Origin of the sequence: Actinocatenispora rupis, assembly GCF_016861975.1 — a bacterium.
GTDB classification, from domain to species: Bacteria; Actinomycetota; Actinomycetes; order Mycobacteriales; family Micromonosporaceae; genus Actinocatenispora; species Actinocatenispora rupis.
The window spans coordinates 57,672-114,121 of the sequence record NZ_BOMB01000033.1 but is presented as its reverse complement, the minus strand read 5'-3'; the positions used below and the strand labels follow the sequence as shown (position 1 = coordinate 114,121).

At 73.1% G+C, this 56,450-nt stretch carries 51 protein-coding genes and 1 riboswitch (1 of these 52 only partly in view); of the genes, 28 read left to right on the top strand and 23 right to left on the bottom strand.

Going from position 1 to position 56,450, the window contains the following annotated elements; all coding sequences use genetic code 11:
- Positions 1-113: 113 nt before the first annotated feature.
- From Aru02nite_RS28310 to Aru02nite_RS28270, 9 genes are all read left to right on the top strand, one after another.
- Entirely contained in the window at positions 114-1,169 is a 1,056-nt protein-coding gene (locus tag Aru02nite_RS28310; RefSeq protein WP_373324994.1) for a PhoH family protein, read from the top strand.
- Positions 1,170-1,201: 32 nt separating this feature from the next.
- Positions 1,202-1,696 (top strand): rRNA maturation RNase YbeY, encoded by a 495-nt coding sequence (ybeY, locus tag Aru02nite_RS28305; protein ID WP_203662767.1) that lies wholly within the window; start codon positions 1,202-1,204, stop codon positions 1,694-1,696.
- Positions 1,697-1,734: 38 nt separating this feature from the next.
- Positions 1,735-3,027, top strand: a complete 1,293-nt coding sequence (locus Aru02nite_RS28300) for a hemolysin family protein (protein ID WP_239077003.1) — start codon at positions 1,735-1,737, stop codon at positions 3,025-3,027.
- Complete coding sequence (locus Aru02nite_RS28295) at positions 3,020-3,376, top strand: cytidine deaminase-like protein (RefSeq protein WP_203662765.1); 357 nt, start codon at positions 3,020-3,022, stop codon at positions 3,374-3,376. Before Aru02nite_RS28300 ends, Aru02nite_RS28295 begins: the two co-directional genes overlap by 8 nt.
- The gene (gene era, locus Aru02nite_RS28290; RefSeq protein WP_203662763.1) at positions 3,369-4,271 is read left to right on the top strand and encodes a GTPase Era; all 903 of its coding nucleotides are present in this window, start codon (positions 3,369-3,371) and stop codon (positions 4,269-4,271) included. The genes Aru02nite_RS28295 and era overlap by 8 nt, the downstream gene beginning before the upstream one ends.
- A 178-nt stretch (positions 4,272-4,449) precedes the next feature.
- Positions 4,450-7,017 carry a fibronectin type III domain-containing protein gene (locus Aru02nite_RS28285; protein ID WP_203662761.1) on the top strand — a complete coding sequence of 856 codons (2,568 nt, stop codon included), beginning with the start codon at positions 4,450-4,452 and terminating at the stop codon, positions 7,015-7,017.
- A 22-nt stretch (positions 7,018-7,039) separates the two neighbouring features.
- The gene (locus Aru02nite_RS28280) at positions 7,040-8,050 is read left to right on the top strand and encodes an AAA family ATPase (protein ID WP_203662759.1); all 1,011 of its coding nucleotides are present in this window, start codon (positions 7,040-7,042) and stop codon (positions 8,048-8,050) included.
- A gap of 2 nt (positions 8,051-8,052) precedes the next feature.
- Entirely contained in the window at positions 8,053-9,219 is a 1,167-nt protein-coding gene (locus Aru02nite_RS28275) for a DUF58 domain-containing protein (protein WP_203662757.1), read from the top strand.
- Positions 9,213-11,498 carry a transglutaminase TgpA family protein gene (locus Aru02nite_RS28270; protein WP_203662755.1) on the top strand — a complete coding sequence of 762 codons (2,286 nt, stop codon included), beginning with the start codon at positions 9,213-9,215 and terminating at the stop codon, positions 11,496-11,498. The genes Aru02nite_RS28275 and Aru02nite_RS28270 overlap by 7 nt, the downstream gene beginning before the upstream one ends.
- A gap of 97 nt (positions 11,499-11,595) precedes the next feature.
- Here the strand turns inward: Aru02nite_RS28270 and Aru02nite_RS37335 are convergent, their stop codons facing one another.
- Entirely contained in the window at positions 11,596-13,332 is a 1,737-nt protein-coding gene (locus Aru02nite_RS37335; RefSeq protein WP_203662753.1) for a serine/threonine-protein kinase, read from the bottom strand.
- 76 nt (positions 13,333-13,408) lie between these two features.
- Between Aru02nite_RS37335 and recO the strand changes: the two genes are divergently transcribed.
- The 3 genes from recO to Aru02nite_RS28250 all read left to right on the top strand — a co-directional run bounded on the left by recO (position 13,409) and on the right by Aru02nite_RS28250 (position 16,573).
- Entirely contained in the window at positions 13,409-14,188 is a 780-nt protein-coding gene (gene recO / locus Aru02nite_RS28260) for a DNA repair protein RecO (RefSeq protein WP_239077002.1), read from the top strand.
- A gap of 124 nt (positions 14,189-14,312) precedes the next feature.
- Complete coding sequence (locus tag Aru02nite_RS28255; RefSeq protein WP_203662749.1) at positions 14,313-15,125, top strand: isoprenyl transferase; 813 nt, start codon at positions 14,313-14,315, stop codon at positions 15,123-15,125.
- A gap of 170 nt (positions 15,126-15,295) precedes the next feature.
- A complete protein-coding gene (locus Aru02nite_RS28250) occupies positions 15,296-16,573 on the top strand; it encodes a hypothetical protein (protein WP_203662747.1) in 1,278 nt (425 codons plus the stop codon).
- Here the strand turns inward: Aru02nite_RS28250 and Aru02nite_RS28245 are convergent, their stop codons facing one another.
- From Aru02nite_RS28245 to Aru02nite_RS28230, 4 genes are all read right to left on the bottom strand, one after another.
- Complete coding sequence (locus tag Aru02nite_RS28245) at positions 16,574-17,035, bottom strand: hypothetical protein (protein ID WP_203662745.1); 462 nt, start codon at positions 17,033-17,035, stop codon at positions 16,574-16,576.
- Between the two features lie 128 nt (positions 17,036-17,163).
- Positions 17,164-17,967, bottom strand: a complete 804-nt coding sequence (locus Aru02nite_RS28240) for an energy-coupling factor transporter transmembrane component T family protein (RefSeq protein WP_203662743.1) — start codon at positions 17,965-17,967, stop codon at positions 17,164-17,166.
- The gene (locus Aru02nite_RS28235) at positions 17,964-19,421 is read right to left on the bottom strand and encodes an ABC transporter ATP-binding protein (RefSeq protein ID WP_203662741.1); all 1,458 of its coding nucleotides are present in this window, start codon (positions 19,419-19,421) and stop codon (positions 17,964-17,966) included. The genes Aru02nite_RS28240 and Aru02nite_RS28235 overlap by 4 nt, the downstream gene beginning before the upstream one ends.
- On the bottom strand, positions 19,418-20,005 hold the full coding sequence (locus Aru02nite_RS28230; RefSeq protein WP_203662739.1) for an ECF transporter S component: 588 nt from the start codon (positions 20,003-20,005) through the stop codon (positions 19,418-19,420). Before Aru02nite_RS28230 ends, Aru02nite_RS28235 begins: the two co-directional genes overlap by 4 nt.
- A 99-nt stretch (positions 20,006-20,104) precedes the next feature.
- Positions 20,105-20,221: riboswitch (TPP riboswitch) on the bottom strand.
- A gap of 162 nt (positions 20,222-20,383) precedes the next feature.
- On the opposite strand from Aru02nite_RS28230, the gene Aru02nite_RS28225 reads away from it, so the two are divergent.
- Positions 20,384-20,941: a hypothetical protein gene (locus tag Aru02nite_RS28225; protein WP_203662737.1), complete on the top strand. Its 558-nt coding sequence runs from the start codon at positions 20,384-20,386 to the stop codon at positions 20,939-20,941.
- A gap of 509 nt (positions 20,942-21,450) precedes the next feature.
- Here Aru02nite_RS28225 and Aru02nite_RS28220 read toward each other — a convergent pair.
- Both Aru02nite_RS28220 and Aru02nite_RS28215 read right to left on the bottom strand, forming a co-directional pair.
- Positions 21,451-21,726, bottom strand: coding sequence for a hypothetical protein (locus tag Aru02nite_RS28220; protein ID WP_203662735.1), 276 nt, complete (start codon positions 21,724-21,726; stop codon positions 21,451-21,453).
- Between the two features lie 234 nt (positions 21,727-21,960).
- The gene (locus Aru02nite_RS28215) at positions 21,961-23,181 is read right to left on the bottom strand and encodes an ornithine cyclodeaminase, nickel-pincer nucleotide-dependent (RefSeq protein WP_203662733.1); all 1,221 of its coding nucleotides are present in this window, start codon (positions 23,179-23,181) and stop codon (positions 21,961-21,963) included.
- 143 nt (positions 23,182-23,324) lie between these two features.
- Here Aru02nite_RS28215 and Aru02nite_RS28210 point away from each other — a divergent pair, with 143 nt between their 5' ends.
- Positions 23,325-24,701, top strand: a complete 1,377-nt coding sequence (locus tag Aru02nite_RS28210; protein WP_239077001.1) for a flavin-containing monooxygenase — start codon at positions 23,325-23,327, stop codon at positions 24,699-24,701.
- Positions 24,698-25,420 carry an alpha/beta fold hydrolase gene (locus Aru02nite_RS28205; RefSeq protein WP_203662731.1) on the top strand — a complete coding sequence of 241 codons (723 nt, stop codon included), beginning with the start codon at positions 24,698-24,700 and terminating at the stop codon, positions 25,418-25,420. Before Aru02nite_RS28210 ends, Aru02nite_RS28205 begins: the two co-directional genes overlap by 4 nt.
- On the opposite strand, the gene Aru02nite_RS28200 is transcribed toward Aru02nite_RS28205, so the two are convergent.
- Together Aru02nite_RS28200 and Aru02nite_RS28195 are read right to left on the bottom strand one after the other, a co-directional pair.
- Entirely contained in the window at positions 25,408-26,208 is an 801-nt protein-coding gene (locus Aru02nite_RS28200) for a DUF4097 family beta strand repeat-containing protein (RefSeq protein WP_203662729.1), read from the bottom strand. The two genes, Aru02nite_RS28205 and Aru02nite_RS28200, sit on opposite strands and share 13 nt — an antisense overlap.
- Positions 26,209-26,310: 102 nt before the next feature.
- A complete protein-coding gene (locus Aru02nite_RS28195; protein WP_203662727.1) occupies positions 26,311-26,775 on the bottom strand; it encodes an RrF2 family transcriptional regulator in 465 nt (154 codons plus the stop codon).
- Positions 26,776-26,832: 57 nt separating this feature from the next.
- On the opposite strand from Aru02nite_RS28195, the gene Aru02nite_RS28190 reads away from it, so the two are divergent.
- On the top strand, positions 26,833-28,188 hold the full coding sequence (locus Aru02nite_RS28190; RefSeq protein WP_203662725.1) for an MFS transporter: 1,356 nt from the start codon (positions 26,833-26,835) through the stop codon (positions 28,186-28,188).
- Positions 28,189-28,192: 4 nt separating this feature from the next.
- Here the strand turns inward: Aru02nite_RS28190 and Aru02nite_RS28185 are convergent, their stop codons facing one another.
- Positions 28,193-29,065, bottom strand: coding sequence for a DUF308 domain-containing protein (locus tag Aru02nite_RS28185; protein WP_203662723.1), 873 nt, complete (start codon positions 29,063-29,065; stop codon positions 28,193-28,195).
- Between the two features lie 234 nt (positions 29,066-29,299).
- Here Aru02nite_RS28185 and Aru02nite_RS28180 point away from each other — a divergent pair, with 234 nt between their 5' ends.
- A complete protein-coding gene (locus Aru02nite_RS28180; RefSeq protein WP_203662721.1) occupies positions 29,300-29,995 on the top strand; it encodes a lysophospholipid acyltransferase family protein in 696 nt (231 codons plus the stop codon).
- A 32-nt stretch (positions 29,996-30,027) separates the two neighbouring features.
- Here Aru02nite_RS28180 and Aru02nite_RS28175 read toward each other — a convergent pair whose 3' ends face one another.
- Positions 30,028-33,618, bottom strand: coding sequence for an ATP-binding protein (locus tag Aru02nite_RS28175; protein WP_444541984.1), 3,591 nt, complete (start codon positions 33,616-33,618; stop codon positions 30,028-30,030).
- 194 nt (positions 33,619-33,812) lie between these two features.
- Between Aru02nite_RS28175 and Aru02nite_RS28170 the strand changes: the two genes are divergently transcribed.
- Positions 33,813-34,085: a hypothetical protein gene (locus tag Aru02nite_RS28170; protein ID WP_203662719.1), complete on the top strand. Its 273-nt coding sequence runs from the start codon at positions 33,813-33,815 to the stop codon at positions 34,083-34,085.
- A 107-nt stretch (positions 34,086-34,192) separates the two neighbouring features.
- Positions 34,193-34,321: a hypothetical protein gene (locus tag Aru02nite_RS37330; RefSeq protein ID WP_275408733.1), complete on the top strand. Its 129-nt coding sequence runs from the start codon at positions 34,193-34,195 to the stop codon at positions 34,319-34,321.
- Positions 34,322-34,370: 49 nt separating this feature from the next.
- On the opposite strand, the gene Aru02nite_RS28165 is transcribed toward Aru02nite_RS37330, so the two are convergent.
- From Aru02nite_RS28165 to Aru02nite_RS28155, 3 genes are all read right to left on the bottom strand, one after another.
- Positions 34,371-35,012, bottom strand: a complete 642-nt coding sequence (locus Aru02nite_RS28165) for a Crp/Fnr family transcriptional regulator (RefSeq protein WP_373324996.1) — start codon at positions 35,010-35,012, stop codon at positions 34,371-34,373.
- A 525-nt stretch (positions 35,013-35,537) separates the two neighbouring features.
- A complete protein-coding gene (glpK, locus tag Aru02nite_RS28160) occupies positions 35,538-37,037 on the bottom strand; it encodes a glycerol kinase GlpK (protein WP_203662717.1) in 1,500 nt (499 codons plus the stop codon).
- The gene (locus tag Aru02nite_RS28155; protein ID WP_203662716.1) at positions 37,034-37,867 is read right to left on the bottom strand and encodes a DUF1028 domain-containing protein; all 834 of its coding nucleotides are present in this window, start codon (positions 37,865-37,867) and stop codon (positions 37,034-37,036) included. Before Aru02nite_RS28155 ends, glpK begins: the two co-directional genes overlap by 4 nt.
- Positions 37,868-37,972: 105 nt before the next feature.
- Between Aru02nite_RS28155 and Aru02nite_RS28150 the strand changes: the two genes are divergently transcribed.
- From Aru02nite_RS28150 to Aru02nite_RS28125, 6 genes are all read left to right on the top strand, one after another.
- A complete protein-coding gene (locus Aru02nite_RS28150) occupies positions 37,973-38,503 on the top strand; it encodes a polyadenylate-specific 3'-exoribonuclease AS (RefSeq protein WP_203662715.1) in 531 nt (176 codons plus the stop codon).
- 288 nt (positions 38,504-38,791) lie between these two features.
- Positions 38,792-39,817 carry a 6-phosphofructokinase gene (locus Aru02nite_RS28145; protein WP_203662714.1) on the top strand — a complete coding sequence of 342 codons (1,026 nt, stop codon included), beginning with the start codon at positions 38,792-38,794 and terminating at the stop codon, positions 39,815-39,817.
- 60 nt (positions 39,818-39,877) lie between these two features.
- Positions 39,878-40,693: a pyrroline-5-carboxylate reductase gene (gene proC / locus Aru02nite_RS28140; RefSeq protein ID WP_203662713.1), complete on the top strand. Its 816-nt coding sequence runs from the start codon at positions 39,878-39,880 to the stop codon at positions 40,691-40,693.
- Positions 40,694-41,255: 562 nt separating this feature from the next.
- The gene (locus Aru02nite_RS28135; RefSeq protein WP_308446282.1) at positions 41,256-42,440 is read left to right on the top strand and encodes a quaternary amine ABC transporter ATP-binding protein; all 1,185 of its coding nucleotides are present in this window, start codon (positions 41,256-41,258) and stop codon (positions 42,438-42,440) included.
- Positions 42,427-43,395 (top strand): ABC transporter permease, encoded by a 969-nt coding sequence (locus Aru02nite_RS28130; protein ID WP_203662710.1) that lies wholly within the window; start codon positions 42,427-42,429, stop codon positions 43,393-43,395. Before Aru02nite_RS28135 ends, Aru02nite_RS28130 begins: the two co-directional genes overlap by 14 nt.
- Before the next feature lie 75 nt (positions 43,396-43,470).
- Positions 43,471-44,367, top strand: a complete 897-nt coding sequence (locus Aru02nite_RS28125; RefSeq protein ID WP_203662709.1) for a glycine betaine ABC transporter substrate-binding protein — start codon at positions 43,471-43,473, stop codon at positions 44,365-44,367.
- Between the two features lie 163 nt (positions 44,368-44,530).
- Here the strand turns inward: Aru02nite_RS28125 and Aru02nite_RS28120 are convergent, their stop codons facing one another.
- Both Aru02nite_RS28120 and Aru02nite_RS28115 read right to left on the bottom strand, forming a co-directional pair.
- A complete protein-coding gene (locus Aru02nite_RS28120) occupies positions 44,531-45,130 on the bottom strand; it encodes an acyl-CoA-like ligand-binding transcription factor (protein WP_203662708.1) in 600 nt (199 codons plus the stop codon).
- A complete protein-coding gene (locus tag Aru02nite_RS28115) occupies positions 45,120-46,721 on the bottom strand; it encodes an MFS transporter (RefSeq protein ID WP_203662707.1) in 1,602 nt (533 codons plus the stop codon). The genes Aru02nite_RS28120 and Aru02nite_RS28115 overlap by 11 nt, the downstream gene beginning before the upstream one ends.
- 153 nt (positions 46,722-46,874) lie before the next feature.
- On the opposite strand from Aru02nite_RS28115, the gene Aru02nite_RS28110 reads away from it, so the two are divergent.
- Complete coding sequence (locus Aru02nite_RS28110) at positions 46,875-48,278, top strand: class II 3-deoxy-7-phosphoheptulonate synthase (RefSeq protein WP_203662706.1); 1,404 nt, start codon at positions 46,875-46,877, stop codon at positions 48,276-48,278.
- Positions 48,279-48,320: 42 nt separating this feature from the next.
- Here the strand turns inward: Aru02nite_RS28110 and Aru02nite_RS28105 are convergent, their stop codons facing one another.
- Both Aru02nite_RS28105 and Aru02nite_RS28100 read right to left on the bottom strand, forming a co-directional pair.
- Positions 48,321-48,770: an ester cyclase gene (locus tag Aru02nite_RS28105; RefSeq protein ID WP_203662704.1), complete on the bottom strand. Its 450-nt coding sequence runs from the start codon at positions 48,768-48,770 to the stop codon at positions 48,321-48,323.
- On the bottom strand, positions 48,767-49,255 hold the full coding sequence (locus Aru02nite_RS28100) for a hypothetical protein (RefSeq protein ID WP_203662702.1): 489 nt from the start codon (positions 49,253-49,255) through the stop codon (positions 48,767-48,769). Before Aru02nite_RS28100 ends, Aru02nite_RS28105 begins: the two co-directional genes overlap by 4 nt.
- A 49-nt stretch (positions 49,256-49,304) precedes the next feature.
- Between Aru02nite_RS28100 and Aru02nite_RS28095 the strand changes: the two genes are divergently transcribed.
- On the top strand, positions 49,305-50,306 hold the full coding sequence (locus Aru02nite_RS28095; RefSeq protein ID WP_203662700.1) for a threonine aldolase family protein: 1,002 nt from the start codon (positions 49,305-49,307) through the stop codon (positions 50,304-50,306).
- 352 nt (positions 50,307-50,658) lie between these two features.
- On the opposite strand, the gene Aru02nite_RS28090 is transcribed toward Aru02nite_RS28095, so the two are convergent.
- The 5 genes from Aru02nite_RS28090 to Aru02nite_RS28070 all read right to left on the bottom strand — a co-directional run bounded on the left by Aru02nite_RS28090 (position 50,659) and on the right by Aru02nite_RS28070 (position 56,133).
- Positions 50,659-51,801, bottom strand: a complete 1,143-nt coding sequence (locus tag Aru02nite_RS28090; RefSeq protein WP_203662698.1) for a GDSL-type esterase/lipase family protein — start codon at positions 51,799-51,801, stop codon at positions 50,659-50,661.
- Between the two features lie 105 nt (positions 51,802-51,906).
- The gene (locus Aru02nite_RS28085) at positions 51,907-52,743 is read right to left on the bottom strand and encodes a deoxyribonuclease IV (RefSeq protein ID WP_203662696.1); all 837 of its coding nucleotides are present in this window, start codon (positions 52,741-52,743) and stop codon (positions 51,907-51,909) included.
- Positions 52,743-54,575 (bottom strand): Stk1 family PASTA domain-containing Ser/Thr kinase, encoded by a 1,833-nt coding sequence (gene pknB, locus Aru02nite_RS28080; protein WP_203662694.1) that lies wholly within the window; start codon positions 54,573-54,575, stop codon positions 52,743-52,745. The genes Aru02nite_RS28085 and pknB overlap by 1 nt, the downstream gene beginning before the upstream one ends.
- A gap of 88 nt (positions 54,576-54,663) precedes the next feature.
- Positions 54,664-55,464 (bottom strand): class I SAM-dependent methyltransferase, encoded by an 801-nt coding sequence (locus Aru02nite_RS28075; RefSeq protein ID WP_203662692.1) that lies wholly within the window; start codon positions 55,462-55,464, stop codon positions 54,664-54,666.
- Positions 55,465-55,590: 126 nt separating this feature from the next.
- Entirely contained in the window at positions 55,591-56,133 is a 543-nt protein-coding gene (locus Aru02nite_RS28070; protein WP_203662690.1) for a hypothetical protein, read from the bottom strand.
- A 308-nt stretch (positions 56,134-56,441) separates the two neighbouring features.
- On the opposite strand from Aru02nite_RS28070, the gene Aru02nite_RS28065 reads away from it, so the two are divergent.
- Positions 56,442-56,450 carry the start of an Rv2175c family DNA-binding protein gene (locus tag Aru02nite_RS28065; RefSeq protein ID WP_239076999.1) on the top strand. The gene runs 339 nt beyond the window's last position, so the window shows 9 of its 348 coding nt (coding positions 1-9); the start codon lies at positions 56,442-56,444; its stop codon lies beyond the right edge, outside the window.

The window sequence follows — 56,450 nt, the reverse complement described above, 5'->3', positions numbered from 1 at the left end:
GACATGGGACGCGTCCGGGTGGATAGCACGCGGAGCGCGCCGGAAACGATCGGCGACACCGGCCGTACGCCGGATACGATGGTGACCTGTTGCCGACGAGATCACGTGGAGGTATGGCCGCCACCGGCCGACCCATGACCAGTAGTCCAGCCGACCTGCGGCACGTTCGGGTGCAGACCAAGATCACGGTTCCCGACCCGCACACCATGGTGAGCCTGCTCGGCACCCGTGACGAGCTGCTCAAGCTGGTGGAGCGCTCCGTACGGAGCGAGGTCCACGTCCGCGGCAACGAGATCACTTTGACCGGCGAGCCCGCCGACAACGCGCTCGCCGAGCGGCTCTTCGCGGAGCTGCTGGAACTCATCGAGAAAGGCGAGACGCTGACCGAGGACGCGGTCCGCCGCACCGTCGGCATGCTCGAAGAGGGCACCGAGGAGCGCCCGGCGGAGGTACTGACTCTCAACATCCTGTCCCGGCGTGGTCGGACGATCCGACCGAAGACGCTCGGCCAGAAGCGGTACGTGGACGCCATCGACGGCCACACGATCGTGTTCGGCATCGGCCCGGCCGGTACCGGCAAGACGTACCTGGCGATGGCGAAGGCCGTGCAGGCGTTGCAGGCCAAGCAGGTGAACCGGATCATCCTGACCCGACCGGCGGTCGAGGCCGGCGAGCGTCTCGGATTCCTGCCCGGCACGCTGTACGACAAGATCGACCCGTACCTGCGCCCGCTGTACGACGCGCTGCACGACATGATCGACCCCGACTCGATCCCGCGGCTCACCACCAACGGCACGATCGAGGTCGCGCCGCTGGCGTACATGCGGGGGCGGACGTTGAATGATGCGTTCATCATCCTGGACGAGGCGCAGAACACGACGCCCGAGCAGATGAAGATGTTCCTGACCCGGCTCGGGTTCGGCTCGCGCGTGGTGGTCACCGGCGACGTCACCCAGGTCGACCTGCCGGGCGGCACGCACAGCGGCCTGCGCGTGGTGCGCGACATCCTGGGCGAGCTGGACGACGTGCACTTCGCGACGCTCGGCTCGGCGGACGTGGTGCGGCACAAGCTGGTCAGCCAGATCGTCGACGCGTACGAGAAGTGGGACGCCGAGCATCCCGACGAGGACAGCCACGGCCCGCGCAACGGTCGCCGGCCGCGGCACTGACCGGGCCGTCACGAGGAACGAAGAGGACGCAGGTGTCCATCGAGATCAGCAACGAGTCCGGGGTCGAGGTCGACACCCAGGCGGTGCTCGACGTCGCCCGCTACACGCTGGACCAGATGCAGGTCAACCCGCTGGCCGAGCTGTCGGTGCTGCTCGTCGACGTGGCGTACATGACGGAGTTGAACCACCGCTGGATGGGCGGCGACGGGCCGACCGACGTGCTGGCGTTCCCGATGGACGAGGTGGGCGCGGGCATCGACCGCGGGCCGACGGCACCGGGCGTCGAGGTGAGCGAGCCGGCGATGCTCGGCGACATCGTGCTGTGCCCGGAGGTGGCGGGGAAGCAGGCCGCCACCGCGGGGCATTCCGCTGCCGACGAGATGCACCTGTTGACCGTGCACGGCGTGCTGCACATCCTGGGGTACGACCACGCCGAGCCGGACGAGGAGCGGGAGATGTTCGCGCTGCAGAACAAGCTGCTCGCGCAGTGGCGGGAGCGCGGCCGGGTGGAGCCGGAGGGCTCCTGATGAACCCCCGACATACCGCGCCGGCCGGACGCTGAGCCGTGGGCGCCTCGGTGCTGTTCGCCGCCGCCGCCCTGGTGGTGCTGGCCGGCCTGTTCGCGATGACGGACGCGGCGCTGTCCCGCGTCTCGAAGGCCCGCGCCGCCGAGATGGTACGGGAGGGTGCGCGTGGTGCCCGCGCGCTCGTGGCGGTCGCCGGTGACCTGCCCCGGCACCTGAACCTGTTGCTGTTGCTGCGCCTGGTGTGCGAGTTGGCGGCGACGACGATCGTGGCGTTCGTGACCGTCGACGCCTGGGGTACGGACTGGGCGGCGGCGCTGGTGACGGCCGGCGCGATGACCGTGGTGAGTTTCGTGATCGTGGGCGTGGGGCCGCGCACGGTCGGCCGGCAGCACGCGTACCCGGTGGCGTTGGTGGCGGCGCCGGTGGTGCGTTGGCTGGGGCGGGCGTTGGGTCCGTTGGCGAGCCTGCTGATCCTGGTGGGCAACGCGATGACGCCGGGCAAGGGGTTCCGGGAGGGGCCGTTCACCACGCAGGTGGAGCTGCGGGAGCTGGTCGACCTGGCGGAGCAGCGCGGTGTGGTGGAGCACGACGAGCGCGAGATGCTGCATTCGGTGTTCACGTTCGGGGACCGGATCGTACGCGAGGTGATGGTGCCGCGTACCGAGATGGTGTGGATCGAGGGTGGCAAGACGGCGCGGCAGGCGCTGGCGTTGGCGCTGCGGTCGGGTTTCTCGCGCATCCCGGTGATCGGGGAGAACGTCGACGACGTGCTCGGCGTGGCGTACCTGAAGGATCTGGTGCGGCGCTCGCAGGGCGGCGGCGCGTCGGTGCCGGTGTCGGAGCTGATGCGGCCGGCGGAGTTCATCCCGGAGTCGAAGCCGGTGGACGACCTGCTGAGCCAGATGCAGGCGCAGCGGATCCACATTGCGATCGTGGTCGACGAGTACGGCGGGACCGCCGGGCTGGTCACGATCGAGGACATCCTGGAGGAGATCGTCGGCGAGATCACCGACGAGTACGACGTGGAGCGGCCGCCGGTGGAGCACCTGGCGGACGGCTCGGTACGGGTGAGCGCCCGGCTGCCGGTGGAGGACCTGGGCGAGCTGTTCGGGGTGGAGCTGCCGGACGGCGAGGTGGAGACGGTGGCGGGCCTGCTGGCGCAGGAGCTGGGCCGGGTGCCGATCCCGGGCGCGGCGGCGACGGTCGCCGGGCTGGAGCTGACCGCGGAGGGTACGACGGGCCGCCGCAACCACATCGATACCGTGCTGGTGCGGCAGCTCGCCGTACCGGAGCAGGACGACGACCGTAAGGAACAGACCGCAGATGCCTGAGACGTTGAGTCCCGCCGCCGCCGACGACCCCGAGGACGCGAAGCTCGTGACGCTGGGCCGCGCGGCCCGCGGTCGTACCGGGGCGGCGGAGGGCGCTGCGGTCCGCGACACCGACGGAAGGACGTACGCGGCGGCCACGGTGGCGCTGCCGTCGCTGGCGCTGTCGGCGTTGCAGGCGGCGGTGGCGCAGGCGGCGTCGGCGGGTGCGCCGGGGCTGGAGGCGGCGGCGGTGGTCGGCGGCACCGAGGTGGACGCCGCGAGCCTGGCGGCGGTGCGTGACCTGGCGCCCGGGGCGCCGGTGTTCCTGGCGGGGCCGGACGGCACGGTGCTCGGCGCGTACCGTGGCTGAGCCCGCGTTCCGTTCCGGGTTCGCCTGCTTCGTGGGGCGGCCGAACGCCGGCAAGTCGACCCTGACCAACGCGCTGGTCGGCGAGAAGATCGCGATCACCAGCAACCGGCCGCAGACCACCCGGCGCGCGATCCGCGGCATCGTCAACCGCGATCACGCCCAGCTGGTACTGGTGGACACCCCCGGCCTGCACCGCCCGCGTACGTTGCTCGGCGAGCGGCTGAACGACCTGGTCCGGGAGACCTGGTCGGACGTGGACGTGATCGGCCTGTGCATCCCCGCCAACGAGAAGATCGGCCCCGGTGACCGGTTCATCGTCGGCGAGCTGAAGGCCCTGAAGGCCACCCTGATCGCGGTCGTCACCAAGACCGACCTGGTCGACCGGCCGACCCTGACGCAGCAGCTGGTCGCGGTGTCCGAGCTGGCCGACTTCGCCGACGTGGTACCGGTGAGCGCGGTGTCGGGGGAGCAGGTGTCGCTGCTGGCCGACCTGATGATCGGGCACCTGCCGGCGGCGCCGATGCTCTACCCGGACGACGTGACGACGGACGAGCCGGAACGGGTCCGGATCGCCGAGTACATCCGGGAGGCGGCGCTGGAGGGCGTGCGGGACGAGCTGCCGCACTCGATCGCCGTCCTGGTCGAGGAGATGTCCACCGAGACCACCCGCGGCGGCGAGCCCCTCACCCGCATCTACGCCGACCTGTACGTGGAGCGGCAGAGCCAGAAGGCGATCGTCATCGGCAAGGGCGGCGCCCGGCTGCGTACGGTCGGGGCGACGGCGCGCGCGCAGATCGAGGAGCTGCTCGGTACGAGGGTGTTCCTGGATCTGCACGTCAGGATCGCCAAGGAGTGGCAGCGCGATCCCCGGCAGTTGCGGAAGCTAGGATTCTGACCACGCCCCGTGCTGCCACGGTGTACCGGTCGTCATGCGGCTGCCGCGGGGCTGGGACCCGTGGGCCGTTGCTCGTATCATCCGTCATGAATGTCTTCCGTGGGATCGGTCGATCCCTGCACCGCTGACCCGCCCGAGCCAGGGCGACCTGCTGTTCGAGCGGGGAGGAGCTTCGAGGATGAGACGTGGCGGCACGGGCGAACCGCGGGCACACCGCACGGGTCCGTCCCGGCGGTCGGGCGGGTTCATCTCGATCGGGCTGGTGCTGGCCCTGTCCGTGGGGCTCGTCGGCACGGTGCTGGGGGTCGGCGCGACCAGCCGGTCGCTCGACGTCGCGGACGGCAACATCTGGCTCTGGAGCAGCAAACCGGCCCAGGTGAGCCGGGTCAACGCGAACTCCGGTCGGGTCGACGTGAACCAGCCGCTGCTCGACTCCCGCGGGCACCACGTCGAGGTCACGCAGAACGACAAGTACCTGCTGCTGCACGACCTGGACGCGGGGAAGGTCACCTCGGTCGACCTGACCCGGATGGGTTTCACCGGAAGCCTTCAGGTACCGAAGGGTGCCGGGGTGCGGGTGGCGCTGTCCGGTGACAAGGCGGCGCTGATCGACCAGGCGAAGGGGCAGGTGCGCGGGTTCGACCCGGCGACGCTGCGGACGACGCAGGCGACGGTGCAGCTGCCGGCGCCGCTGGCGGGCGGCGACTTCGACTCGTCCGGGCACCTGTGGCTGGGCGTACCGTCGCAGGGCACGGTGGTGAGTGTCACGGTGTCGGCGGCCTCCGCGCGGGTGGCCCGGACGGAGTCGGTGACGGCGCCGGACCATCCGATGGTGGTGACCGTGCTCGACCACGGCGTACTGGCGGCGGACACGTCCGGCCGGGACATCGCCGTGGTGACGGACACGGTGACGACGTTGACCGCGCCGCAGCCGCTGACCGGGGTCACCGCCCCGGGCCGTACGGTGGGCGATCTGGCGGTGCTGACGCAGCCGAGGACGGGCCGGGTCATGCCGGTGTCGCTGGGCAAGGGCGCGAAGCCGGCGGTGTTCGCGCTGCCGTCTGGCGTGTCGCCGGGCGCGGCCACCCCGTTCGCCGGCCGGATCTACGTGCCGGACGCCAAGCGCCACCTGGTGTACGTGTTCGACTCCCGCGGCAAGTCGCTCGGCACGCTCGGCCTGGCCGGTGCCACCGGCCCGCTGGAGCTGGAGGTACGCGAGGGTCACCTGATGATCAACGCGCCGGACTCGTCGGTCGCGCGGGTGGTGGACGACGACGGCGTGACGCGCATCGTCGACAAGTACCGGAGCGACGTGCCGGGTGGTGACGGTGACCTGTCGGTGATCGCCGCGCCGGCGCCGGGCAACCAGGGCAAGGACACCAAGAAGCCGTCGCCGGGCGACCAGGGCAAGGCGCAGGACGGGCCGCCCGGGCCGCCGATCCCGGTGACCGCGCTCGCCGCGAGCCACCGGGTCACGCTGTCGTGGCCGCAGCCGGCGGAGAACGGCGCCCCCGTCCAGCGGTACGACGTGTCGTGGGACGGCGGGCACCGGCGGGTGGCCGCGGGTACCCGGTCGCTGGTGGTGACGGGCCTGCACAACGGCCGGACGTACTCGTTCGGCGTGACGGCGACGAACAAGTTCGGCACCGGGCCGACGGCGCTGTCCGACCAGGTGACGCCGGGCGGCAAGACCCCGGACGTACCGCAGGGCGTGCGCGCGGTGGTGAACAAGGACGGCACCGTCGGCGTGTCGTGGGGCGCGGCCGACCAGGCCCGCGACTACGTGGTGCAGCCGTCGAACGGCGGCCAGGCCGCCACGGTCACCGGCACGTCGGCGACGTTCGACACGCTGACCGGCGGCCAGTCGTACACGTTCACGGTGGTGGCGCGGAGTTCGGGCGGGATCGCGAGCCGGCCGAGCGCGCCGAGCAACGCGGTCACCCCGTTCACGGCGCCGGGTGCGCCGGCCGTGTCGGTCGGCAACACCACGAAGGACAGCATCACCGTGAACTGGCAGGCCGCGCCGGACAACGGCAGCCCGGTCACCCGGTACTACGCGCAGCTGAACAACGGTACGCCGGCGAAGGCGAACGGCACGTCGCACACGTTCACCGGGCTGCAGCCGGCGACGCAGTACACGATCACGGTGTGGGCGGAGAACAAGGCGGGCCCGGGCGAGAAGCAGACGGTGACCGCGACGTCCGGCAAGCCGGCGCCGCCGACCGTGTCGGTGTCGGTGACCGGCCGGGACACGACGTCGATCACGGTGAGCGTGCAGGCCAGCCAGTCGGCGACGAACTGCACGGTGGCGGTGCAGGGCGGGGCGAGCCAGGCGTGCGCGGCGGGTACCAGCTCGCACACGTTCTCCGGGCTGGCGCCGTCGTCGGACTACGCGTTCACCGCGACGGTGACCGACGCGTACCAGCAGCAGGCCAGCGGCTCGGCGAACGGCAGCACCCAGGTCGTGTCGACCAGCAACGCCTGCACGAACGCCGCGGACGGCTGCACCGTCGGCATCTACTCCGGCCCCTGGCAGAACCAGAACGGGTCGAGCAAGGTCGGCGAGTGGGCGCAGGGCGCGTCGGTGAACATCCAGTGCCGGACCACCGGGCAGAGCATCTACGCGTACAACCAGAACGGGTACCGGCGCAGTGACGTGTGGCTGAAGATCCCGGGGCGCGGATACGTGCCGTGGTCGTACTCGGACATGAGCGAGGGCACCAGGGACTCGCTGCCGACGTGCTGACAGACGATCAGGAGAGCGTGAGTTGAGTTTCCCGCAACAGGGGGGCCCGCCGGACCAGAGCGAGGTCGCCGGGTTCGTGGCGGCGTTCCAGCGCCTCCAGCAGAACGTCGAGCAGGTCGTACTCGGCAAGCCGGAGGTGGTGCGGCTCGCGCTGACGGCGCTGTTCTCCGGCGGGCACGTGCTCGTCGAGGACGTGCCCGGTACCGGCAAGACGACGCTGGCGCGGGCGATGGCGGCGAGCCTGCGCGGGGAGTGGCGCCGGGTGCAGTTCACGCCGGACCTGCTGCCCTCCGACGTCACCGGCGTGACGATCTTCAACCAGTCCACCAAGGAGTTCGAGTTCCATCCGGGTCCGGTGTTCGCGAACATCGTGATCGCCGACGAGATCAACCGGGCCTCGCCGAAGACGCAGTCCGCGCTGCTGGAGGTCATGGAGGAGCGGTACGTCACGGTCGACGGCGTGCGGCATCCGGTGCCGGGCCCGTTCCAGGTGGTGGCCACGCAGAACCCGGTCGAGATGGACGGCACGTACCGGCTGCCGGAGGCGCAGCTCGACCGGTTCCTGATGAAGCTGTCGGTGGGCTACCCGGACGAGCGCACCGAGATCGAGGTACTGCGCGGCGGCGCGGTCCGGCGTTCACCGGAGGACCTGCCGGCGGTCACCGACACGGGCACGGTGGCCCGGCTGGCGGCGCTCACCCACCGGGTCTACCTGCACGACGCCCTCTACCGGTACGCGGTGCAGATCGCGAACGCCACCCGCGCGCACCCGGACGTACGGCTCGGGTTGTCGCCGCGTGGCGCGATCGCGCTGACCCGGGCCGCCCAGGCGTACGCGTTGGCCGAGTCCCGGGGTTACGTGCTGCCGGAGGACTTCAAGGCGCTGGCCGTCGCGGTCATCGGGCACCGGCTGGTGCTGACGCCGGACGCGCAGCTGCGCGGGCGTACGCCGGACGAGGTGATCGGGCAGGTCCTGGCCGAGGTGCCGGTGCCGCAGCCGGGTGCGGCGGCGCCGGCGCTCGGGCACCGCTGAGCATGCCGACCCGTCGCGGCATCGCGGTCGGTACGGCCGGCGTCGTGCTGCTGGTCGCCGGCCTCGTCGCCGGCTACCGGGAGCTGGTGGCGCTCGGCGCCGTCGCCGTACTGGCGCTGCTGGTGGCTCTGCTGTGGGCGGGCTGGCCGCCGCGGCTGGTGGTGCGCCGGGGTGTCGACCCGGACCGGGTGACCCGCGGCGACGACTGCCGCGCCACGGTGGATCTGCGGTCGACGGCGCGGTGGCGGGCGCAGACGCTGTCCGCGGTGGAGTACCTGTCGACGGGCGGCACGGTCCCGGTCCCGACCGTACGGCTGCGCGCCGGTGCGCACACCACCACCGGGTACGTGCTGCCGACGGAGCGGCGCGGGGTGCTGGACGTGGGGCCGCTGGAGGTGTCGCGGCAGGATCCGCTCGGTCTCGTCGCCGCGACCCGGCGGTACGGCGGGACCACGCGGCTGTGGGTGCACCCGCGGTCGCACCGGCTGAGCCGGGTGCCGGTCGGCGCGGCCCGCAGCCTCGACGGCGTGGTCGACGCCGTGCAGTACGGCAGCATCACGTTCCACGCGCTCCGGGAGTACGTGCCGGGCGACGACCTGCGGCACGTGCACTGGCGTACGTCGGCGCGGGTGGGTGAGCTGATGGTGCGCGAGCACGTGGACACCAGCCTGCCGCGCATCGTGGTGCTGGTCGACGACCGGGCCTCGGCGCACACCGCCGCGTCGTTCGAGGAGACCGCCGAGGCCGCCGCCTCCGTACTGCTGGCCGCGCTGCGCGCGGAGCTGACCGCGGAGCTGCACCTGGCCAGTGGCCGCAGCGTCGCGGGCGGCAGCGGCGGGGACGGACCGGGCCGGGCCCGGCCGTACCTGGATCTGTTGGCGGAGTTGACGACCAGCGCGGACGCCTCGCTGCCGCGCGCGGTGCGGACGTTGCGGCAGCGGCACCGGGGCGACACGCTCGTCCTGCTGACCGGCGCCGACGCGGTCGCCGACCTGGACTCGGTGGGCCTGCTGCGCGACGTGTACCCGACGGTCGTGGTGGGCGTGCTCGGCGGCACCGGCACCGGCGCCGACGGGCCGTCCGGCCGGTCGCTGCCCGGCGTGATCACGTTGACGGCGCGGACGGCGGAGGAGTTCGCGGGCCGCTGGGACGGGGTGTCGACATGGTGACCGTGACCCGCGCCGAGCCGGTGACCGCGGCGCGCGGCTGGCGGATGCGGCCGGTACCGGTGGGCTGCGCGCTGCTGGCCGTGGCGGCGGCGACGCTGGTCGCCGGCCTGTCCGTGACCCCGATCTACTCGGGCACCCAGCTCCCGGTACTCCTGACCGGCGCGGCCGTCGGTGCGGTGGCGCTGACCGTACTGCTGCGGCTGGTGCGGGCCCCGGCCGTGCTGGCCGTACTCGGTTCGCTGGTCGGGCTGGTCGCCTGCCTGGTCGGGGCGACCGCGGCGCTGCGCGACCCGGCGGCCGGCGGGCTCGGCACGGTGCTGTTCGACGCGGTCCGCAACTCCGGCGCCCGCATCCTGACCAGTGCGATCCCGGTGCAGCCGGCGCCGGACACCGTACTGCTGCCGATCGCGGCGACGTGGCTGGCCGGCGCGATCGGCACCGTACTGCTCGGCCCGCTGCGCGCCGACGGTGCGCCGGCCCGGCGGCGTGCCGCGGCGTCCGCCGTACCGCCGGTGCTGCTCCTGATCGGCGCGCTGGTTCTGGTCGGCCCCAACGGATCCCCGTCGTACGTGCTGCTCGCGGTGTTCGTGCTGGCGCTGGCGTTGCTGCTGGCCGCGGCGAGCCGGCCGTGGTCGGTGCCGGCCGCGACCCCGGCCGTACGGCGCGATCTCGGTAGCCTGCGCCGGCTGGCCGCCGCCGTCGTCGTCCTCGCCGTACTCGCCGGTGCGGCGGTGACCGCGGGCCCGGCGCTGGCCGGGCTGGTGCACCGCCAGCCGGTCGACCCGCGCAGTTACGTGGTGCCGCCGCAGAAGCAGCTCGACCAGCTCAACCCGCTCGGCATGCTGGCGGCGTGGGCGCTGGACCCGAAGCAGGACCTGCTGTCGGTCCGGACCGACCGGCCGGAGCGGATCCAGTGGGCGACGCTGTCGGAGTACGACGGGATCACGTGGCAGCCGGACCGCACGTACCGGGCGGCGGGTTCGGTACTGCCGGAGCCACCGACGACCAGCGACCAGCGGACGACGGTCCGGCAGCGGGTCACCGTGGCCGGGCTGCGCGGCGGCTGGTTGCCCGCGGTCGCCGCGGTCCGCGAGGTGCACGGCGTCCGCGTCGGCTACGACTCCGGTTCCGGCACCGTACTCACCCCCGACGGGCTGTCCACCGGGCTGTCGTACCAGACGGTTTCGCTTGTGCCGCAACAGGATCCGGGCGCGCTGTCGGCGGCGACCGTGCCCGCCGGCACCTCCCAGCGGTACCTGACGGTGCCGGCCGGGGTGCCCGACGGGATCGTCACGCTCGCCCAACGCACGGCCGGCACCGGCTCGCCGTACCGGAAGGCGTTGCTGCTGGAACAGTTGCTGCGCACCAAGTACCAGTTCTGGTCGAAGGCGCCCAGCGGCAACGGGTACGTGACGCTCCGGCACTTCCTGCTGACGAAGCCGGCGGCGGGCGGCGCCCGGGGCACGTCCGAACAGTTCGCGACGTCGTTCGCGCTGATGGCGCGGATCGTGGGGCTGCCGACCCGGGTCGTGGTCGGCTTCCACGCGGGGCAGCGCACCGGTGCCGGCACGTACCGGGTGACGTCCGGGGACGCGTTCGCGTGGCCGGAGGTGAAGCTCGCCGGGCACGGCTGGGTCGCGTTCGACCCGACGCCCGCGGCCGGGAAGGGCAGCACGCCGCCGGACGAGGACACCCCGCAGGCCAAGAGCCAGCAGAAGCAGAAGAGCCAGCAGCTCGACGACGCCGCCCCCACCCCCACCGCGAAGGCGCCCACGCCGCACAGCTCGTCCGGCCACGCCGCCGCACCCACCACCGGATCCGGCCCCGATCCCGCGGTACTCGGCGGTTCGGCCGCGGCCCTGCTGCTGGTGCTCGCCGTCGCCGCGGTCCTGCTGCTGCGCCGACGACGTACCACCCGGCGGCTGGCCACCGGTGCGCCCGCCGACCGGATCCTCGGTGCCTGGGCCGAGGTCCGCGACACGCTCCGGCTCGCCGGCGTACGACCGGACGACACCCGGTCCGCGGTCGAGGTCGCCGCGCTCGCCACCACCGGCGTACCGGACCGGCCCGGTCCACCGCTGCCCGACCTGACGCCCCTCGCGCACGCCGTCAACGCGATCGGCTTCGCGCCGTCGGCACCGCGCCCCGCCGTACCGCCGGAGCAGGCCGCCGGGTCCGGTGCGCTGGCCCGGGACTACACCCGCGCGCTGCGCTCCCGCCTCGGCGTACTCAAGCGGCTGTGGTGGCACCTGGACCCTCGCCCGCTCTTCTGGCGCTGACCCGCGGGTTCCCGCCACCGCCGGCCGTACCGCGACAGGACCCGGTGCTCGGGACGGGATGTGCCGGCCGGGGACACGACGCGCGGCGGGTACCCGGTCAGGTGTGGTGGCCGGTGGCGGACGGGGTGGCGCCGTTGCGGTGCGTGCACACCCGGTCGGACGGGCTGATCCGGTCGATGGTCATCATGCCGACGACGTAGAAGCAGTACTCGGAGTCCGCGCGCAGCGCGTCGATGCGGCGGGTGGTGTCGCGGGCGGGCTGGGACAGTTTCGAGGGCGTACCGCCGGCGACCGAGCCGGTCACGAAGTAGAGCGCCTTGCCGTTGGTGTGGTCGGTCCAGCTCAGCTGTACCCAGGTGCCGTGGTCCGCCAGCTTGACGCCGGTGGGCCGGATCGTCGGGTCCTCGCTGGCGCGCGGTCCGGTGGTGGCGGTGGGCGTGGGTTTGGCGGCGGGAGTCCTGTCGTGGCCGGAGAACCGGAGCGCGACGAGGACCACCACCCCGATCAGGACGCCGGCGACGGCGGCGGCGACGAACGGCCACGGCGTCATCCGGCGGCGCGGTTCGCCGTCCGCCGGTGGTGCCGCGACGTCGGTGCCGTACCCGACTTGGCCGCCGTGGCCGGGTCCGCCGTCCGCGCCGAACGTGGCGTAACCGCCGGGCACGGTACCGGGGCCTGGGCTGCCCGGCACGGTACCGCCGGGGCCGTAACCGCCGGGGCCGTAACCGCCGGGCGTCGCGACGGGTGGCGGCCCGGCCGGCGGGCCGAACGCCGGCGCGCCGGACACCGGCGCTCCCAGCCCGGCCGGTCCACCGGGCGGCCCGTACGACGGGGCGGGCGGCGGGGCACCGAACGCGGGAGTACCGGAGGGTGGTGGTGGGTTGCCGAACGGCGAGGCCGGGAACGTCTCGGGTGCGGCGGGCGCCGGCGGGGGCGGGGTCGGCGGCGCGGTGGACTGGCCGGGCGGCGGCGTCCACAACTCCCCGGTACTCCGCAGCCAGCCGCGCCGCAGCGACGCGGCGAACTCGCCGGCGCTCGCGTGCCGTTCCCCCGGGGCCTTCGCCATGCCGCGGACCAGCTCGTCCTGCAACCACGCCGGTACGTCCGGGCGCGGCAGCGGCGGCAGCGGGTTGCGCAGCGCCCGGTCCCGGTACTCGAACGGGTCGGGCGAGTTGTCGCCCGGGTCGGCGAACGGCGGGTAGCCGGCGAGCAGGTTCCACAGCGTCGAGGCGAGGCTGTACACGTCGGAGGCGGGGCCCTGCGGCTCGCGGCGCAGCGACTCGGGGGAGGCGTGCTGCGGGGTCAGCTTGTGCAGGGTGATGGTGCCGGTCAGGTCGGCGGCGGCGCGGGCGATGCCGAAGTCGGTCAGCGCCGGCCCGTACTTGGAGCGCAGGATGTTGTGCGGCTTGACGTCCCGGTGGATGATGCCGACCTCGTGCGCCGCCTGGAGCGCCTCGGCGACCTTCACCCCGACGTCGACGGCCTCCTGGACGGGCAGCGGTCCGCTCTTCGCCAGAATGTGCCCGTACGAGCCGCCCTCGCAGTACTCCATCACGATGTACGGCTTGCCGGTGTCGGTGGTGCCGGTGTCGATGATGCTGACGATGTGCGGCTGGGCGGACAGCGCGACGGTGGTGGCCAGCTCGGTACGGACCTGGTCGGCGGTCGTCATCACGTCGTCGACCCGCAGGACCTTGATGGCGACGGCGCGGTTGAGCCGCTCCTGCACCGCCCGGTACACCCGCGCGGTGGAGCCGCGGCTGATCAGCTCGATCTGGGAGTAGCCCGGAATGACCGGCTCGCCCGGTGTCTGCCCCTGCCCCGTCTCCGCCACGCGCCCATTGTGCCCGCCGCGGGTGGGGGCGCACCGCCCCGGCACGGGCGTCACAGGGGCGAGGGAGAATGGCGCCGTGAGCCGCGCGTACCCGAGGAAGCTGTACCGGGACGACGCCCTCGTGCTGCGCTGCCAGAAGCTCGGCGAGGCCGACCGGATCGTGACCCTGTTCACCCGGCGGCACGGCCGGGTCCGGGCGGTCGGCAAGGGCGTCCGCCGGACGACGAGCCGGTTCGGTGCCCGGCTGGAGCCGTTCGGCCACATCGACGTGCAGATCGCCGAGGGCCGCAGCCTGCACGTCGTCAGCCAGGTCGAAGGCATCTCCCTGTACGGCAGGCGCATCGGCTCCGACTACGCGCGCTACACGGCGGCCAGCGCCATCGTGGAGACGGCCGAGCGGCTCACCCCCGAGGAGCAGGAACCCGCCCTCCGGCTGTACCTGCTGACCCTCGGTGCGGTGCGCGCGCTCGGCGATGACGACGACCGGTCCCCGCCCCTGATCCTCGACTCGTACCTGTTGCGGGCGATGGCGCTGTCCGGCTGGGCGCCGGCGCTGACCGAATGCGCGGTGTGCGGCCAGGTGCCGGAGTCGCTGCTGGACGGTGTCGGCCCGCAGCAGACCGCGTTCAGCGTGCCGGCCGGCGGCGTGGTCTGCGTGAACTGCCGGCCGCCGGGTGCCGCCGCCCCGAGTACCGCCACGATGAGCCTGCTGACCGCGCTGGCCGCGGGGGACTGGAAGACGGCCGGGGCGAGCGACGGCCCGGCGCGCCGCCAGGCCAGCGGGCTGGTCGCCGCCCTGCTCCAGTGGCACCTCGAACGCGGGCTGCGGTCGCTGCCCCTGGTAGACAGACGGTGAGCGCCGGCGCCCCGTCGCCGCCAAGCCATGGCCCCGAACCCTGAACACCCGGTTCCGAACACCTGACGCTGGACCCCTGGGTCCGAGCCGCTGAACCCGAACCCCTTGCCGTGAAAGGACACCGATGCCGAGCCGACGCTCCCGCCGCGAGTACCGACCGCCGGCGCCGCACCCGTCGGGTGTCCGGCCGCCCGAGATCCCGGCGGACAAGGTGCCGCGGCACGTGGCGATCATCATGGACGGCAACGGCCGGTGGGCCAAGCAGCGCGGCCTGGCCCGTACGAAGGGGCACGAGGCGGGCGAGGCGGCGCTGTTCGACGTGATCGAGGGCGCGCTGGAGCTGGGCGTGCAGTACCTGTCGGCGTACGCGTTCTCGACGGAGAACTGGCGGCGTTCGCCGGACGAGGTCCGCTGGCTGATGGGCTTCAACCGGGACGTCATCCACCGCCGTCGCGACGAGCTGTCCGCCATGGGGGTACGCATCCGCTGGGCCGGCCGCCGTCCGAAGCTGTGGCGCAGCGTGATCAGCGAGCTGGAGCAGGCGGAGGAGCTGTCCCGGGACAACGACAAGCTGACGCTGCAGTTCTGCGTGAACTACGGCGGCCGGGCGGAGATCGCGGACGCGGCGGCGGCGATCGCGCGGGACGTGGCGGCGGGGCGGCTGCGGCCGGACCGGGTCACCGAGAAGCTGTTCGCCCGGTACCTCGACGAGCCGGACATCCCGGACGTGGACCTGTTCGTACGGTCGTCGGGGGAGCAGCGGTTCTCCAACTACCTGCTCTGGCAGTCGGCGTACGCGGAGTTCGTGTTCCTGGACACGCTGTGGCCGGACTTCGACCGCCGGCACCTGTGGCACGCCTGCGAGCTGTACGCGGACCGGGATCGTCGCTACGGGGGAGCGGTGCCGAATCCGGAACCGGCGCCGTACGTGGGTTGATGCCGTTGCGTGAAGTTCCCGCCGTGTGGTGTTGGTTGACACGGTAGTTCCCGTGCGCGCACATTAGTTGCGATCGGGTGGTCATGCCCGGGAGGAAACCTTCGGGCTGCCGGCGGGCATGACCCCGTGGTGCGCCGGTGCTCCCCGCGCCGGCGCGGAACGGAGGTCGCATGCGCACTGTCCGTACCGCAACCGTTCTCGCCGCCGCCGGAGTACTGCTGGCGGCACTGCTGGTCGACGCCGCGCCGGCGAGCGCGGCGTACACGGATCCGTTGACGACCACGACGAAGCAGGGGCTGGTCTGGCACGCCACCCCGGCCGCGGCGCTCACCGCGCTCGACAACGCCCTGCCGAACGTCTCGATGAACACCGTCGCGCACAGCGCGAACTACGCGATGACCGGCTGTACGGCGACCGAGAAGGCGTCGCTGCCGGTCGCCCCGACGGCGACGACCGCGATGTGCTGGGACTCCGACCGGGCCACCAGTACGGCGTGGACGCCGCAGAGCATCACCACGTCCGGCGACGCCGACGACGACGGCATGTGGGGTGCCGACAAGATCATCCTGTCCGGCTGGCACGGCGAGGACGCGCTCGGCACCGGCAGCGACGGCAAGAGCCGGTACGACGACGCCCGCATCATGGTGGTGAACGACGACGACCCGTCGGCGCCGGCGTTCCGGATGGCGTACCTGGCGGTGCCGAACAGTACGGGCTCGACGTTCTCGGCGGCGAAGGCGCACGCCGGCGGGATGGCCTGGTACGGCGACAAGATCTACGTCACGGCGGTCGGCAACACGTCCACCGCGATCCGGGTCTTCTCCACCACCCACATCCTCCAGATGACCAGCAGCGCCGCCGCGATCGGCAAGACCTCCGACGGGTACGCCGCCTACGGCTACCAGTACGCGCTCATGCAGGTCGGCTACTACACGTACGCCGGTGGTACGTGCGACATGTCGTCGGACACCGGCGTGCCGTGCTTCTCGTCGATGTCGCTGGACCGCAGCACGTCCCCGGACAGCGTCGTGACCACCGAGTACTTCAGCGACCAGACCAAGCACGGCCGCCTCTACCGGTACCCGATGGGCTCGGACTACCTGCTCGCCGCGGACTCGTCGGGCGCGGTCGCCGCGACCGAGGCGTACAAGAGCGGGGTCGGGAACATGCAGGGCGTCCTGTCGCACGGCGGGAAGTGGTACGTGGCGCACTCGTCGGCGACCATCCACGGCCAGCTCTACGACCAGACCACCACCGCCAGCACCCCCTCGTACTGCGGGGATCCGCAGACGCCGGCCTGCTGGGCGATGCACCCCGAGGCCCTCACGTACGACTGGGCGACGGGGCTGGTGTGGTCGGTGACCGAGTGGACGCCGGCGTCGTGCAGCGGCGCCGGACAGACGTGCGGGCGCACGCTGTTCGCGGTGCCGCTGTCGACCCTTCCGTAGTCAGTCCGCGAGCGACTTGGTGGCGCTGGCGACCTGGCAGCCGTAGTACGACTTGCGGTCGGTCGGCAGCGCGTACCCCTGGGTGACGGTGAGCTTCCGGTCCTTCGCCGGGGCCACCGTCACCTCCTGGTACTGCGAGCCGAACGAGTCGTCGGACCACTCGCTGTCCCCACCGCTGAAGTCCACCCGGACCGAGTACTTGAAGGAGTGGTCCGGCGACGCGTTCTGGATCGAGAGGTCGTACCGGAACTGCTGGGCGTTCGCGTCGTACCGGCAGTTGGTGCCGACGACCTCACCGGTGGCGTCCGAGTTGTACGTGTACGCCGGCGACGGGGTCGGGCTCGGCTCGTCGCTGGTGTCGTCGTGGCCGCCGAGTGCCCGGCCGGCGACGCCGCAGCCGGTCAGGACCACCGCGACGGACGCGGCGGCCAGCGGAAAGGCCAGACGGGACAGGCTTCGCATCACGGACTCCCGGGGGGATCGAGGGGCGCGCCCGCACAATAGTCCCGGCCGCCAACGCCACGGCCACCGCCGCCGTACCGCTACCGACCGGCCGTACGCGGTCGCTCGACGCGACACCCGCGCGGGTGTCAGCCGCCGACGAGCGGGCGGAACGCGCCGACCGCGACGCTGACACCGAGGGACAGCGCGGCGAGCGCGACGCCGCCCGCGAACACCAGCAGGTCCACCCGGCGTACCGGATGGGTCCGGGCGTACGTGCGGGGCGTGCTGGCGTCGAAGCCGCGCGCGTCCATCGCGGTGGCGAGCCGGCCGCCGCGCCGTACCGCGCCGACGAGCAGCGCGAACAGCGTCGTGGCGAACAGCCGCCCGCGCGCCACCGGGCTGCGGCCGGCGTCGACGCCGCGGGCCCGCCGGGCCAGCCCGAGCAGCTCCCACTCGTCCGCCAGCAACGGCATCAACCGGTACGCGGCGAGCGCGCCGAGCGCGAACCGGGCCGGAACGCGTACCTGGCGGACGAGGCAGTCGGCGAGGTCGGTGGGGTCGGTGGTGGCGAACGCGACGAGCCCGGGCAGCGCGATCGCGAGTACCCGGAGGGCGAGCGCGGCGCCGGCGGCCAGGCTGCCCGAGGAGAGCCGGAACGGTCCACTGTGGACGTACAGGGTGCCGGTGGCCTCGCCGGCGAACAGCACGTTGACCACGCCGACGGTCGCCGCGCCCAGCAGCAGCGGCCAGAGCCGGCGCAGCAGCGGACCCGGCCGCAGCCCGGCGAACGGCAGGACGGCGAGCGTGCCGGCGATCGCGACGGCCGGGGTGACCGGGTCGACGGTCGCGAGTACGGCGAGGGACAGGACGAGGACGGCGGCCAGCTTCGTCACCGGGTTGAGCCGGGTGACGGGTGTGCCGGCGGCGGCGACCGGCGCGGCGAACCTCATCGCCCGCACCGCCCCTCGTCGTACGACCGTCCTTTGTGGAGTGTCACGGTACGGTCGGCCAGCGCGGCGACCAGGTCCTCGTCGTGCGTCACCACCGCCAGCCCGCGGCCGTCGTCGGCCAGCCCGCCCAGCAGCGCCACCGTCTCCCGCCAGGTACGCAGGTCCTGCCCGAACGTCGGCTCGTCGAGTACGAGCAGGGACGGCGCGGTCGCCAGCGCGGTCGCCACCGACAGCCGCCGCTGCTCCCCACCCGACAGCGTGTACGGGTTCGCGCCGGCGAGATGCGTCAACCGCAACCGTTCCAGCAGTTCGGTGACCACCGCGTCCACCTCCGCCGCGGTACGGCCGACGCGGCGCGGCCCGAGCGCCAGCTCGTCGCGGACCCGGCCGGTCACGAACTGGTGCTCCGGGTTCTGGAACACCGAACCGATCCGGGACGTCAGCGCCGCCGCGCGCCACCGGTGCGGCGGTTTCGCCGGCGGCGACAGCGCGTCGTGCGCCACCACACTTCCCACGCCCGGCGCCAGCAACCCGCCGAGCAGCAGCGCCAGCGTCGACTTGCCGGAACCGTTGTGCCCCAGTACGGCCAGGGCCTCGCCGGCGGCGACGGTGAGGTCCACATCGGACAGTGCGGGCGTCGGCGCGCCCGGATGGCGGTAGCCGAGCCCGACGGCGGACACCAACGGATCCCCGCCGGTACGCCGGGCGGTGCGCGGCGCCGGACCGTGCCCCGGCACCCAGACCCCTTGCGCGGCAAGGGAATCCCCGTGCTCGGCGAACACCTTCTCGGGCGGCCCGTCGACCTCGATCCCGCCGCCCGCCGCCAGTACGACCACCCGGTCGACCAGCGGCAGCGCCTCCGCGACCCGGTGCTCCACCAGGATCATCCCGGTACGCCCGTCGGCGAGTACCCGACCGATCGCCGCCCGTACGAGTGCGGCCCCGGCCGGGTCCAGGTTCGCCGTCGGCTCGTCGAGGAGCAGCAGCCCGGGGTTTGGCGCGAGTACCCCGGCGAGGGCCAGGCGTTGCTGCTCGCCGCCGGACAGCGCGTCGGTCGACCGGTCCAGCGGGTGCGGAAACCCCACCGTGGCAAGGGTTTCCGTGACCCGCGGCCAGATCCGGTCCACCGGCGTGCCGTGGTTCTCCAGCCCGAACGCCACGTCGTCGCCGCACCGGGCCATGACCAGCTGCGTCTCCGGATCCTGGAACAGGAACCCGGGCCGGCGCGTGCCGGCCGGGGGAGCGCCGTCGAGCAGGATCTCGCCGGTCCGCTCGCCGGTGTCCGCCGGCAGCAGCCCGGCGATGCCGGCGAGCAGCGTCGACTTGCCGGCGCCGGACGGCCCCAGCAGCAACACCCGCTCGCCGGCCTCGACGTGCAGGTCCACGTCGCGCACCGCCCACGCGGTACGGCCGGCGTGCCGCCACGAGAACCCGCGTACCGCCAGGGTCGTCACACCGTTGCCCGCTCCCGGCCGGCGCCGAACCGGTCCAGCACACCCGTCCGGGCCATCGCCCGCACCAGCGCCCAGCCGCCGAGCCCGGCAACCACGCCGCCGCCCACCGCGCCGAACCCGGTGTACGCGAACTTCCAGCCCCAGGCCCAGGTCGGGTAGTAGAAGAACCACTCCCACACCGTCGCGAACACCGCGGCCAGCGCGCCGGACAGCAGCGCCACCGGCAGCTTGAAGTTCCGGTACGCGAACAGCGCGAACGCGAGCTCGCCGCCGAGCGCCTCGACCACGCCCTCCAGTACGGTGACCAGGCCCCACTGGTTGCCGATCAGCGTCGACACCAGCGCCGCCACGAACTCCGTGTACACCGCGGCGCCCGGCTTGCGGATCACCAGCCCGCCGACCACGGCCGCCAGCATCCACACGCCGATGATCAGGCCGCCGGCCGGCTTGAAGAAGTCGAACGCGGTGCCGAAACCGCCCCACACCAGGTCCCAGATCCAGAACACCACACCGAACGCGACACCGATCACCGATGCCACCACGATGTCGATCGTGCGCCATCTGTTGCTGCCTGTCGTACCCATCGCCTACCTCCCAGTCCGTGAACCAGGAGGAGCCACCCGGGCCCGGGCATGCCGGACACGGCGACGCACCGGCGGAAGACCCACCGGTGCGCCGAACTGCGTGAGATCCAACCGAACTCCCTGCGCTGGCATTACCCAGATCAGGTTCGAGGGTCTGTGATCCGGAACGAATCCGGCATCACACTCTCAGCGTCGTGCGCTCCCCTGTCGATGTACTTGTCCCTGCGACGTTAGCCGCTCGCCACCGTCGCTTCAATCGGCCGTACCAGCGGGCGAGAACTCTCACAGCAACGACACAGCCCGAACCCCGGTCGGCTCGCAGGCGGGCGTGTCACAGTTGATCACGTTGACGACGCCACCCCCGGTCTGGAGGAACGGATGATCCGCCGCTGGGGCCCGGTGCTGATGGCAGCCGCCGGCCTCACCCTCGCCGTCAGTACTCCCGCCGCCGCGGCACACCGGCCGAAACGCGCCAACCAGACCATCACCTTCGTCCGTACGCCGGGGGTCTCCACCGAGACCATCCGCGCCACCGCGCGCGGCCCCGTCGTCGGCTTCGGCACCGCGCACGTCCTCGACTTCACCCCGGACCCGTCCGCCGGCAGGTTCCGCGGCACCTGGGAACTCCGCTTCCCCCACGGCACCATCCGCTACCGCTTCACCGGCAGCGCCACCACACCGCCGCAGCAGCCCGGCCCCCGCGCCCTGCCCGCCGGCCGCCTCGCCCTCCCCGCCGACGACCATCCGGTACGCCCCGGCGGACTCGCCGTCCCCGCCGCCGACCTCGTGACCCACGACCCGGCCCGTACGGTCGTCCGCGGCGACTTCGAACTCCTCGCCGGCACCGGCCGCTTCGCCACCCTCGCCGGCCAAGGCACCTTCCACGGCTTCACCCTCCCCACCCCACCCCCGCTCCCCAACCACACCACCGACTGACCCACCGCCGCCAAGCACCGACGTCGCCCAGCCGCCCGAGCCGCCCGGGCGCCCGAGGCGCCGCAGGCGCCGCAGGCGCCGAAGGGCGCCACCATCACGCCGGTAGCGGGAGGGCGGGGCAACGAGCATCACCCGCGAACACCGGTGACCGGGGCTGGGCAAGTAATCGCCTACTTCTCGGGGTAGCAGCACGCCGGTGAATGAAGCCAACTCCGGTTGACGCACAAGGACTTGGGTCGGTGTCGAGAGGCGAACGCGAAAGCATCTGCCTACTTCAGGGGGTTTCCAAAGGGGGCTTCGCCCCCTTTGGAAGGAGAGAGCGCGAGAGAGGACAGCGTCCTCTCTCGCACCCCCAAGCCCCGGCAGGGGCGGCGAACACCGGGGAAAGACCAGCACGAGAGCGAGCAACACCCGGCGACTGGAGTCACACAAGACGCCAGCGAACGCGCTTCCGCTGGAGTCACACCAGTACGCCGGCGAGCCGCACAGGCACGCTGGCGTACAACAAATCAGGCGTGTGGCCGAACGATCCGCACGGCGGCCAACCACCGTTCCAGCGGCAGCGCCGGCCCGCGCCGTGCCGCACCCGCGGCGTCACGCAACACCTCGTCCGGCACCCGCGACAGGGTCCGCACCTCCGGCCGCCCCAGGAACGCCGCCACCTCGTCGACCGGTACGGACCGCGGCACCCGCCCGGTCAGCTCGCACCAGAGCCGGAACAGCTCGTATCCCCGGTCAACCCGGGCGCCCGCTGCGCGCCCCGACGAAGCCGGTGCCACCGGCATCGCGACCACCTCCGACGACCACGATGTACCCGTCGACCCACGGGTCACCGACGGTGAGGTTACCCGGGAACCAACCCGGACCGAACGGTTTCCCGGCGCGTCGTGACCGTGCCGTGCGCCACGCCGTACCCGCGGGCACCGTCGGAACGTACGGGCGTCCCGCGCCGGACCCGCCCGGTACCGGGGCGAAACGCCGCAACGACCGCCGGGCCGACTGCGCCGGGAGAACCCGGGTCAGCCGCAGAGTTCGTCGGCGAGCTGCTCGGTGAACAGGCCGATGTCGGTGACGATCCCGGTCGCCTGCGCCGACCCGCGGTCGGCGAGCTTGGTCACCGTCGCCGGGTTGATGTCCACGCACACCAACGGAATCGCCGCGGGCAGGATGTTCCCGGTGGCGATCGAGTGCAGCATCGTCGCGACCATGATCACGAACCCGACGCCGGGCAGTTCGGCCCGCATCGCGCGCTGCCCGTCGATCACGTCCGTGTACACGTCGGGCAGCGGCCCGTCGTCGCGTACCGAACCGACGAGGACGAAGCGCCGGTCGTTCGCCACCAGCGAGTGCATGATCCCGCCGGTGAGTACGCCGGAGGAGACGGCCTTCGCGATCGAGCCGGCGGCGCGGATCTTGTTGATGGCGCGGATGTGGTGCTCGTGCCCGTGCGGTACGCCGTGCCCCTTCGACAGGTCCACCCCGAGCGACGTGCCGAACAGCGCCGACTCGATGTCGTGCGCGGCGAGCGCGTTGCCCGCGAACAGCACGTCCACGTACCCGGCCTCGACGAGCCGTACCATCGCCGGCGCCGCGCCGGTGTGCACCAGCGCCGGCCCGCCGACCCACAGCACCTTCTCGCCGCGCGCCTTGACCGCCCGCAACTGCTCCGCGATCTGGCGTACCAGCAGGGCCTGCGGCTTCTCGCTGGACACCGAACTCGACATGAAGCCGAAGCTGTCGGCGTCGCGGTCGGCGGCCGGCGGCTGCACCACGCGCACCCCGTCGGCGCCGCAGACCACGAGGTCACCGGCGCGCACGTCGGAGACCGGCACGGTCCGCGCGGACAGCCGGTCGGCCGCCACGACGATCCCGCAGTCCATCTCCGGGTTGTCCACCGCGACCCAACGCCCCTCGGTACGCACCTGGGTGGCGAGGTTGGTCGTCGAGTAGAAGTCGTCGGGGAACACGCCGTCGCCGGGGGCCGCGCGCAGCACGGTCTCGCCGGGGGACACCGCGTTCGCCCCGTGCGTCTGGAGCCGCATCAGGATCCGGGACAGCTGCTCGGCGTCGTCCGCGCCGATGGACAGCAACGCCCGCGACTCGTCCTCGTGTTCGCGGCCCACGTCGAGCCGTTCGATCCGGTAGTCCCCGCCGTACTCCAGGACGTCGTCGAGGATCCTGGCCAGGATCCCGGAGTCGAGAATGTGGCCGCGTACCTCGACCGTCTCGGTGTCACCCATGTCAGCCTCCCGACCAGCGCCGTTGCCGGTACACCCCCACGTGCAAGGTAGCCAGCCCGCCGCGGTCGCCGACTGCCGGGGTGGACAACCGGGCCGATGGTCGGAAGTATTCACCGACAGCGATCTTCGAGGAGGACGGCAGCGTGACCGACGGTCCAGCCACCGGCGAGGAGACCGGCCCGGCGACGGGTGTGTACGACCGCGGCGACGCCGTCTGTGTGATCGGCGGCGGCTCGTCCGGGCTGGCCGCCGTCAAGAACCTGCGCGAGCACGGCTTCGAGGTGGACTGCTACGAGCGGGAGACCGGCCTCGGCGGCGCCTGGAACGCCGGCGCCGACCGCAGCCCGGTGTACGCGGGGCTGCACCTGGTGTCGAGCCGCCCGTTCACCCAGTTCCCCGACTTCCCGATGCCCGACTCGTACCCGGACTATCCGGACCACCGGCAGGTCCTCGCGTACTTCGAGCGGTACGCCGACCACTTCGAGCTGCGCGAGCACGTCTGGTTCGGCACCGAGGTGCAGAGCGTCGCCGCCACCGGCGGGGACCGCTGGGAGGTCACCGTCCGTGGCACCGGCGGCGGCCCCACCCGCACCCTGCGGTACGCGGCGGTCGTGGTCGCCAACGGCCACCTGTGGCACCCGCACCGGCCCGAGTACCCGGGGCAGGAGGACTTCGGCGGGCAGATCATCCACTCGTCGGCGTACAAGGACCCGTCGCAGCTGCGCGGCAAGCGGGTACTCGTGGTCGGCGGCGGCAACTCCGGCTGCGACATCGCCGTCGCCGCCGCCCAGAGCGCCGACACGACCTGGCACTCGACCCGGCGCGGCGACTGGCTGACCCCGAAGTACCTGCTGGGGCGGCCGGCGGACCAGCTGGACGACCTGACCCGCGCGCTGCGGCTGCCGCTGTGGGCACGCCGCCTGTTGTACCGGACGGTGCTGCGGCTGACCGTCGGCCGCCCGGCCCGGTTCGGGCTGCGCCGGCCGGAGCACAAGCCGTTCACCGCGCACCCGGTCGTCACCAGCCAGCTCATCTACCACCTCGGCCACGGCGACCTGACGCCGAAGCCGGACGTGGCCGAGTTCCAGCCCGGCCGGGTCGTGTTCACCGACGGCAGCAGCGTCGACCCGCAGCTCGTCGTGATGGCCACCGGCTACCGTCCGCGGTTCGACTTCCTCGCCGACGAGTACCTGGGGGGCGACGGGGAGCGGCCCCGGCTGTTCCTGCACATGCTCAACCCGGCGTACCCGACGCTCTCGGTGGCCGGGCTGATCGATCCGGACTCCGGACAGTTCGGGCTGGTGCACTGGCAGACGGTACTGATCGCCCGGCTGCTGCGGGCCCGCGTCGAGGCGCCGAGCCGGGCCGCCACGCTGTACCGGCGGGCCGAGCGCGACATCGACCGGCGGTACCTGCAGACCCGGATGCTCGCCTCCGGCCGGCACCGGTACGACGTGGGACACCACCGCTACCTGGCGGCGCTCGGTCAGGCGCTGTCCGGCCTGGAGGGGGCGAAGTGAACGGCGACGGCAGCCGCGCCACGGTACGGGTCGCGCCGACGCGGGTGTGGCGCCGCTGGGACTGGGCCAAGCCGGTACGGCCGGCGCAGCGCGAGGTCCGGCGTGCGGTGCCGAGCGCGGAGACGACCGCGGCACCGCTGCTGTTCGTACCGGATCTGCACGACCCAGGTGCGGCGGCGGCGCTCGACCCGTGGCTCGCCGCGGCCACCGACCACGGCCGGGCCGGGCACGCGGTCAGCCCGCGCGGCATGGGCGCGACCCGCGGCCGGCGGTTCGGGGTGACCCGTCGGGAGTGGGTGCACGACGTCGTACAGGAGGCCGTGGCGCTGCCCCGCCGCGCCGTACTCGTCGGGCACGGCACCGGCGCCTGGCTCGTCGCGCACGCCCTGCACCGGTACCCGGCAGCGGCGGTCGTCCTGGTCGAGCCGGTCGGGCTGCCCGGCCACCGCTTCCCGGGGCTCGGCCCGCTGCTGCGCCGCCCGCGGATCGGCCGGTCGCTGCTGCTCGGCCGCGACCCGGCCCGCCCGGCGCAGGCCCCGCCGCTGCTGGTCGCCGGCGGCGGCGCGTACCCGGCGAAGGCGCTGACCGCCCTCGCCGTGCGGTACGGGGCGCGTGGCGAACGCCTGCCCGTCGGTACTCCCGGCGCGCTGCCGGACCTCGCCCCCGTGCTGGCCTGGCTGGACGAGGTCGTCCCGGCGCCGGACGCTCAGTTGGCGTAGTCGACGGTCAGGTCGCCGGAGTCGGCCGACAGGTCCAGCCGGTGCGCGGAGCCGGCCCGCGAGGTCGGCACCACGCGCCGGTCCCCGCTCGACACCGCGGTACTGATCGCGTACCCGTCGCCGGTCCGCGGCACCCGCAGCCGCAGGTCGCCGGACGACGTGCGCGCCACGACCCGCTGCGGTACCGCGGCGAACGTGAGCTGCACGTTGCCGGAGTCGGCGATCACGTTGACCCGCGGCGAGGTGACGTCGTCCGCGGTCAGGTCACCGGAGTCGATCTGTGCGTCCAGTTCGCCGGACAGGCCGGAGGCGGTCACGTCGCCGCTGGAGGTACGCACCCGGACCGGTCCGGTCAGCCCGGTCAGCCGGGCGTCGCCGGACTCGGTACGCATCGACACGGGCAGCGTCGCCGGCAGCGTGACCGTGATCGACACCCGGCAGGTGTCGAAGCCGACGCCGTGCCGGCAGCCGTTCGACCGTACGGCCAGGGTGCCGTCCTCGACGTCGACGGACACCTCCGGCCGGCTGTTGTTCCACGACATCGTGCGCGACACGCGCACCGCGTCGCCCGTACCGCCGCGGAGCACGATGTCGGCCGAGCTGAGGTCGATCATCAGCTTGTCCGCGCCGCGGTAGGTCTTCGTCGGCGTCGTCTCGCGGTGCGCGGGCGACAGCGACTGCCGCAGCGACAGCAGGACCGCACCGCCGACGACGATCAGGAGTACGACGAAGGCCGCGGCCGGGATCGCCAGGCTGCGTCGTCGTCCGGGGTGCTCGTCGGGCTGCATGGGGGTCCTGCCTCTCGGTGGTGACGGTGTCCCCCACGCTAGAGGTGCGGCTCACCCCACTCCATCCGGTGACCCGGCGGTCCGGGGGTGGGGGCAGCCCCACTACGACACGATCTTCTCGTTCCGCTCGCGTACGCCGGCGGGCAGTCGGGCGACGAGGTCGGCGATCGTGACGGTACGCAGCGACGCGCGCCACGCCTGGTCGGCGGCGGTCATCGTGGCGTGGATCGCGCAGGGCCGGCGGCACTGGTCGGGTGGCAGCGCGCCGGTGCCGCGCTGCCGGATCTCCTGGCACAGGAACGGCGGGGTGCTGCCCTCGACCGCCTCGACCACGTCCAGCACGGTGATCCGCGCCGCCTCGCGGCCCAGCCGGTACCCACCGCGCGGCCCTGGTACGGCGTGCAGGACGCCGGCGCGGGCCATCGCCTGGAGGTGCTTCGCCAGGTACGCCTCGGGCAGCCCGTAGTGCGCGGCGAGCCGGTCCCGGCGTACGACGCGGTCCGGTGGCGCGAGGGCGAGCAGGGTCGCGCAGTGCAGCCCCCACTCGACGCCTTGCGAGATCTTCATGCAGGTACCATAACGAGCTATCGCGGATATTTGTTGTCCACGATTGGAGGACGTACGGTGCGGCTCCCGGTCCTGCTCGCCGCGTGGTTCATGGCGCAGTTCGACTTCTTCGTGGTCAACGTGGCCGCGCCCACGTTCGTCCGCGAGCTGGGCGCCGGCCCCGTCGCCCTCGAACTCATCGTCGGCGGCTACGCCTTCACCTACGCCGCGGGCATGGTGACCGCCGGGCGCCTCGGCGACCGGTACGGGCACCGGCGGTTGTTCGTCATCGGCGTCGCCGCGTTCACCGTGACCTCGCTCGCCTGCGGGCTCGCCGCCGGCCCCGGCCAGCTCGTCGCCGCCCGGCTCGCCCAGGGCCTCGCCGGCGCGCTCATGGTGCCGCAGGTCCTCGGCACCATCACCGCCACGTACCCGCCGGAGCGGCGCGGTCGGGCGATCGGCTGGTACGGCGTCACCGGCGGCCTCGGCTCCATCGCCGGCCAGGTACTCGGTGGGCTGCTGCTCGTCTCCGACGTGTTCGGGCTCGGCTGGCGCGTCGTCTTCCTGATCAACGTGCCGGTCGGGCTGCTCACCCTGGCGCTGGCCCGGCGGCTGCCCGAGTCGCGCGTCAGCCGGGCGCGCGGCCTCGACCCGCTCGGCGCGGTCGGCATCGCCGGCACCCTGGCGCTCGCGCTCGTCCCGCTCACCCTCGGCCGTACGCTCGGCTGGCCCGCCTGGACCGTCGTCGCGCTCTGCCTCAGCCCGCTCGCCGCGCTCGGCACCGTCGCCTGGCAGCGCCGCCTCGCCGCCCGCGGCCGCGACCCGATCCTCGCCCCCACCCTCTTCCGCACCCGGTCGTACGTGCTGGGCATCCTCTCCGTCCTGCTCTTCATGGCGTACTTCGCCGCGTTCATGTTCACGCTGGCGCTGCTGCTCCAGGACGGCCACGGGCTCAGCGCGTTCCAGGCCGGCTGCGCGTTCGCGCCGATGGGCGTGTCGTTCGGGGTGACCGCGCTGCTCGGCGCCCGCTGGACCACCCGGTACGGGCTGCGCGTGGTCGGCATCGGCTGCGCCACCGTCGCCGCCGGCCTGCTCGTCCTCGCCGGTACGAACCGGCTCGCCGTCGTCATCGTCGCGATCACCCTGGTCGGCGCCGGCAACGGGCTGATCCTGCCGCAGCTGATCGGTGCCGCGCTGCGCGGCGTACCGCCGGAGTCGGCCGGGACCGCGTCGGCCGTCGTGTCCACCGCGCAGCAGTTCGCCGGTGCGGCCGGCGTCACCCTGCTCGGCACCCTCTTCTTCGCCGTACTCCCCGGGCACGGCACCGCCGCCGCCATGCGCGCCACCGTCGTCGTCGACCTCGTACTGATCGCCGCGGTCGCCGGTCTCGTCGGGCTCCTCGCCCGTACCGGTCGCGCGCCCGCCCGCCGTTAGCGGGTCAGACCACCGCGCCGTCGTCGGAGTCGTCGTCCTCGTCGTCGCCCGGCCGTAGCCGGATCACCAGCGTGACGAAGCCCGCCAGCAGGCAGCCGAACCCGAGCGCCAGCCCGCCGCCCTCGCCCAGCCCGATGAACCCGACCAGGTCCGGCCGGATGCACAGCACCAGCCCCAGCGCGATCCCCACCACGGCGACCGCCGCGTACCACGACGGGCGGGGGAGCGGCGGGGGCGGCGGCGGCTCGTACCCCTCGTCCTCCTCGGCGTCGAGCTGGTCGAGCAGATCCGGGCCGTCCCGCTCGGCACGCCAGTCGGTCGCCGGCCGGCGCGTCACCGTACCGGCGGGTGGGGTGTCGTCGGGCGCTGCCTGGGGGGCGGGCTCCTCGGCCAGGTCCTCCGCCACCGGCCACGGCGGGATCGGCGACTCGGCGGGCCGGTCGTACTGCGCGACGATGGCCGCCCACGCGGCGTCCACGTCCGCGTCGGCGCGGGCCGGATCGGCGGGCGGCTCCGGCGCGGCGGCCGGCTCGGGTGCGGTCGGATCCGGCGCCGGTTTCGCCGCGGCGGCGGTCGGGTCCTCGCCCGCGGCGGCGGCCGGAGCGGCGGCCGGGCCCAGTTTGTCCAGGTATTCGCGTGCCTCGTCCAGATGGTCGCGGTCCACGTACAGACGGTCGATCGGGCGGCTGGGCAGCGTCGTCGTCCGCGTCACCGGGTGCAGGTCCGCCGTGGGCTGCAGGTACGCCGCGATGCCGGCGAGGCCCAGCACGTCCAGCAGATGCTCGCCGACCCGCGGGTCGACGTCCCCGGCCACCGCGTACGCCGTGGCGTGCAGGCCGTTGTCCCGCCGGCCGTGCCGGTGGGCGCCGGCCGTCATCGATGGTCTCCCGTCCGCCGAGGTCGCACAGCTACCACCTTCTCCGCCCCGTGTGGTGGACATCCCGCGAACTACAGCCGACCCCGCGGCGGGGATCGAACAGCTCCGACAGACCGACGGTACCCGGCCGAATCGCGACATGGACAGGGCCCGAAGTTCTCCCACCGCGTTGCCGCCCGGCCCACCCGCTTCGTAGGCTGCTAGCGAGCAGGGTGAAAGAAGGAGAATGCCGCGGTGCTGTACTGGGTGCTGAAATGGATCCTGATCGGTCCGTGGCTGCGCGTGCTCTGGCGGCCGAAGGTCGAGGGCCTGGAGAACATCCCGGCCAGTGGCCCGGCCATCCTGGCCAGCAACCACGTCGCCTTCATCGACTCGGTGTTCCTGCCGCTGATGGTGCACCGCCCCATCCGGTTCATGGCGAAGAGTGAGTACTTCACCGGCAAGGGCCTGAAAGGTTGGTTGAGCCGGGTCTTCTTCACCACGATCGGATGCGTACCGGTCGACCGGAAGGGCGGTCGCGCCGCCCGCGCCGCGCTCGACGCCGGCAAGCAGGTCCTCGACGACGGCAAGCTCTGGGGCATGTACCCGGAGGGCACCCGCTCGCCCGACGGCCAGCTCTACCGCGGCAAGACCGGCGTGGCGCGTCTCGCGCTGGAGTCCGGCGTACCGGTCATCCCGTGCGCGATGGTGAACTTCCACGAGATCCAGCCGCCCGGCCACAAGCTGCCCCGGATCAAGCGCGTCCACATGCGCATCGGCGAACCCCTCGACTTCTCCCGGTACGCCGGGATGGCCGGTGACCGCTTCGTCGAGCGTTCGGTGACCGACGAGATCATGTACAACCTGATGAACCTGTCGGGTCAGGAGTACGTGGACGTCTACGCCGCCAAGGTGAAGAGCGCGCCGCCGGTCGCCCCCACCGCCGCCTGATCGCGGAACGGCCCGCCGGCTGGCGGGGCCGCTCACAGCGTCAGCAGCCGGTCCGCCCGGTTCGCCGCGGCGAACGGGCGCAACTCCCGCAGGCAGTCGTCGACCCGGCCGGACAGTCCGGCCGCACGGTACTCCCGCGCCGCCACCGCCAGCGCCAGGATCTCGTCGCTGCGTGACCCGATCCGCCGGTACGTCTCGGCGGCTCCGGCGTGCTGATCGCCGGCCGCCGCGCGGTCGCCGGCGTCGGCGACCAGGGCGGCACCCGCGGCGGCCCGCGCCGCCGACACCCACGGCGTGTCACGTGGCGCGGCGGCCAGCATGTCGGCGAGCACCGCGGCCGTGTCGCCGCCGGCCAGCGCCGCCGCGTGACCGGCCGCGGCGATCCACTCGCCGCTCGGTACGACCCGGTGCCGCCCCCAGCTCTCCGCCAGGTCGGCCATCAGCGCGGCCGCCTCGGCCACCCGGCCGTCCAGTACGAGGCACAGCGCCCCGTTGCCGAACGCGGTCCACAGCAACCGCGGGAATCCGCTTTCCCGACTGATCCGCAGGACGTCGGCGACCTCGCTGGCGTCGGCCTCGGTCGGCTCGCCGCGTACCGAACGCAGCCAGACGCTCTGCAACCGGGACTGCAGGTCCCACGCCCCGGACGGGCTGTCCCGCAGCGACTCGTTCGCCACCAGGGTGCTGTTCCAGTCGCCGACCAGGAACGCCAGCCCGCCGTCCGCGGCGTAGCTCGTCGTCAGGCTGTGGCCGTCGGCGACGAGGACCAGCTCGCCCTCGGCGAGCAGCGCCCGCGCACGGTCCTGCTCGCCCTCCTCCTGCAGCAGGCTGCCGAGGTTCTGCGCGGCGCGCCGCAGGCTCGGCAGCTTGAGCCGCCGGCACGTGTCCAGCGCCTCCTCCAGGATCACCAGCCCGTCCGGGTCGCCGGCGAAGTACCGGGCGGCGCCGATCGTGATCATCGCGCTGGTCTGTACCTCGACGAGGCCGAGCCGGGCGGCGATGTCGGCGGCCCGGCCGGCCGTTTCGATCGCGGCCGACGGCTCCGAACTGCTGAGATGGATGCGCGCGAGATCCGCGTACGCACTGGCCTTGGGCTCCGAGTCGGGCAGCCCCGCGAACCGGTCGATCGCCTCGCCGAGATTGCGCAGCGCGGTCGGGCGGTCCGCGGTGAGCCAGGCCGCGCGCCCCCGTACGGCGAGCGCCTCGGCAGCGCCGCGGGTGTCGTCGAGCGCGCCGAGCCGGTCGGCCAGTCGGGCCAGCCGCTCCAGCCCGCCGGTCGAGACGAACTCGTCCCCGTCGCGCAGGAACATCAGCTCCGCCTCGAACAGCTCCAGCTCGGCCCGTTCGCCGCTGTCCTCGTCGTCCGGGAACAGTCGCAGTGCCCGGGACACGTGCCCGGCGGCCACCTCCAGGGCGTGCAGCGCGTACGCCCGGCGGGCCGCGTGGTGCAGCGCGCGGCGCGCGGCCGGCGCGTACGGCCGGGTGTCGAGGTGCAGGGTGCGGGCGATCTCGTGCGCCCAGAAACGGTGGTTGGCGACCACCTCGGCCAGGTCGGACGAACGGCTGCCGGTCGCGTCCGCCGCCGCCTCCAGCCAGTCCGCGGCCCGTACGTGCTGAGCGACCCGCTCGGTACGCGGGAGTCGTTGGTAGCACACGTCGCGCACCAGGACGTGGGAGAACCGGTACTCGGTCTGGTCGGCCCGGCTGCTCTCGGTCTGTTCCAGCACCAGGTCGCGCTGCTCCAGCCGGCGCAGGGCCCGCTCGATGACGCCGACCGGCAGGCCGAGCGTGCTGGCGACCGCGTCCGGCCAGAACACGACACCGAGTACCGAGCCGGCCTGGAGCACGGCGCGGTCGTTCGCGTCGAGGAGGTCGAGCCGGTTCGCGATGACCGCGTGCACGTTGTCCGGGATCGGCGCGGTGGCGGTGGCGCCCGACCCGCTCGCGTCGGCCACGGCGGTCAGCGTGCCCTGCTCCAGCATCATCCGGAAGTACTCGTGCGCGTAGAGCGGGTTGCCGCCGGCCAGCTCGATCAGCTTGTCGAGGATGTCGGCCGGGAACGCCGCCTTGCCGAACAGCGCCGTGTACATGTCGGCGATGTGCTTGTCGTTCATCGACGAGAGGCTGATCGTCTGCGAACCGGCGATGGCCGCCGCCCACGCCGGCTCGCGCTGCAACAGCTCCGGCCGCGACGTGCACAGCACCAGCAGCGGGATGTCCCGCATCACCGAGCCGAGCCGTTCGACGAAGTTCACCATCGTCTGGTCGGCCCAGTGCAGGTCCTCGATGACCAGCACCGTCGGCCGGTCGGACGCCAGCGCCACGACGAACCGGCGCCACGCGGACTCGGTGTCCTCCGCCAGGAGCTGCTCGCCGGGCAGCCCGACCAGCGGCCCGAGCGCGGCGGTCAACCGTTCCGCCTCGGCCGGCGGTACCAGCCGGGACACCGCGGCGCGCAGCCGTGCGTGGGCCGTTGCGGCGTCGTCGGAGTCGAGGATCCCGGCCTCCGCCTTGACGATGTCGGCGAACGCCGAGTACGTCACGTTCTCGCCGAACGGTGGGCAGTAGCCCGCGGCCCACCGGACCGTCACGTCGGTACGGGCCGCCGCGTACTTGAACAGCTCGGCGACCAGGCGGCTCTTGCCGATGCCGGCTCGGCCGAACAGGGTGACGAGCTGCGGCAGCCGGTCGGTGATCATCCGGTCCAGCGCGCCGGTCAGCAGCCCCAGCTCGTGCACCCGGTTGACCAGCGGGGTGCTCTCCTGGTCGCGGGCGGTGACCCGGCGCCGGACCGAACTGAGCGGCACCCACAGCTCGGTCGGCGTGGTGTGGCCGCGCAGGGTGACGGGATCCCTTCGCTCGTACCGGAAGTCGTGGGCGGTGGCGGCGTGCGTCGCGCCGTCGACGAGGACGCCGCCGGGTGGCGCCGCGGACTGCAACCGGGACGCCGTGTTGAGGACGTCGCCGGCGGCGATGGCCTGCCCACCGTCGCGCGCCGCGACCGTGTCGACCAGCGCCTCGCCGGTCGCGACGCCGATCCGGAACCCGAACGGCAGCTCACCGTCGGTGGCCTGCCGGCGCAGCGTGCGCTGCAGCTCCAGCGCCGCGGACACGCAGCCGAGTACCGCGGTCTCGGTGGTGACCGGCGCGCCGAACAGCGCCATCACCGCGTCGCCGATGTACTTCTCCACGAGCCCGCCGTACCGACCGACGATGCGCCGTACCGTCGCGAAGAACCCGCTCTGTACGAGCCGGACCTGCTCGGGGTCGGACCGTTCGACGAACTGCGTGAAGCTGACGACGTCGATGAACAGCACGCTGACCCGGCGCCGGTCCTCGTGTCCGTTGCCCGCGGCGACCGGGCCGCCCCGCGCCGGCGCCGGATCCGCCGCGATCCGCTGGCCGCAGGCCGTGCAGAACGCGACGTCCTGGGCGAGGGTGTGGCCGCAGCGCGTGCAGACCCGGCTCAGCGCGGATCCGCACCCGCCGCAGAACCGGTCGTCCGGTCCCGCGATGCGGCCGCAGCTGGGACACGCGACAGAGATGGTGGCCTCCCCACGTAGGTCGCCCGCCTGCGCGGACGCACACCGTACGAGCCTGCCGACAGGACGCCATGTTCCCACGTCCCGGCAACGGCCCGGTCGCCGCCGATCCCGGAACTGTGCGCCTCACCTGCGGATACGCCCCGCTGTTGGGGGCGCGGTCGGTTCGTCGGAATGCTGACACAAGTGCCGTGTGCCGTCGGCCGGTGCGTATCTTTCTCGCGACCGGAGGGGAACCGAGCGCCTGGCATGCATGCCGGCCAACGGAGGTTGACGTGTATGTGCGGCTGGCGAACGACTGGACCGGTCCGGACGACGCCCGGCACCACGCCGGTGACCTGATCGAGGTCGACAACGTCACGCTCGCCGAGTTGGAAGCAGGAGGATTCGTGAGTACCGAGGACACGCCGAAGCGTCCGGAGCAGGAGCACGAGCACAAGTCCGAGGAGGACAAGAAGCAGCCGACCGGGTTCGAGACCGACAAGGAGTCCGGCGACACGTCGTCCGGCGTCGAGCCCGAGCAGACCGGCTGGCCCGGGGTCAGCTAGTGGCGAGCCCGGTGGTCTGGTGGGGATCGCCGGGCACCGCGGGCCCGACCCCGTTCATCCACCGTCGTCGTACGGAAGCACGTCGTCGTACGGAAGCTGGAGGTCTCGTGGGTACGGAAGCGCACGGCACCAGGCCCGAGCAGCCGGCCGACGCCGACAAACCCGAGGCGGCCCCGGGGAACGCCGGCCCGGCCAACAGGACCGTCGAGCCGACGTCCTGGCCGGGGATCAGCTGACCCGTCCTGTGCCCGGTGGTCTGGTGGGGATCGCCGGGCGTCGGCGCGGTCAGTTCGTGATGCCGGCGCGGCGCCGCAGCGCGGACAGGTCCATGATGACGATGCGCCGTCCCTCCGTACGCAGCCAGCCACGGCCGGCGAACGTGCCGATCGCCTGGTTGACGCTCTGCCGCGAACCGCCGGCCATCTCGGCGAGCTGGCTCTGGTTCAGCTCGACGGTGACCATCGCGGCCGGGTTGTCGCCGGCCAGCCGGACCAGCGTCTTCGCGACCCGGCCGGCCAGGTCGAGGAAGACGTGGTCGGTGTTCTGCTCGGTGAGGCGGCGGATCAGCCCGCCCAACGCGTGCAGGACGCTGTCCAGGATCCGCGGGTTGGCGTGCACGAGTTCGAGGAACGCGGCGCGGGACAGCGCGAGGGCCGAACAGTTCTCGATCGCCTCGACGGAGGCGGACCGGGGCGCGCCGTCCAGCAGCGCGACCTCACCGAGTACGCCGGGCGGGCGGACGACGTGCAGCAGCGCGCGCTCACCGGTGGTGGAGGTACGGAAGACGGCGACGGCACCGCGGCGTACGACGACCAGCGACTCGCCGGGGTCGTCCTCCACGAACAGCAACTGCCCCTTGCGGTACGTCCGGGGTACGGCCGCGGCGGCGATGCGACGCCGGACCTCGGGGTCGAGGCCGGCGAACATCTCGACGCCGGCGATCGCGTCCTCGAAGTCGGTGAGCTGGCTGTCCACCCGCGCTGCCTCCCCTTGACCCGCCACCGGGTCGTCACGGCCTGTTCGACGTTCGTTACCAGCTTCCCGGCCAACTGTCGTGCTGTCTACACCCGTCGTATCGGTAAGCCGACAGTTGTGGCCGGGATCCGCTGGCAGGCTGAGGCCGACCGCGCCGAGGTTCGACGCTGGTCACGGGGGTTGGCGCGACGGGACGTGGTGCGGGCGGGCGGTTGTCCGGTCGGGATCTTGGGGGAGCATCCTGGCTGGCAGAACCACTGGCGCGCGCCGCGCCTCCCGCGTCAAGACCGGCGCTGCGGCGTGGTCGCCCGGTCCGCTCTCCGTCCTTTGTGGACGGAGGGCGGATCCGGGTCCTGGGGCGTTGATCACATCCGCCCGCTTCGGCGCGTCGCCACGCCGACGCGATCCACCGCCGACACGATCCACCGCCGACGCGATCCGCCGACGACGCGATCCATTGACCAGGTCCGGTCCGGGTCAGGCCGGCCAGTCGCGGGACCGTTCCACCGCGGTACGCCAGAGTCGGTAGCCGTCCTCGTCCGGCGTACCGGAGGGGGTGAAGCGGGCGTCGAGCTGCCAGGTCGCGGCGAGTTCGGCGGTGGAGGACCACGCGCCGGTCGCGAGTCCGGCGAGGAACGCGGCGCCCACGCCGGTGGTCTCGGTGACGCGCGGCCGGCGTACGGGGATGCCGAGCTGGTCGGCCTGCAGCTGGCAGAGCAGGGCGTTGGCGCTGGCGCCGCCGTCGACGGACAGTTCCGGGATGACCTCGGCGAGCGGCTTCCCGCCGGTCTCGTCGGCCATCACCGACAGCACGTCGCGCACCTCGTACGCGATGGCGGAGAGGGTGGCGCGGGCGATGTGCGCGCGGGTGGTGCCGCGGGTCAGGCCGAGGATCGTGCCGCGCGCCGACGGATCCCAGTACGGGGCGCCGAGGCCGGTGAGCGCCGGTACGAATACGACGCCGCCGGTGTCCGGCACGGTCGCGGCGAGTCCCTCGATCTCGGGCGCGGCGCCGATGATGCCGAGGCCGTCGCGCAGCCACTGCACCGCGGCGCCGGTGACGAAGATCGAGCCCTCCAGCGCGTACACGGGGCCGTCGCCGAGGTCCCAGGCGATGGTGGTGAGCAGGCCGTGCTCGGACCGTACCGGGGTGGTGCCGGTGTTGGTGAGGACGAACGAGCCGGTGCCGTACGTGCACTTGGTGGCGCCGGTGTCGTAGCACGCCTGGCCGAACAGGGCGGCCTGCTGGTCGCCGGCGATGCCCGCCACCGGTACGGACAGGCCGAGGAACTCGTCCGGGTCGGTGTCGCCGAGCACCCCGGACGAGCGCGCCACCTCGGGCAGCGCCGCCGCCGGTACGCCGAACAGGTCGCAGAGTTCGTCGCTCCAGCCGCCGGAGAACGTGTCGTACAGGAGGGTGCGGCTGGCGTTGGAGACCTCGGTGGCGAGGACCTGGCCGCCGGTCAGCCGCGACACCAGGTACGCGTCGACGGTGCCGACGGCGAGCCGGCCCTCCGTGACCCCGCGCCAGGTGTCCGGTTCGTTGCGGGCCAACCAGGTCAGCTTCGTGGCCGAGAAGTACGGGTCGAGGCGCAGACCGGTCAGCTCGGTGACCCGGGCGCCGTGCCCCGCCTCCTCGTACTCGGCGCAGATGTCGGCGCTGCGCCGGTCCTGCCAGACGATCGCGCGGCGCGGGGCGCGCAACGTACGGCGGTCCCACAGGACGACGGTCTCGCGCTGGTTCGTGATGCCGACCGCGGTCACCGGGGACTCGCCGGACGCGGCCGCGGCGGTCAGCGCGGACCGGCACGCGGCCAGCGTCGCCAGCCAGATCTCCTCCGGCTCGTGCTCCACCCAGCCCGGCCGCGGGAAGTGCTGCGGGAACTCCTGGTACCCGCGGGACGCCACGCCGCCGTCGCCGTTCACCACCAGTGCGGTGACGCCGGTGGTGCCGGCGTCGATCGCCAGTACGCTCATGTCTCCTCCGTTGCGGCGCGCAGTTGCCCCAGTACCAGGGGGTCGATCCGGCCTGGTACCAGGCGTTCCTCGAAGTTCTCGATGCCGGCCCAGTCGGCGAGCGCGTCGGCGCCGGTGTGGCCGAGCCGGGCGAGCCGGTCGGCGACCTCGGTGGCCAGGTCGCCGGTGAGGTCCAGCAGGGCGTCCGGGTCGGGCCGGTCGAAGTACAGGTGGTGCAGGTCGAGCAGGCGGGCCAGTTCGGGGACCGGGTCGGGGTGGTCGTCGACGCGCAGGTCGACGGCGATGTCGGACAGTCCGCCGTAGCCGGCGCCGGGCGAGGCGACCAGCAGCGCGGCGGACTGCCGGCCGCGCCGGTCGCCGCCCGCCTCGTCCCCGGCGCGCAGCGCGGCGAGCAGCCGGTGCGCCAGCGGCCCCGCCGCCGCCAGGTACGCGGTGCGCATCGCCTCGACGACCGCCGGCCCGGCGAGGATGTTGCCCTGGATCGCGAAACCGTCGCCGGTCGTACCGCCGGCCCAGTCCAGGCAGCCGTCCCCGGTGTACGTGGCGCCGTCGCCGTCGGCGCCGACCACCCCGAGCTGGCGTTCGGCGCGCAGCGGGTCGGCGGCGGTGAGCCCGGCGACCACGTCCGCCGCGGCCGTCCCGGTACGCAGCAGCGTCAGCCCCTGCGGCCGGTACGCCAGGTTCGCCATGGACTGGGTGGCGATCGCGCCGGCCACCGCGTCGACCGCCGGTACGGCCGAGCCCACCGCGAGGAACCGGCTCGCCACCGCCACCCCGTACGCGGTGCGGCCGGACGTGTGCACCCCCCGCGCCACTATCGAGAACGTCATGGCTGGCGACCCTATCCCCTGCCCGGGGGTACGAGAGGACGGTGCGGCGCCCGCGGCGGAGTGGCGGCCGTGACAGGCGGTGAGGGGCGCGTAGGGTGGCCGTCCATGGGGAGGGGTAGCACGGAACGCGTTCGCCGGTACTTCCTGGACTGCGAGTTCATCGAGGACGGTCGCACCATCGAGCTGGTGTCCATCGGCGTGGTGGACGAGCGGGACCGCGAGTTCTACGCGGTGTCCACGGAGTTCGACGGCTCCCGCGCCATCGACTGGGTACGCCGGCACGTGCTGAACAAGCTGCCGTCGCCGGCCGATCCGGCGTGGCGGTCCCGCGAGCGGATCCGCGACGACCTGTACTCGTACCTGACGGCGCCGTTGCGCGAGGGCGCGGTGGACCGGATCGAGCTCTGGGCCTGGCTCGCCGCGTACGACCACGTCGCGGTGGCGCAGCTGTGGGGCGCGATGCCGGCGCTGCCGCGGGAGATCCCGCGGTTCACGCACGAGTTGCGGCAGCGCTGGGAGGACATGGGGTGCCCTGAGCTGCCGAAGCACGGCACCGACCGGCACGACGCGCTCGCCGACGCGAAACTCGGCCTGGCCCGCTGGCGCGCGATGAACGCGGTGGACGCGCTGCGCTGACACGACCGTCGTGGCGGCCGGGACCTCGCATTCCGGCCGCGCGGCCGCCGCCGGCGGTACCGGATCCCGTGGCCGCGCGGTCGGTTCGGCGGTCTTCGGGGCTGTCGCGACGGGGACGAATCAGTCAGGATCTACGGCAGTCCACGCGTTGCCCGACCGCCGGGGATTCGTTGCCCCATTTGTGCCCTGGTCGGTCGCGGCCGGCAATAGGCTGGTCGGTATGGGGCGGCAATGACGCCGGTACCCCGTGCGCGCACGGCACGTCGGAGACAGGAGGACTGAGCGAGCATGCGCATCGGCGTACTGACCGGCGGTGGGGACTGTCCCGGTCTCAACGCGGTGATCCGGGCGGTCGTCCGCAAGGGCACCAAGGTCTACGGCAACGAGTTCGTGGGGTTCCGCGACGGGTGGCGCGGTCCGTTGGAGAGCGCGACGATGCCGCTCGGCGTCGACCAGGTCCGCGGCATCCTTCCGCGCGGCGGCACGATCCTCGGCTCCTCCCGCACCAATCCGTACGCGGCGGACGACGGCACGCGGCGGATCCGGGCGAACCTGGAGTCGCTGGGGGTGGACGCGCTGATCGCGATCGGCGGCGAGGACACCCTGGGCGCGGCGGCGAAGCTGCACGACGAGGGCGTGCCGGTGATCGGCGTGCCGAAGACGATCGACAACGACCTGGGCGCCACCGACTACACGTTCGGGTTCGACACCGCGGTCAACATCGCGACCGAGGCGATCGACCGGCTGCACACCACCGCCGAGAGCCACCACCGTACGGTCGTGGTCGAGGTGATGGGCCGGCACGCCGGCTGGATCGCGCTGCACTCCGGCCTGGCCGGCGGGGCGAACGTCATCCTCACCCCGGAGCGGAAGTTCGACCTGGACCAGGTCTGCGGCTACATCGAGGAACGGTTCCGCTCGCAGTACTCGCCGATCGTGGTGGTCGCCGAGGGTGCCGTGCCGGTGGCGGCCGAGGAGGTCACGCAGACCGACCAGCTCGACTCGTTCGGGCACGTCCGGCTGGGCGGGATCGGGCAGTGGCTGGCCGACCAGATCGAGCACCGTACGGGCAAGGAGGCCCGCGCCGTGGTCCTCGGCCACATCCAGCGCGGCGGCACGCCCACCGCGTACGACCGGGTGCTGGCGACGCGGTTCGGCCTGCACGCGATCGACGCGACGCACGAGAAGGACTGGGGCAAGATGGTCGCCCTGCGCGGGACGGACATCGTCCGGGTGCCGCTGGCCGAGGCGACCAAGGAGATCAAGACCGTGCCGCCGGAGCGGTACGCCGAGGCCGAGGTCTTCTTCGGCTGATCGCGTACGGCCCCGGAGTCCTCGGCTGTGGACTCCGGGGCCCGGCCGTAAGGTTGCGGCATGGCACGGGAGCACACGGTCGCCGTGGTCGGCGCCGGCAAGATGGGTGAGACGCTGCTGTCCGGACTGCAACGGGCCGGGTGGCCGCCGGCGCGGCTGATGGCCACGACGCGCCGACCGGAGCGCGCCGCCGAGCTGTCCGAGCGGTACGGGATCCGCGTGGTGGACAACGAGACCGCGGTGGCGACGGCGGACGTGGTGACGATCGCGGTCAAGCCGCAGGACGCGCCGGGCCTGCTGGCCGCGCTCGGGCCGAAGGTACCAGCGCACACCCTGGTCGTGTCGATCTGCGCCGGGCTGCCCACGTCGTTCTTCGAGAAGCACCTCCCCGCCGGTACGCCGGTGGTGCGGGTCATGTCGAACACGCCGGCGCTGGTGGACGAGGCGATGACGGCGATCTCCGGCGGCAGCCACGCGACCGCCGAGCAGCTCGCCCTCGCCGAGGAGCTGTTCACGCCGCTCGGCCGCACCATCCGGGTACCGGAGTCGCAGCAGGACGCGGTGACCGCGCTGTCCGGCTCCGGCCCGGCGTACTTCTACTTCCTGGTCGAGGCGATGACCGACGCGGGCATCCTGCTCGGCCTGCCCCGCCAGGTGGCGTACGACCTGATCGTGCAGACGGTGATCGGGTCGGCGGTGATGCTGCGCGACTCGGGCGAGCACCCGGTCAAGCTGCGCGAGGCGGTCACCTCGCCGGCCGGTACGACGATCAACGCGATCCGGGAGTTGGAGGACCACAAGGTCCGGGCGGCGCTGATCGCCGCGTTGGAGGCGGCGCGGGACAGGGCGCGCGAGATCGCCGCGGACTACGCCTGACGGGACGCGTCGGCGGTAGCAGTCCGTGACGGGCCGCGGGGCTCTCCACGGGCCTTCCACGTACCGGTGGGCGCGGGTGCGGCGGGGTGTCGCCGCGGTGTACATGATCACATGCGGGTAACGGATGATCGCGGAAGTCTGCGCCCGTTTACTGGGATAATCCGGTGCTATTCGCCGCGCGTGGATCATCGGATTTACCGCTGCGTTACCTCCTCAAGATGCGAGCCGGCGCTCCTTCGATAGGGTTGGCCCCGTTGGACGGCTGCGCCCTCGGCCAACTGCGCGGCGAAAGGCCCGATTTATCGCGCCCGCTCGTGCCCCGTGGGCGAGCCGGCATTGACCCGGTTTGGTGCTATGCCTGATGCTGGGTCGTGCCGCCATCGGTCACGGCGTGTCACCACCGTTACGGGTGGGCGGCGGCGGTGTGGCCACGAGCGAAGAGGAGATCGTGCCAGCAGTACGTGCAGACGCGCTGTACAAGGTGTTCGGTCGGAGACCCGAGCAGGCCGCGAAGGCCCTGGCCGCGGGTGCCAGCCGGGACGATGTCCGCGCCCAAGGTGCCATGGCGGCGGTCATCGATGCGTCGTTCGAGGTGGCACCGGGCGAGATCTTCGTCGTGATGGGGCTGTCCGGGTCGGGCAAGTCGACGCTGATCCGGATGCTCAACGGACTCTGGCGACCGACGTCCGGCAGCGTCGAGATCGACGGTACGGACATCAGTCGGATGCGTCCGGCGGAGCTGCGCAAGCTCCGGCAGGACAAGGTCAGCATGGTCTTCCAGCACTTCGCGCTGTTGCCGCACCGTACGGTGCTGGACAACGCGGCGTACCCGCTGGAGGTCAAGGGCGTCCCCACCGCCGAGCGGCGGGAGAAGGCGGCCGAGTCGCTGGCGCTGGTCGGGCTGGCCGGCTGGGAGGACAGCCTGCCGTCGCAGCTGTCCGGCGGGATGCAGCAGCGGGTCGGGCTGGCGCGGGCGTTCGCCGCGGGCACCGACGTGCTGCTGATGGACGAGGCGTTCAGCGCGCTCGACCCGCTGATCCGGCGGGACATGCAGACCCAGCTGTTGGAGCTGCAGAGCCGGCTGGGCAAGACGATCGTGTTCATCACGCACGACCTGAACGAGGCCATGCGGGTCGGTGACCACATCGCGGTGATGCGGGACGGCCGCATCGTGCAGATCGGTACGGCGGAGGAGATCCTCACCGACCCGGCGAACGACTACGTGGCGCAGTTCGTGGCCGACGTGGACCGTACGCGGGTGCTGACGGCGAGTTCGATCATGGAGCCGCCGGTCGCGACGATCGGCGCGGGTGGTGGGCCGCGCGCCGCGGTGAAGACGATGCGCGAGCACCAGATCTCCGCGCTGTTCGTCCTCAACCGGGACCGCACCCTGGTCGGCGTGGTCCGCGAGCAGCAGACCTCCGAGGCGGTACGCGCCGGCGAGCAGAACCTGTCCGCGCTGGTCGACGCCGACATCACGACGATCTCGCCGGACACCCCGGTGGCCGAGCTGTTCGCGCCCGCCGCGGAGAGCGCCGTACCGCTGGCCGTGGTCGACGAGTCCCGGCACCTGCTGGGCGTCATCCCGCGGGTGACCCTGCTCGCCGCGCTGGGCAGCGTCACCAACGGCCACGACGAGACGGCACCGGACGTACCGGAGGCGGTGGACGCGCCGACCGAGGCGGTCGCCGACCCGACCGGGGTCGGTTCGGACCAGCCGGAGGGAGACGCCCATGTCGGTGCATGAGCTCGCGCAGTCCGGCCCCTCCGTGCCGCAGGTACCGATCGGCCACTGGATCGAGAGCGCGGTCGACTGGGTCAACAACAACCTCGGGCCGGCGCTCGACGGCATCGGCTCGGCGATCACCGCCTGCGTCGACGGCCTGTCGTACGTGCTCGGCGTCGTGCCGTGGCCGGTCATGGTGCTGCTGTTCGTCGCCCTCGGCTGGTGGCTGCGTACCTGGAAGTTCGCGATCTTCGCGCTGATCGGTCCGCTGCTCATCGTGTCGATGCGGCTGTGGGACCAGGCGATGGACACGCTGGCCCTGATCATCGTGGCCGGCGCGATAGCACTGATCCTCGCGGTACCGATCGGCATCGCCGCCGGGCAGAACGCCGTGGTCAGCCGGATCGCCAAGCCGGTCCTGGACCTGATGCAGACCATGCCGGCCTTCGTGTACCTGATCCCGGCGGTGATCCTGTTCCGGCTCGGCGTGGTGCCGGGTGTGGTCGCGACGGTCATCTTCGCGATGCCACCGGGTGTGCGCCTCACCGAGCTGGGCGTACGCCAGGTCGACCGGGAGGTCGTCGAGGCGGGTGAGGCGTTCGGTGCCTCGCCGTGGAAGGTGCTGAGCCGGATCAAGCTGCCGCTGGCGTTGGGCACGATCATGGCGGGCGTCAACCAGGTGATCATGTTGGCGCTGTCGATGGTCGTCATCGCCGGCATGCTGTCGGCGCCGGGTCTCGGCCAGAGCGTGGTTTCCGCGCTGTCGCAGGTCGAGGTGGGTGCCGGCTTCCAGGCGGGTCTCGCGGTCGTGATCCTGGCGATCTTCCTGGACCGCATCACCGCCGCGCTCGGTGAGCGCGCCGCCCCGGCCAAGAAGCTGGAGCGCCGGCTGCGCGCCGTGAAGCGGCGTGCGGCGAGGACGAAGGACACCGGTACCGAGACGGTGGACGCGACCCGCGTGGGCGCGGGCGTCTAGCGGTCGGGACCGCTCCGGGTCTCCCGCCGGCCGCATGCCGGCGGGGGACCGTCGTTTGAGTAGGAAGGAAGCAACGTGCGGCGTGGCAAACACGTGCCGAAGTTGATCGCGGTCGTCGCGGTCGCCCTCACCCTGTCGGTGACGGCGGCGGCGTGCGGCAAGCGGGCCACCTCCACGTCGAAGGAGGGCGGCAAGACCGTCACCATCGGCGTACTCCAGGGTTGGGCCGAGGACCAGGTCGCCAGCGAACTGTGGAAGCAGGTGCTGGAGAAGAAGGGCTACACGGTCAACCTGAAGCCCGTCAGCGACGCGGGCCCGATGTTCACCGGTCTCGCCGGTGGCGACATCGACCTGTTCCTCGACACCTGGCTGCCGAAGACCCACAAGCAGTACGTGGACAAGAACCCGGGCAAGTTCGAGGACCTGGGCATCTGGTACTCGAACGCGAAGCTCACGATCGCGGTCCCGAAGTACCTGAAGATCAATTCGATCGAGGATCTGAAGGGCAAGTCGGGTCAGTTCGACGGCAAGATCATCGGCATCGAGCCGGGCGCGGGTCTGACGAAGGCGGCCAAGGAGGCCATCTCCGGGTACGGGCTGAGCGACTACACGCTGCAGACCTCGTCGACGTCGGGCATGCTGACCTCGCTGAAGGCGGCGACCGACGCGAAGAAGCCGATCGTGGTCACGTTGTGGCGCCCGCACTGGGCGTACGCGAAGTACCCGGTGAAGGACCTGGCGGACCCGAAGGGTCTGATGGGCGCGGCCGAGAAGATCCACTCGTACGCGGCGAAGGGCTTCAGCAGCAACCACGCGGACGTGGCGAAGTGGATGAAGGGCTTCACGATGTCCGACCAGGAGCTCGGCACGCTGGAGGACCTGGCGCTGAACAAGCACAAGGACGACCCGGCCGCCGGTGTCACCGAGTGGATCAAGCAGAACCCGGACTTCGTCAACAAGATGACGTCCTGACCTGCCGTCGGCTTGTCGACAACCGACCGGCCGACGTGATCATCCACAGTGGACGGTCCCCGCTCCCGGGGGCCGTCCACTGCGTCGTTCCGGCCCGCGTCGGGGAACCCCGGCGGTCCGGGCCGGACGTGCGTACCCGGCGGTCCGGGCTGGCGGCGGGCCGTCAGAGGCCGGTACGCAGCGCCGTCACGGCACGTTCGAGCAGCTCGCCGGGGTCGAGTTCGTGGTCGGCCTCGGCCCAGCGCAGCATCGCCACCGCCGCCACCCCGACGTACGCGGCGGCCACGGCCTCGTCCTCGTACTCGGGGGTCCGGCGGCCGGCGCGTTCGGCGAGCGCGCCGGCGATCAGCCGGGTGGTCTCCGCGGTGCCCTGGATGATCCGCCCGCGCAGCGCCGGTACGGACAGCGCCAGTCGCATCCGTTCGCGGGTGTCCTGCGCGGTCTCGGCGACCATCTGCGGCATCAGCGACATCATCGCGTTGTGTACGGCCAGCAGCGGCTTCTCGTCCGCCGGCCGGTCCCGCACCGCCGCCGCCAGCATCGGGTCGTACTCGTCGGAGAGGACCACGTCCTCCTTCGTCGGGTAGTACCGGAAGAACGTGCTGGGGGAGACCTCGGCGGCGGCGGCGATCTGCTCCACGGTCGTCTGCTCGTACCCGTGGGCGGCGAACAGCCGGAGCGCGTGGTGCTGGATGCTGCGCCGGGTGCGGAGCTTCTTGCGTTCGCGCAGGCCCGGCGCGGCGGCCGGCGGGTCAGCCTTCATGCCGCCCATTGTGCTGCCTCGCGGCGGCGACGGGCGGTGCCGCGGGTCGTGGCGCGGCGGCGGGGGCGGGACGGTCCCGGTTCGGCAGCAGCAGCGCGGCGAGTACGGCGCTGACCGCGGCGGCGCCGGCGCACACCAGCAGCATCGCCGACATGCCGTGCGTGAACGCGTTCTCCGCCGCGGCGCGCAGCGACGTGTCGCCGGTCCGCACCGCGACCTCGACCGCGCCGGCCACCGACCCGCGTGCGGCGTGCGCCGCTGCCGGCGGCAGTCCGGTGAGCGACGGATCCAGCCGGTCCCGGTACGCCGCGTTCAGCACGCTGCCGAGTACCGCGACGCTGAGCGCGGCGCCGACCTGCCGGATCGACTGCACCAGCGCCGACCCGGTCGCCGCCTCCTCGGTACGGAACGCGGCCAGTGCCGAGTCCATCGCCGGGGACAGCGCGAGCGCGATGCCGAACCCCTCGATCAGCATCGCGACCGCGGTCAGCCCGTACCCGCTGTGCACGGTCACGCGCGAGTGCACGGCGAGGCCGACCGTGACGACCAGCAGCCCGACGGCGACGGGCAGCCGCCGGCCGGTCCAGCGGGAGAGCCGGTCGCCGACGGGCGCCGCGACGAGCATCCCGCCGATCAGCGGCAGCAGCCGTACGCCGGCGCCGAACGCGTCGGTACCCAACACGACCTGGAGGTACTGGGGGAGGACGAACACCACGCCGAACAGCGCGAACCCGGCCAACGTCATCGCCAGTACGCCGACGGAGAAGCGGCGGTCGGTGAACAACCCCAGCCGTACGAGCGGCTGCCGGGCGCGGGCCTGCCACCCCACGAACCCGGCCAGCAGTACGGCGGCGCCGGCGAGACCGGCGAGCACCGGCAGGCTGGTCCAGCCGCGCTCCGGCCCCTCGATCACCGCGTACACGAGGGCGACGAGGCCGAGCGCGGACAGCACGACCCCGGGTACGTCGGGCCGGCGGGCGGCGCCGCGGGACTGCGGGATCGCGACCGCCACGACGACCATCGCGAGTACGACGACGGGGACGTTGATCAGGAAGACCGACCCCCACCAGAAGTGGCCGAGCAGCCAGCCGCCGAGCAGCGGGCCGAGCGGCAGGCCCAGCATCATCCCGGACACCAGCACGCTCAGCGCGCCGGACGTGCCCAGCCCCGTCGGCTTCCGCCCCGGTTCGGCGGGGGTGTCCCCGCGGAAGACGGTCGGCACGATCGACAGCGGTACGGACAGCAGTACGGCCGCGCCGACGCCGAGTACCGCGCGGGCGGCGATGAGCTGGGCGGGCGTGGTGACCTCCGCGCAGGCCGCCGAGGCGAGGCCGAACAGGGCGAGCCCGGCGAGCAGCACGGTGCGCCGGCCGTACCGGTCGCTGAGCAGGCCGACCGGCAGCAGCAGCGCCGCCAGCGCCAGCGTGTACGCGTCGGTGACCCACTGGAGCTGCGCGGTGCTGGCGCCGAGGTCGCGGCTGAGGGTGGGCAGCGCGACGCTCAGCACCATCGTGTCCAGCCCGACCACGAGGACCGACAGCCAGAGCGCGACGAGGACCGTGACCTGCCGCGCCCATCCGTACCGGGCCATGCCCGCCTCCTAAAGTGACAGTAGCTCTCAAAATCAAGTAGATGCCAAAAGGGTCTGACTGTCAACACATGGGGAGGGTGGGCGCCGTGACGGTGGTCCCGTTCGAGCGGGCCGGTCCGGTACGCCCGGGCCGCGCGCCGTAGGCTGTGCGCCGTGCGGCGAGAATGGCATGACCTTCGGAATCCGGGACTGGCCACGACGAGCGTGCTGACCACGCGGGACGCTGCGGAGGACGAGGTCGCGGCGCTCGGGCTGGACGCCTGGCGCGACCTTCCGCGGGACCAGGCCGTCGCCTGGCCCGACCCGGCCGAGGCGGACCAGGTCTGCCAGGTGCTGTCGTCGGTGCCACCCGTCGTCGCTCCGTACGAGGTGGACCTGCTGCGCGCGCGGCTCGCCGAGGTGTGCGAGGGGCGGGCGTTCCTGCTGCAGGGCGGCGACTGCGCCGAGACGTTCGTCGACAACACCGAGCAGCACCTGCTGGCCAACGCGCGCACCCTGCTGCAGATGGCGATCGTCCTGACGTACGGGGCGAGCCTGCCGGTGGTGAAGGTCGGCCGGGTGGCCGGGCAGTACGCGAAGCCCCGGTCGTCGCAGACCGACGCGCTGGGCCTGCCGGCGTACCGCGGGGACATGGTCAACGCGCTGGAGGCCGACGCCGACGCGCGCCGGCCCGACCCGCAGCGCATGATCCGGGCGTACGCGAACGCCGCCGCGGCGATGAACATGCTCCGGGCGTACCTGTCGGGCGGGCTGGCCGACCTGCACGCCGTGCACACCTGGAACAAGGACTTCGTGCGCTCCTCGGCCGCCGGCGAGCGGTACGAGGCGATCGGCCGGGAGATCGACCGGGCGCTGCGCTTCATGAACGCGTGCGGCGTGTCCGACGACGACGAGCTGCGCCAGGTCACGCTCTACGGCAGCCACGAGGCGCTGATGCTGGAGTACGAGCGGGCGCTGACGCGGGTGGCCGGCGACCGGGCGTACGCGCTGAGCGGGCACATGATCTGGATCGGTGAGCGGACCCGCCGGATGGACGGCGCGCACATCGACTTCGTGTCCCGGATCGCGAACCCGATCGGCGTGAAGATCGGCCCGAGCACCACGCCGGAGACGGCGATCGAGCTGTGCGAGCGGCTCAACCCGGACAACGTGCCCGGCCGGCTCACCCTGATCAGCCGGATGGGCAACGGCAAGGTCCGCGACGCGCTCGCGCCGATCGTGGAGAAGGTCACCGCGTCCGGCGCCAAGGTCGTGTGGCAGTGCGATCCCATGCACGGCAACACGTTCGAGTCGTCCAACGGGTACAAGACGCGGCAGTTCGACCGGATCGTGGACGAGGTGCTCGGCTACTTCGAGGTGCACCGCGGGCTCGGTACGCACCCCGGCGGCATCCACGTCGAGCTCACCGGCGAGGACGTGACCGAGTGCCTGGGCGGCGCGCAGGCCCTGGAGGAGCTGCACCTGCCCACCCGGTACGAGACGGCCTGCGACCCGCGGCTCAACACGCAGCAGTCTCTGGAGCTGGCGTTCCTCGTGGCGGAGATGCTGCGCGGCTGATCCCCGGCCCGCCGGTGGGAACGGCGGGCCGGGTCCTTCGGATCAGGTCGTGTGGTGTTCCTGTTCCTGTTGCTGGGCCGGCTCGGGGATGATGCCGGCCTGCCGGAGCGCGCCGAGCATGTCGTAGTCGGTCCACTCCTCGGCGATCCGGTCGCCGTCGAACTTCGCCATCGTCATCCCGGTCATCACGTACGACCGGCCGGTGGCGGGCATCCCGCGGAACTCGCCGGTCGGCGTACCGCCGGAGGTCCAGCGGGCCACGCACATGTCCCCGTCGCACAGCACCTCGTGCACGTTCATGTGCAGGTCCGGCTGGGCCCGGCGCAGGTCGGCGACCATGGCCTTGAAGCCGGCCACCCCGTCGACCGGCATGCCCGGCATGTGGAACGAACAGTTGGCCGCGTACATCTCGTCGCAGATGCCGAGGTTGCCCTTGTTCCACACCTCGTCGCTCATCCGGCGTATCGCCTGCTTGCGTTCGTCCGGTGTCATGGCCCCTCCCACCGGGGGTGCCGCGCCGGCGCGTCGGTCCCGCCGGCCACCCCCACCCACCGACCGTGCGCCGCCGTACGCGGGCGCGCAGCCGAACGGGTGGCACATGGCCGGAACGGACGACCCCGCGACCGGTCAGAACCGCCAGTCGCCGTGCGCGAACAGGACCGCGACGAGCAGACCGCCCCGTACGCGACGAGGGCGACGACGGCGAGCGGGACCAGCGCGCCGAACGCCGCCCGGCAGACGACCGCGGCGGGGGCGGTGTGCCGGCGGCGGCCGGAGCGCGCGCCGAGGACGGCTCCGGCGACCGGCGCGGTCAGCTCGACCACCGTCAGCATCGGCGCGTCCGGCCCGCCGTCGAGGGCGGCATGGCCGGGAAGCAGGGCGATCCCGGCGAACAGCAGCAGGGCGAGCGCCACCGCCGGGGGCATGACCACCCACACCCGGACCGGGGTACGGCGCGTGTCCGTGTCGCTGCCCACGCACCGGTTGTCGCAGCGCCCGGCGAACGCCGCATGACAGGATGCAGGCGTGATCGATCTGCGCAGCGACACCGTGACGAAGCCGACGGACGGGATGCGGGCGGCGATGGCCGCGGCCGAGGTCGGCGACGACGTGTACGGGGAGGACCCGACCGCGAACGCGCTGGAGCGCGAGGTCGCCGACCTGTTCGGGTACGAGGCGGCGCTGTGGACGCCGACCGGCTCGATGGCCAACCAGATCGCCGTGCAGCTCCTGGTGAAGCCCGGCGAGGAACTGCTCTGCGACATCCAGGCGCACGTGGCCCGCTTCGAACTGGGCGCCGCCGCGGCGTACGGCGGGGTCACGACCCGTACGTGGGCGGAGCTGTCGGCGCCGGCGATCGAGGCGCAGGTGTCGCCCCGCGGGTACTACTCGGTGCCGACCGCGGCGCTCGCCGTCGAGAACACCCACAACATGCGCGGCGGTACGGTGCTGCCGCTCGCCGACCTGCGGGCGATGCGCGAGGTGGCCGACCGGCACGCGCTCGGGCTGCACTGCGACGGGGCGCGGATCTGGCACGCGCACGTCGCCGACGGTGTCCCGTTCCGGGAGTACGGCGCGCTGTTCGACACGATGTCGGTCTGCCTGTCGAAGGGGCTCGGCGCGCCCGCCGGCTCGCTGCTGCTCGCCAGCGCCGAGCGCATCGCCGAGGCGCGGTACGTGCGCAAGCGGCTCGGCGGCGGCATGCGGCAGATCGGCGTCCTCGCCGCCGCCGGGCGGTACGCGCTGGCCCACCACATCGACCGGCTCGCCGACGACCACGCGCGGGCGGCACGACTGGCCACCGCGCTCGGCGAGTACGTGGCGGCGCCGGTACGCACGAACATCGTCGCGCTCGACCTGACCAAGGCGCCGCTGGCCGGACCGGAACTGGTCGCGCGCGCCGGCGACGCGGGCGTACGGCTCGGCGCGATGTCGCCGACCAGCGCGCGGCTGGTCACCCACCTCGACGTCGACGACGCCGGCATCGACCGCGCCGTCGACGTACTGACCGGTCTGCTCGCCCGCTGACGCCTCCGGCTTGCTCAAGAGACCGGCCTGGGGCGCGGAATCCCGCACGGTTGAGCCGTTCGGCGTCGACAGGGGGTTCGTTGGCCGCGCCGGTTCCGGTCAGCTGGGCGGCTTCCGGCAGCGGTGTTGACCCCGACGCTCCCGGTGGCGGAGGCATCCGCTGGCGACCGCGGATCCGGTGCGGCTGAGCCGTTTCCGGTGAGGGTCCGGCGCCGCGGTCGCGTTTCCGGCGGGGCCGCGTTCCGGCAGGTCGCCCGGCGGTGCGGTTGGCCGGGCCGGTGGGCCCGCTGACGCGTGGATTCCGCGCTGCTGCGCCGTTCCCGGCATGTACCGGGAACGGCGCAGCGGCGGATCAGTGACCGCGCGCGGCGGCGGCGTTGCGCCGGTTCGCGTACGGGTCGGGTTCGGGCTGGCGGGGCAGTACGTGCACGGTGGCCGGTGCGGCGGCGGCCGCCGTGACCGACTCGGGTTGTGCGGTGGCGTTGCCGTCGGCGCCGGTGACGCACCGCGCGGCGGCCGCGGACATCGCGTAGAACTCGCCGAGGCAGCGGCCCATCTGGGCGTGGCCGAGCGCGTTCGGGTGCAGGGACTGGCGGACGATGTTCTCGCCGAGGCCGTTGCGGATCTCGGACAGGTCGATGACGATGCCGTTCGCCCACTGCTCGTCGGCGGTGGTGCCGCGGGCGCACGCCTCGTGCCCGCGCAGCATCGGCCCGAGGTCCAGCAGCCGTACCCCGGCGTCCCGCGCGACCTGCGCGTACGTGGCGCTGTAGGCGGGCACGACCACGTCGCGCGCCCACTGGGCGTCGTCGTCGCGGATCGGGCAGCCGTGGAACAGCTTGGTCAGCGTGTACCGGTTGTCCTCGGTGACGGGGGACGAGTAGCTCTGGAGTACGAGCTGGTAGTCGGAGTCGGCGTAGCCGTCCTCGCGCATGACCGTGCGGATGTCGGCGAGGTTCTGCCGCACCTTCGACGCGGTGGCGGCCAGCCCGCCCGGTACCTTCTGCGCCCAGCTGTCCTCGCAGCGCGGCCCGATCAGCAGGTACGCCTTGATGCAGTCGAGGATCAGCGGGGTGAATCCGACGTCGTTCGCGCCGATCGTCAGCGTGACCAGCTTGACGTCGTACTGCTGCGCCACCTGCCGCAGGTGGTCGGCCTGCGGCTGTTCGCCGTTCTGCGGGGTGCCGCCGGCGGCGACGTTGTCGGTGACGGCGCCGGAGCAGGCCAGGTTGATCTGCGCGTCGGCCGGCACCGCCGTCTCGTGCACCTCGGCGTTCGCGGAACGGTGGCAGTAGTTGCCCGGCTGGTCGGTGCCGGCCTCGTAGTCGCCGGCACCCTCGCCGGAGATGAAGCTGTCACCCATCGACACGATCGCGGTGGGCCGGCCGTCGTGCGCGGACGCCGCGCCGGTGGGTACGCCGGCGACCAGCGCGCCGAGGGCCACCGCGCCCAACGCGGCGACCAGCCGTCTGCGTAGCGGGGGGCTGGGGACCATGCGCCTTCTCCTCACTCGGGGGTAGTGATGTCAGGCGCACGGAATCCTCCCAGTTCCGGCGTACGGCCAGTACCGGTACTTTTGCCCAACCCGAGGGGAATCGCGTCAGCGGAGCATGGCGCGGAGGCGGTCCAGGTTCGCCGCGTCCGGGCCCTTGCCCGCGAGCCCCGGCACTTCGAGTACGCCGGGGACGCCGGCGACGGCCGGGTGGTTGACGAACTCGGTGAACCCGGCGGTGCCGATGTGCCCGTCGCCGATGTTCTCGTGCCGGTCGACGCGGGAGCCGAGGTCGGTCTTCGAGTCGTTGAGGTGCACGAGGGTCAGCCGGTCCAGCCCGATCCGCTCGTCGAACTCGCCGAACAGCGCGTCGAGCCCGGGCCGGGTGCGGATCTCGTACCCGGCGGCGAGCAGGTGCGCGGTGTCCAGGCAGACGCCGAGCCGGTCGGGGCGGCCGAGCCGGTCGGCGATGGTGGCGAGCTCGTCGACGGACGAGCCGATGGTGTCGCCGGAACCTGCCGAGTTCTCCGGCAGCAGCATGGTGTGCCTGCTGGCGGCGAGCCCGGCGTCGAGCGCCTCGCACAGCCGGTCCAGGCCGGTCTCGAAGCCGGTGCCCTTGTGCGAGCCCAGGTGCGTCACCACGCCGGTGACGCCCAGCTCGTCGGCGACCCGCATGGTGTGTTCCAGCGCGGCGATCGACCGGGCCCGCAGCGCGTCGTCCGCGGTGCCGTAGTTCACCAGGTACATGCAGTGGACGAACGGCTCGACGCCGGTCTCCGCGCACGCCTTCCGGAACTCCTCCGCCGCCTCGGCCGTGACCTCCGTCGTACGCCAGCCGCGCGGGTTGCCGACGAACACCTGGACGCAGTCGGCGCCGAGGGCGCGGGCCCGGCCGGGCGCGGTCGGCAGCGCGCCCCCGGTGGAGACGTGCGCGCCGAAGCGCATCAGATCACCACCAGGGTGATCGTGCTGCCCTTCGGCGCCTCCGAGTCGCCGGCCGGCGACTGCGACCGGACCCTCCCGTCCTTGCGGACGATGCCCAGCCCGCGCACCACGAAACCGGCCCGTTCCAGCCGCCGCTTCGCGTCCGAGTACTTCTCGCCGGTGACGTCCGGCAGGTGCACCTTCGGCGGACCCGTACTGACGACGAGCTTGACGGTGGTGTCCCGGTCGACGCCGGTGTCCGGGGCCGGGCTCTGGCTGATGACCTCGCCCTCCGGCACCGTCGTACTGGTCTTCTCGGTCACGCTGGCCTGGAGTTGCGCGTCGTCCAGCTCGGCCTGCGCGTCGTCGACGGTCATCCCGCGCACGTCCGGCACGGTCGCCGGCGCGGGACCGCGGCTGACGACGAGCTTCACCGCCGCGCCCCGGCGTACGACCGTGCCGGCGCGCGGGCTCACCGACACGACCTGCCCCTCCGCCACCGCCGTGCTGTACTTCTGGCTCGTGGTCACGGTGAGGTGCATGCCTTCGAGCTTCTCCCGGGCGTCGCCGGCGTCGCGGCCGACGAGCGACGGGATCCGGTACCGCTCGGGGCCCTTGGACAGCACGACGGTGATGGTGCCACCGGCCAGGATCCGGTCGCCGGGCTGCGGATCCTGCGACAGTACGGTGTCCTTCGGCGCGGTCTCGGAGAACCGCGCCGGCCCCCACCGGACGTGGAAACCCTTGTGCTGCGCGCGATCCAGCGCGTCGGCCCGGCTCGCCGCCAGCAGCGACGGCGCCTGCGTGTACCGCCCGGCGCCGAGCCACCAGCCGCCGATCCCCGCCACGAGCCCGAGTACGACGACGGCGGCGAGCGCGACGAGCGTGCTGCGCCGCACCGGCCGGCGACGCCGCGGTACCGGCTCGACGGACTCGGTGGCGGGGCGGCGGGTCTGCGGCAGCGCGACGGTGTGGTGCGCGACGGTACGCCCGGTCAGGTCGCCGGCGCGGACCTGCCGCAGCTCGGCGAGCATCGCGCCGGCGTCGGCGGGCCGGGCAGCCGGGTCGCGCCGGGTGGCCCGCACGACGAGCCGGTCGAGCGCCGGCGGCAGCCCGCCGATCGCCACCGACGGCGCCGGTACGTCGCACTCGACGTGCTGGTACGCCACCTCCGTGGCGTCCTTCCCCCGGTACGGCACCGAGCCGGTGAGCAGCTCGTACAGCACGATGCCGGCGGAGTACACGTCGGAGCGGGCGTCGACGCGGCCGTGCCGGACCAGCTCGGGCGGCACGTACGCCACGGTCGCCATGAGCTGGCCGCCGGTCGCGTCCTCGGCGCTCTCCTCGACGGCGCGGGCCAGCCCGAAGTCGGCCACCTTGACGAGCGGCTCGGTGAGCGGGCCGTCGATGAGGATGTTCTCCGGCTTGACGTCGCGGTGCACCAGGCCGGCGCGGTGCGCGGCGGCGAGCGCGGCGAGCACCGGCTCGGCGACCGCCACCGCCTCGGTCGGGGTCAGCCGGCCCCGCTCGCCGAGCACGTCGCGCAGCGTCCGCCCCGGCACGTACTCCATCACCAGGTACGGCAGGTTGCGGTGCTGACCCGAGTCGTACACGGCGACGACGTTGGGGTGGGTCAGGCCGGCGATCGTCTTCGCCTCCCGGTCGAACCGCGACCGGAACGTGGCGTTCCCCGCGTACGACGGGTGGATGATCTTGATGGCCACGGTGCGTTCGAGGCGGGTGTCCACCGCGGTGTACACGGTGGCCATGCCGCCCCGGGCGATCCGGCCGGTGATCCGGTACCGGTCGCCGAGCAGGTCGCCGACGAGCGGGTCGGTCGCGGTCTGGTCCATCGCCCGCGAGTCTACGGTCCCCGCGGCCCGTGCCCGACACGCCCGCCGCCGGACGTTTGTCCGTGTTGCGGCGCCGAACGGTGTCCGGTCAGTGCCCGTCCGGCCCGCTCCGGCACACCAGGATCCCGACGTGACTGGTGAACCGGTACGACCCGGTTCGCGCGATGCTGTCCGTGAGCAGCGCCTCCGCCGCGGCGAGTACGTCGTCGACGGGCAGACCGCGCCCGGTCGTCGCCCGCTGCGAGTCCAGGAACGCCAGTACCGGCCCGGCCTCCGGCACCACCACCTCGCCCGCCAGGTCGATCCGCCGCACCTCGCCGAACGCCGCCCGCGCCAGCTCCTCCGCGTACTCCAGCGAACAGTGCTCGGTCACGTCCGGGACGTGCCGGTCGACGCCGGTCGCCGCGTACGCCGCGGCCCGCCACAGCGCGGTGATCTCCGTCTTGTCGTCCCGGGCGTTGCTCGCGATCAGCACCGTGCCGTCCGCGGCGCGTACCCGGGCCAGTTCGGCGACGGCGGCGCCCGGATCCGGTACGTGGTAGAGCATGTGCAGGCAGAGCAGGGCGTCGGCGGCACCGTCCGGCAGCGGCAACCGGGTGGCGTCCGCGACCGCTGCGGGAGTACCGGTGGCTGCGGCCATCCCGGGCGACAGGTCCAGTCCGAGTACGCGCAGGTCGGGGCGCTCCGCGCGCAGCCGCGAGACGTACGCGCCGTTGCCGCAGCCGACGTCCACCACCAGCCCGGTACGCGCCGGCAGCTCGGCCAGTACCGCGCCGACCAGGTCCAGGTGCGGCGTCCGGTACCGGTAGATCGAGCGCCGGGTGTCGAGGTTGCGCCCGTCCCGGTACGACTCGCCGACCAGGACGTCCCGCGCGGTGAGGTGCTCCATGACCCCAGACCCTATGCGCCCCAGGCCCTTGTGCACCCCGGCCCGAGAGGTCGCCGACCCGGCAGCCCGGCGGGGGCGGGCACGCGACAGGGCCCGCCCCCGCGTACGGGACGGGCCCTGTCGGTGTCACTCCGCGGACGGCGAGACGCTGTCCGGCGGCGAACTCGGTGTCGGACTCGGCGAGTCCGGCGTCGGGCTCGGGCTGTGCGTCGGCGGCTTGTGCGTCGGCGGCGGGCTCGGCTTCGACGAGGTCGGACCGGGGCCCGGCGTCGGCTCACCGCCCCCGCCGCGGCTCGGCCGCGGGCTCGGCGTACGACCCGGGTCGCCACCGGTCGGCGACGGCCCCTCGGGCGACGGCGAGGCCGAACTGCTCGGGGAACTGCTCATGCCACCGGACGTCGGGCCCGGGCCGCCGGTGTCGGAGACCGGGCCACCGGCCGGGGCGCTGTTCACGACGGCGGGCCGGTCACCCGCCTGCGGTGCCGCCGGCCGGCCGTCCGCGACCGCGAACGCCGTCCCCACGCCCCCGGCGGCCACCAGTGCCGTCAGGCCCGTGACGGCCAGGACCCGGCGGGAGCCGCGCTGACCGAGCAGGACCTGGACGAAGTCGTACCGGAAGGATCGCAGCGCACCGGACGCCTCGCGGCGTGCTGCCTGCCAGAAACTCACCTGGTTCCTCTCTCCGGCGTCGACCCGTGCAGGGGTGGTACGGGGTCGGCGCCGAACGTGTGCCGCGGCCATCTCCGGTGACCGCGGTCGGTGGTCAGGATCCGGGGTTGCCCGGCCCGGTCGGAGGCTCCGACGGCGGGACCGGCCGGTGCGCACCGGCCGTCGTACCCGAGCCTCCCGGGGCGGCGTGGACCGCCCCGACCGTGCCGGGAATGTACCGGAACGACGGACGCCGGATTCGTCCGGAGTGACGATAGCGGTCGGCGGGCCTCGCTGGGAATCCCACGCGGACGTGGCAGTCTGTGCGGGTGACCGAA

Bases quoted from the DNA above. Each gene is read 5' to 3' on its own strand.
- Aru02nite_RS28225 (WP_203662737.1), top strand. From the start codon at position 20,384: ATGATCCGCCGCTGGGGCCCGGTGCTGATGGCAGCCGCCGGCCTCACC.
- pknB (WP_203662694.1), bottom strand. From the start codon at position 54,575: ATGGACCAGACCGCGACCGACCCGCTCGTCGGCGACCTGCTCGGCGAC.
- Aru02nite_RS28135 (WP_308446282.1), top strand. From the start codon at position 41,256: ATGGCGGCGGTCATCGATGCGTCGTTCGAGGTGGCACCGGGCGAGATC.
- Aru02nite_RS28310 (WP_373324994.1), top strand. From the start codon at position 114: ATGGCCGCCACCGGCCGACCCATGACCAGTAGTCCAGCCGACCTGCGG.
- Aru02nite_RS28165 (WP_373324996.1), bottom strand. From the start codon at position 35,012: ATGTTCGCCGGCCTCGACCCCGAGGTCCGGCGTCGCATCGCCGCCGCG.
- Aru02nite_RS28105 (WP_203662704.1), bottom strand. From the start codon at position 48,770: ATGACACCGGACGAACGCAAGCAGGCGATACGCCGGATGAGCGACGAG.
- Aru02nite_RS28145 (WP_203662714.1), top strand. From the start codon at position 38,792: ATGCGCATCGGCGTACTGACCGGCGGTGGGGACTGTCCCGGTCTCAAC.
- Aru02nite_RS28085 (WP_203662696.1), bottom strand. From the start codon at position 52,743: ATGCGCTTCGGCGCGCACGTCTCCACCGGGGGCGCGCTGCCGACCGCG.
- Aru02nite_RS28075 (WP_203662692.1), bottom strand. From the start codon at position 55,464: ATGGAGCACCTCACCGCGCGGGACGTCCTGGTCGGCGAGTCGTACCGG.
- Aru02nite_RS28250 (WP_203662747.1), top strand. From the start codon at position 15,296: ATGCGCACTGTCCGTACCGCAACCGTTCTCGCCGCCGCCGGAGTACTG.
- Aru02nite_RS28255 (WP_203662749.1), top strand. From the start codon at position 14,313: ATGCCGAGCCGACGCTCCCGCCGCGAGTACCGACCGCCGGCGCCGCAC.
- Aru02nite_RS28230 (WP_203662739.1), bottom strand. From the start codon at position 20,005: ATGGGTACGACAGGCAGCAACAGATGGCGCACGATCGACATCGTGGTG.
- proC (WP_203662713.1), top strand. From the start codon at position 39,878: ATGGCACGGGAGCACACGGTCGCCGTGGTCGGCGCCGGCAAGATGGGT.
- Aru02nite_RS28185 (WP_203662723.1), bottom strand. From the start codon at position 29,065: ATGACGGCCGGCGCCCACCGGCACGGCCGGCGGGACAACGGCCTGCAC.
- Aru02nite_RS28130 (WP_203662710.1), top strand. From the start codon at position 42,427: ATGTCGGTGCATGAGCTCGCGCAGTCCGGCCCCTCCGTGCCGCAGGTA.
- Aru02nite_RS28120 (WP_203662708.1), bottom strand. From the start codon at position 45,130: ATGAAGGCTGACCCGCCGGCCGCCGCGCCGGGCCTGCGCGAACGCAAG.
- glpK (WP_203662717.1), bottom strand. From the start codon at position 37,037: ATGAGCGTACTGGCGATCGACGCCGGCACCACCGGCGTCACCGCACTG.
- Aru02nite_RS28195 (WP_203662727.1), bottom strand. From the start codon at position 26,775: ATGAAGATCTCGCAAGGCGTCGAGTGGGGGCTGCACTGCGCGACCCTG.
- Aru02nite_RS28090 (WP_203662698.1), bottom strand. From the start codon at position 51,801: ATGGTCCCCAGCCCCCCGCTACGCAGACGGCTGGTCGCCGCGTTGGGC.
- Aru02nite_RS28220 (WP_203662735.1), bottom strand. From the start codon at position 21,726: ATGCCGGTGGCACCGGCTTCGTCGGGGCGCGCAGCGGGCGCCCGGGTT.
- Aru02nite_RS28285 (WP_203662761.1), top strand. From the start codon at position 4,450: ATGAGACGTGGCGGCACGGGCGAACCGCGGGCACACCGCACGGGTCCG.
- Aru02nite_RS28200 (WP_203662729.1), bottom strand. From the start codon at position 26,208: ATGCAGCCCGACGAGCACCCCGGACGACGACGCAGCCTGGCGATCCCG.
- Aru02nite_RS28295 (WP_203662765.1), top strand. From the start codon at position 3,020: ATGCCTGAGACGTTGAGTCCCGCCGCCGCCGACGACCCCGAGGACGCG.
- Aru02nite_RS28270 (WP_203662755.1), top strand. From the start codon at position 9,213: ATGGTGACCGTGACCCGCGCCGAGCCGGTGACCGCGGCGCGCGGCTGG.
- Aru02nite_RS28245 (WP_203662745.1), bottom strand. From the start codon at position 17,035: ATGCGAAGCCTGTCCCGTCTGGCCTTTCCGCTGGCCGCCGCGTCCGTC.
- Aru02nite_RS28115 (WP_203662707.1), bottom strand. From the start codon at position 46,721: ATGGCCCGGTACGGATGGGCGCGGCAGGTCACGGTCCTCGTCGCGCTC.
- Aru02nite_RS28240 (WP_203662743.1), bottom strand. From the start codon at position 17,967: ATGAGGTTCGCCGCGCCGGTCGCCGCCGCCGGCACACCCGTCACCCGG.
- Aru02nite_RS28275 (WP_203662757.1), top strand. From the start codon at position 8,053: ATGCCGACCCGTCGCGGCATCGCGGTCGGTACGGCCGGCGTCGTGCTG.
- Aru02nite_RS28155 (WP_203662716.1), bottom strand. From the start codon at position 37,867: ATGACGTTCTCGATAGTGGCGCGGGGGGTGCACACGTCCGGCCGCACC.
- Aru02nite_RS28215 (WP_203662733.1), bottom strand. From the start codon at position 23,181: ATGGGTGACACCGAGACGGTCGAGGTACGCGGCCACATTCTCGACTCC.
- Aru02nite_RS28150 (WP_203662715.1), top strand. From the start codon at position 37,973: ATGGGGAGGGGTAGCACGGAACGCGTTCGCCGGTACTTCCTGGACTGC.